Here is a 57,671-nt window from a genome sequence, read left to right as displayed (position 1 = left end):
TCCTGAATGGTTAGAACCCTTTGATGACACAATTACTACTGCTGTTCGTAGTCTTTCTCCAAATTGGGATGGTTTTTTCTTATGGATTACCCAATTTGGTAATTCAGTTAGCATTGCCCTACTTTTTTTAGCGGTTTTTTTGGTTCTCATTCGTGGAAAAAAATATATCGATGCTCTTTGGTTAGCTAGTAACGTTGTTATCATCGCAATCATCGTCAATCCTTTATTAAAACTATTTTTCAGCCGCGAACGACCTTTATTAGAACATTTAGTCGTTGAAACTAGCTTTAGTTTTCCTAGTGGCCACGCAACTGCAAGCATGGTGTTTTATGGCTCCTTGCTTCTTTTGGTCCCATTATTTATTCAATCAAAAGTTTGGCGCCTTAGCTTACAAGGGCTACTGGCTATTTTTATTTTGCTCATCGGTATTAGCAGAATATATCTAGGTGTTCATTTTCCATCAGACATCTTAGGTGGCTATTGTGAAAGTTTGACCTGGCTATTATTTACTTATCCCATGTATCGCAAACAACGACTCATTCGTGTTTTGCAAAAGAAACAACTATAGCATGGATAGAATTGAAAAGAGAGATCATTATGTTACAAAATGCACTACAATTTAGCCATACTTTATTAAAAGAAATTCTCACAGATTACGATCATGTTGTAGATGCTACTATGGGAAACGGGAATGACACCTTGTTTTTGGCTCAAACTGTTCAGCCTAACGGTAAAGTTTATGCATTTGATGTTCAAAAACAAGCTTTATTAAAAACACAACAACGATTAGTAGATAACAAACTTATGGAACATACAGAATTAATTCAGGATGGACATGAACACATAGAAAATTATCTTACTGAAGATGAAGCTATAAAGGCAGCTATATTCAATCTTGGTTATTTGCCAAAAAGTGACAAAACGCTCACTACCCTGCCTGCTACTACTAGAAAAGCTTTAGATATCTTACTGAAACATTTATCTGATAAAGGACGAATTGTAATAGTTTCTTATTATGGACACGCTGGTGGAAAAGAAGAGCTAACTATGGTTGATCATTACTGTCAGAACTTACATCAAGATCAATATAACGTTTTGCGTTACCAATTTATTAACCAAAAAAATGACCCCCCTATATTATTTTGCATTGAAAAAAAATAAACACCCACAGATAGTTAAGAATATCAATGACTTAACTATCTGTGGGTGTTTTTAAGCGTTTCTTAAAAATTGTATTGTTTTAAAAGTGAAAGTAGCTCATTGGGATTTGTTTGCTTGTATAAATTTTGCAGCAATTCCGTATTTTGGATTAATTGCATTAAATTTTGTAACATCGCTAATTGTTCATGCGACTGGTTTAATCCTAAAATAAAAATAAAATCTGCTTGTACATCTTGTTTGGCGTCATCCATCCGCTGAAATAAAACAGAGTGATCAGGAATAATTAATGCAATGAATTCCTCTTTTACCCACTCAGGATCCGTATGTGGAATAGCGACACCAAATGCTCCTTGTTCAATTCCAGTAGGAAAAGTTTCTTCTCTTTCCAAAATTTTATCTGCAAAATCTTCTGTGACCCAATTTTTTTCTAAAACTAACTGATGCACCGCGTCAAAAATTTCTTTCTTATCCTGATACTGTACTCCTAACAAAATAGGGGAATACTCTAAATAATCCGTGACCCTTTTCTCCATTTGACTTACCCCCAGTAATTAATTCTATATAAGCGTAACAACCGCCACACCTGACTTTTATCATTGCATGCTAACAAATCAGATAAAACCGTATCACGGCCTGCTAAATCCATGATTTCTAATAAAGCATCAACGTGTTTTTCTTTATTGTTTGAAGCTAAAAGCACAATAAAATGAATAGTTTCACCGGTTTTGGCAACAATTCCTTTTTTAAAAATTCCAAAGGACATAGCGACACCACGTGCCCCTTTTTCTGGTTCTGTATGTGGTAAAGCTAGTTGATTGCGAAAAACAATATAGGGTGGAATTTCTGACAGTTCTTGTTTTAAAGCAGTTAAATAACGTGGTTCAATCATTTTTTCTTCGATTAAAGGCTGACTGAGTCGTTCTAAAGCCTCATGCCACGATACTTCGTTTTCTTCTATAATTAAGCCATTTTTCGGCATCAGTTGATCAAAATGATTTGCCTCATTGTCAATTACAGCATTTTCTGAAGTATTGTCTTTTAAAAGTTTCAATATTTCAAAAAACAGTTTTTCTTTATCGTCTACCTCTGCTTGCTGAAGCACATTAGCAACAATTTTTTCAGCCAGTGATGTCTCATCTAAGCCGATCACTGTCTCATTCATTACTCTTTGCCGTAGCTGCATTTTTCCTTTATCCGTCAAAAAATCCTTTACCAAAAAATACCTTCTGTCTATATCTAAAGGAACTGAAGAAAAAATCAGATCTACCTCAACATCTTGAGCGTAAAACTCTCGTAATGACATCGTAGAAACAAAATCTACCTCAGGAAAAACTCCCTTCAATGTTTGTTCCATAAGTAAGGAAACTGAAATACCATTTGTACAAACGATCACCGCAGTGGGATCTTTTTTGCGTAATAAAGAACTATTATTTTCTAATAAATGACTGCCAAAAAATAAGGCTAAGTAAAAAATTTCTGTATCTGAAATGCTTTTTTTAAAAAAATCTTCAAGCGGTCTGATTGATTTTTTTACCAAGTAAAAAATAGAAGAAACTTCTCGACTTTGTTGTCTTGTGATATCAACTTCTGATAAGTGCATACTATATTTGATACGATAATAAGCAGGACGCATATGAAGCATAATCTGTTTAAGCAACTCATTTTTATCGTCGATGCTTACCTGAGCAACTTTTTCAAAACGATCAATCATATTTAAAACGGCTAATTGCATCGTTTCAAACTGCCCTTTGGATAAAACATCTACTTGAGTTAGCGTCGTCGATAAAAAAAGTAAGGTAAAATAGATAATTTCATTAATCTCTTTCTTATATTTTGGGAAAAATACTTCTTTAACCACCTTATATTCTTTGGTTTCTTGTAGTTCAACATAGTCTAATTCAAAATCATAATTAATCTTTTTTCCTCTTATAATGCGTCGATCTAACAGCAGAGTCAACACTGGCAAAGTATTTACCTTATCGTCAGAATAGCGTAAGTTCAAGCGTTTTTCTAGTACGCTGACTTTCTTTTTATATTCTGCTAATTGTGACTGCGTGATATCACCATATTGTTTCAAAAGTGCTTCATTATTGATAGATTGATTAATCGTATTCACTGTGTCAGTTAATAACTGACGACGATTCCATTCTTCCCCTTTGATACGATAACCTTTTGAACGCAGATATTCTAAGCATAATTGATAGTTGGCTAAATGTGGCTCCACTTCTTTAAGGTCTCTAGCAACTGTATTTTTACTAACATTCAATTCGACAATAAAATGGTTCATCGATAAGGGTTCAGTTTTTGATAAAAGCATTAAGATCAATAATTGAACGCGTTCTTCTGGTAATAAATACGTATCCTTGGTGATTTGCGAATTGTTTTGAACAAATTCTTCTGCTGTTTCTTTTGTTATAATAAAATGACCATTAGTCGTTCGGGTAACTGGATCTAGATTTAATTCATCTAAATATTCATTAACTTTTTGTAGCGAATAACTTAATTGCGAACGAGTTAGATCATGTCTTTTTTTCAAAGAAGTGCTAGTTTCGTCAGGGTTGTTTAAAATCTCAATAAATAGTTGATTGGTTCTTGCATCTAATTCCATTTGAATTCCCCTTCGAAATATATTCTCTATTTTATAAATAAATTAGAGTCAGAAGTTTTCTGACTCATTTTTTAGCTAAAACTTGTTCCTGATTGAATCATTACTTTAACCTCATCTCCTGACATCACACTTTCAAAAGCTGTTCGCCATTCTTCTAAAGGAAACTTTTTTGTTACCATGGTAGAAACGTCAATGGCACCTTTAGCTAATAAATGTAAGGCAATTGGCCAGTCATATGGATTTTGTGATCGGCTTCCAATATAATGAATCTCTCTTTGAATAATCGTTTCTACATCTAACTTTTCAAACTTATCTTTAAATAAACCGACTTGAACAAAGTCTCCGCCTTTTTTCATTAAAGGCAAAGCTTGATTAACGGCTACAGCTGAGCCTGAAGCGTCATAAACTTTAGTTACACCAACATTATCTGTCAGCTGGTTGACGACTTTTGTTAAATCTTGCGTTTGGGTATCAACGATCGCGTCTGCGCCAAATTTTTGTGCTAATTCTAAGCGCTCGCTATCTTTTGAGATCCCAGTAACAATGACTGTTGCGCCAATCTCTTTCGCAATTTGAACTAAGAACAGACCAATAGGCCCCGGTCCCATAACTAGGATTGTATCATGAAGATCTAAGGGGCTTCTTTGATACATAGCATGGACGCAACATGACAAAGGTTCTGACATAGCTGCTCCTTCGTAACTTAAATTTTCTGGTAATTTATGCGCATATTTTTCTTTGGCGATAACATATTTTGCCAAAGATCCATTTTGCTGAGTACCAATGCCTTTACGATAAGGACAAAGATTATATTGTTCTTTTTTGCAGTAAGTACATTGTCCGCAAACATAAAAAGTTGTTTGACTCGTTACACGATCCATAGGTTTAAATTTCATAACGTTTTCTCCTACTTGAGCGACACGTCCTGAAAATTCATGTCCTAAAGCAACTGGGGTTACTGGATTTTTATACTCACCCTTAAATGTATGGATATCTGAACCGCAAATTCCTGTATAAGCAACTTCAATCAAGATTTCATCTTCTTTAGGAACTGGAATTTCTAGTGCCTCAAGAGACATTTTGTCATATCCGGCCTCTTTTTTTGTTACAGCTTTCATTGTTTTTTTATTTTGTTGCGTGTTTTCTGCTGCTTGCATATTTTTCCGACCTTTCAATTAAAATACACTATTGAATAATTCTGAGCCTTTTAAGATAATCCAGTTTAGAATATTACCGCCAGTATCTAAGTTACTGATTTGAGCAGCTCCTTCTGGAAACTCTACGATACCTTCACCCATTTGCGTGATAACTGGGGCAAAATTGGTAGCCATATATAAACCAAATACCACGGCAACAGTACAAGCTAAGACTGAATGCACAATATTTCCGTTACGTCCAGGTACAATTAACGCCGCAAAAAATGGAATCGTTGCCAAATCTCCAAATGGTAAAACATGATTACCTGGTAAAATTACTGCTATAAATAAAGTAATCGGTACCATTAAAAGACCCGTCGATAAAGCTGCAGGCGAACCAGTTGCTAATGCGGCATCCATCCCAAGGAAAATTTCGCGATCTTTGTAACGGCTTTTTAACATTTTTTGTGCGCCTTCTTGAATAGGAATAAGTCCTTCCATCAAAATCTTTACCATACGCGGCATCAATAACATAATACCGCCCATTGTCATAGCTGTTTGTAGGATACCAGAAATATCATAGCCTCCAAGAATAGCTAAAAATGCCCCGATAATAACGCCCATAATCATTGGCTCCCCAAAAATGCCAAATCGCCTTTGAATAGTTTCAGGTTTTACATTAATTTTATTTAGACCTGGTATTTTAGAAATGAGCCAAGCAGCTGGGATTCCAAATACAGCATAGCCGGCTGCCGAACCAGTAGCAAAACTAATACCTTCTAAACCATAGTATTCTTGTACTTTTGGTGCTGTCTTATCAGCAATAATCAAGCAAAAGATAGTATACAAAATACCGCCTAAAATCCCCATCATAATACTTCCTGTAACAATATAGGCAGTTGCTGCCGCTGCAGACATATGCCAATAATTCCAAATATCTATATTTAAAGTTTTCGTCCATTTCAAACCAAGCATAGCTAAATTAACCACTAAGATAATAGGAATCATCAATCCTGCAATAGGTTGCGCCCACGTGATGGATGAAATTGCCGGCCAACCAGCGTCAATAATTGTTAAATTTAACCCAAAGCGTTCCACCATAGCTTGGGCAACAGGACCAACGGTATTGGTTAGTAAATCTATCACTAAATTAATCCCGATCATACCAATTCCTACTGTAATACCAGAAGTTATTGCTTTAGTAACTTTCACCCGAAATATCAACCCTACAATGAAGATAATAATAGGCAACATAACACTCGGTCCCATATCTAAAACCGCTTGTACAGCGTTCATTAAAGCTCCCATGATATTGTGCTCCTTTCAAGAAATGTCAGCTAATTTGTTTAGCTGTATCTATAATTTCCTTTTCAGTCTCTTCTGTACCCACGCCAGTTAAAAACGACATTGCTTTAATGGCAGGAATATCATATTCTTGTGGTAATACTGTGGTAGAAATCAGCATGTCGGCGCCGTCTTGTTTTCCAGCTGCCTGTGAGATCTTTATTTGATCTACATCGGCTTTTATCCCATTTTCTTTGAGCAATTCTTCTACCTTTTGTGTCACAACTGTTGATGTAGCTATCCCAGCCCCACAAGCGACTAATACTTTAATATTTCTCATCGTATTTCCCTCCAAATTGTTTTCATTTAAAAAATAACGAACAAAGAATAATCTTTATGTGCACACGTCATTTCCTTGACAATTTTTATTATATTTTAAAAGCGCTTACTTAACAATGAATTTAGCAACCCACTTTTATGGGGAAAATTATGCAGCGTGAGATTATTAGTTCTTTAAATGTGAAAAAAATAACATTAAAGAGCTTACTTGATTTCATTTTGGCGTTAAAAAATAGGCTGAAACAAAAGTTTCAACCTAGGTATCTTTATATTATTTTATTCATTTATGATATTACTGGAATAGCGCCTGACTTTTTGTAAACAAAGCTTCATCAAAGAAGACAAGATAGACAGTCAGTTCATTTTTTGCAAGAAACTGACGAATTGTCTTCACAGCAGTTTTTACCGCTGCATCAGGTGGGAAGCCGTAGACTCCTGTAGAAATTAAAGGAAAGGCTACACTGCCACAATCTTTTTCAACTGCTTTTTTTAAACTATTATGATAACTTGCAGCCAATAATTCAAAAACATTCTTACTTTCTTTTTGATAAATAGGGCCTGCCGTATGAATAATATAAGAAGCAGGAAGATTGCCACCAGTTGTTACAACGGCTTCTCCAGTTTCTATTGGGGCTAATCGATCACATTCAGCTTGTAACTTTTGCCAGCCAGCTGCTTTAAAAATAGCGCCACACACGCCACTACCTCCTTGTAATTGTTTATTAGCAGCATTAACAATGGCATCTACATTCATTTTAGTAATATCTTGATAAACAAATTTTAATGTCATTTTTATACCCACCTTGTAAAAAAAAGCAAGGATCCAAAAAAGAACCCTTGCTTTATCATTTCGTTATTTTAATGCATTCACGATTTCTTTATTAAATGCATCTAAATCATCTGGTGTGCGACTAGTAATCAAGTTATCATCGACAACCACTTCTTCATCTTTTACATTTGCTCCAGCGTTTGCTAGATCAGGGCGAACAGATGTAAAGCCAGTCATTGTTCTACCTTTAGCCACACCAGCTTGAATAAAGATTTGTGGTCCATGACAAATGGCAAATACAGGCTTACCAGATTCAACAAATTTTTTAGTGAAATCAACATAACGATCGTCTGTACGTAATTGGTCAGGAGAAAATCCTCCTGGAATTAATAATGCATCAAAGGAAGAAACATCTCCATCTTCAATAGATTGATCAACTGAAATTGTGGAACCTTGTTTACCATCTACGTGGTCTTTTCCGTTATCACTAATAACCACAACTTCGTTTCCAGCGTTTTCTAATGCTTCTTTCGGTGAAGTTATCTCGATATCTTCAACAAAATCTGTCATAATTGCTGCAATTTTACTCATAATTTTCTTCCTCCTTGTTCAGTATAGGTCTTTTTCAACCTCTATTTCCATTATAACGAATGATCATTTTTGCCTCAAATATTTTGATGTATGGTAAACTTTTATTCAGAAAATAAAAAATATGATAAAATGAACGAGATAAATTATAAATCAATTCATGGTAATAAAGGAGACTTATTTTGAAAATTAAACAAAAATTGCTTGCCACAATCTACTTGTTTTTCTTTTGTATGTTTACCTTCAGTGTGACAGCTTCGGCCCAAGAGGTAGACACAAGCTCAGTAAATAATCAATCAGATCTGATTTTATCAACCAATCTTACTTCGTCTGAAACAAGGCAAAAAGCAACAGAGGCACAATTGTTAGATAACCCAATTGTTACTTTTTTACTAGAACATTTAAAAATCAATAAACCTACCGTCTTTGCCATTGGTATTACAATGATTGGTATCATTTTTCTTTTTATGTCGCTGTTTTTACCTAGTTTGGCTAAACAGGAACAAATGAGGCACAGGTCAGCAGACCAACCAGCTTCTGCTAAGAGGCACGGAAATCGACGAAAAAAAGTCTCGAAAAAAGGGGTTATCGCTGTTTTAGGTCTTATATTTGTACTCATAGGTGTCGTAGTGCAAACAATCAATCAGATAAGTTAAAACCTATTAAGCTTTCACAGGCTTTTGAGTCGCTTGTTTTATCCAAGTGAAACGACTTCGACTTAATCTTTCTCCTGTTTTTCTATGTCAATCACTCGATCTACAAAAGGCTCATAAAATTCTTGTTCGTGAGAAACAACCAAGACAGTACCAGGGTAATTACCTAGGGCTTCCTGTAGGCTTTCCTTAGTCTTTTGGTCAATATGGTTGGTCGGCTCATCTAGTATTAAAAAATTGCTAGTCTGCAAAGTTAGTTGTGCTAATTTCACCTTTGACTGTTCGCCGCCACTCAATAACTTAAGTGACTCTTGCACCAGTTGATCGCTCAGTCCACAACGTGAAAGCTGTCTTCTCAGTTCTTTATTGGAAGCATTAGGAAAGATATTCCCTAGGTACTGTAAGGGTGTTTGCAGAGGTGACTCCCAGACTAGCTCTTGTTCAAAATAACTCACTTTCGTGTTGTTCGGGTAGTGGAATTCACCAGCTAAAGCCGGGATTTCACCCAGTAATGTTTTTAATAAGGTCGATTTACCAATCCCATTAAATCCCTTTAAAGCAACTTTTTCTCCATAACGAATCGTTAAATCAATAGGATTTAATAAAGGTTTCCCATAACCGATAGTTAACCCTTGTGTTGTTACCGCAAAAGTCGCAACAATTTCTTTATAAGGAAAGTTAAAATTGGGTTTTATTTGATTTGTGGGCGGCGTTAGGCGGTCTACTTTAGCTAATTGCTTTTCACGACTTTTGGCCATTTTAGAGCGAGATCCAGCCTTGTTTTTACGTATATATTTTTCTGTTTTTTCAATCTGCTTTTTTTGAGCTTCATAACGTTTCATGTAATTTTCGTGGTCAGCTTCTTTTTGTTTTAACGCTTTAGTTAAGTTTCCTGTATATTTCGTTAGCATCCCAAACTCGATATCAGCAATATGAGTGGTAACCTCGTTTACAAATTCTTGGTCATGCGAAACCACTAAAAAAGTCCCTGGGAAATTTTGTAGAAATGAAGTTAGCCACTGGACATGTTTATCATCTAAATGATTCGTTGGCTCATCTAAGACCAAGATATCCGGTTTTTCTAATAATAATTTAGCTAAAATAACTTTTGAACGCTGGCCGCCACTTAAATTTTTCAATAAAGTATCTAAGCCCAAGACATCAAGTCCAAGACCAACAGCCATTTCTTGAATCAAAGCATCCATCTGATAAAATTCGCTTTGGTCTAATTTTGTTTGTAATTTTCCCGCTCTTTCTAGTAAAAGATCATCAAATGTTTGACTATACTTTTCATAAAGCTCACTGATTTCTTCTTCAATGGCTAGTTCCTTTGCAAAAGCTTGTTTTAAAAACTCATAAATCGTTAACTGTTCGTCAACTCTCACATATTGATCTAAGTATCCAACACTTTGGTTTTTTGGGAATTCAATAAAACCTTCATCGGCTAAAACTTCACCCGTAATAATCTTAACCAATGTAGATTTACCCGCACCATTTTGACCGATTAAACCAATATGTTCTCCAGTATTTATTTGTAAGTTTAGTTTTTCATATAATACTTTATCCCCAAATTGTTGCGAGATATTAACCAATTTCAACAATATTATCCTATCCAATCTATGTACAAAATCTAAGACCCGTAAAAAAACTGTGAACAAAATTGTCCACAGTTTTACTGTAAAATTATTCAACTAAAAAAGTTTAACACGCTTAAAAAAATATGTCTAGTTTAGTCGTCCCAAACATCACTAAGTGATAAATCCGCTTCTATTTTGTCCCATCTGAAGGAAAGCCAAGCAAACTTCCATTGATTTTGCATAAAAAGAAGGAAAGTTGTTTTTACTTCCTTCGATTTTATAAAAAAAGCGGAAATATCAGATTACCGCTTTTTTTCGTGCTTTAGGTCATCGTCATACCGCCAGTTACGTTAATTGCTTGACCTGTCATATAACTAGCCAATGGACTTGCTAAAAATAAAATGACATTAGCAACATCTTGTGTAGTCCCAGTACGTCCCAATGGCACTTGACTCTGATCTTCTTCTAATACCTCTTGGGCAGACATGCCTCGAATTTCTCCACCTTCAACACGCTCTCTATGTTTCATCGGTGTTTCAACAATTCCGGGACAAACGGCATTTACCAAGATATTGTTAGGCGCAACTTCTAAGGCTAAAGTTTTACATAAGCCTAGGACTGCATGCTTCGATGAAACATAACCAGACATGCCTTTATAGCCATTTTTCCCGGCCTGTGAAGCAACAAAAATTACCCGACCATTATTATCGTGAGTTTGCATTAAAGCTGTTACATATTTGCTAGTAAGATAAGCACCACGTGTATTTACCGCTTGTACTTTATCAAAATCGGTAGTCCTACTTTCAGTGAGAAAATCTACAGTAGATATGCCTGCGACATGAACAAGTACATCAGGTACTAAATGTTTTTCTTCTAATTGCTGAGTTAATTGGATAACTTCTTCTTCTTCGGCAATATCCAAATGCATTTTATAAAAATCTGTAGCGATTTTCGTCAACTTTACTTCTTCAAAGGCAATGTCACAAGCAATAACGGTAGCTTCTTCTTTCTGAAAAGTCTCCAACACACTTTTTCCAATACCTTGAAAAGCGCCGATGACTAAAACAACCTGCTCTTTTAACTCAGGAAAATACATCAACAATACCTCCTAAACTACATGACGTTCAAAAGGATCGTCGCTAATGCCATCTTCTAAGATAAGTTTAGCGTATTCTTTTGCAGAAAATAGGGAATGATCACGATAATTACCACAGCTAGTAATATCGACACCTTGCACATCTTCCCATTTTGTTTCATAAGCGATAGTTTTAAGAGATTCAGTTAATGCTTGGGCAACCTCTGTTGCTGAATATTCACCCCAGATGATTAAATGAAAACCGGTACGGCAACCAAAAGGAGAGCAATCAATAATACCTTCTAGACGATCTCGTAATAAATCAGCTAATAAGTGTTCAATTGTGTGCATACCAGCAGTTGGCAATTCCTTTTCATTTGGTTGTAAGAAACGTAGATCATAATTAGAAATAACGTCACCTTTTTTACCATTTTCTTTTCCAATCAAACGCACATACGGTGCTTTTACCTTCGTATGATCCAATGTAAAACTTTCTACTTCCGCCATTTTAGCTTCCTCCTAAAAATTTTTTAGAGATAAAAAAATCTCCATCCCTTTGCTTACCATTTATGATAAACAAAGGGACGAAGACTTTCGCGTTACCACCCTTATTCGCATAAACCTTACAGTCAATGCCTCAACGGTACCTTAGATACCCGGCAGTATATCGGCTGCTATTTCCGTTTATTCAGCGTCAACTGAATAAAAAGCTCAGAGTTCATCTTCACTGTCTATTATTTGCTCCCTTTCTCACCATCCGGGTTCTCTTTTAACAAATGCATCAGCTACTCTTCTCTATCATTGCTTTACGTGTGATTTGTGAATAGTATAGACAAGACTGAGGAAAATGTCAAGGTGATAACCCACTAATATAATAAAAGAAATAAATTGATATCTTCATTTAAAAGGTAGCTCTACGTTAAATAAAGAAAGGCGTAGCCGAAATACTTCCTGAAGTTAGAAACAGGCATTATCAAAATAACGCGAATTTAATTGGTGCCGCAATAAATTTTAAAAGTATGCAAAAACCAGATAAGCAGAAATCCTATCTGTTTTTTTACATATTTCCAATTTAAAAGTTTCGAATTTTCCAAGAATCTAAGTAAATATCTAAGTAAAATTGTAATAAATCTCCTTGTAACTGCGTATTCAAAGAAAAATTTAATTTTTCCGACAACTGCTTTGCAATAGCTAAACCCAGTCCTGAACTCTCTCTCTGTCGTGCTGGTTCACTCTGATAGTTACGATCAAATAAACGAGTAATGTCCATTTTTTGGTCTTCTAGTATCTTATTTTCAAAAACAAAGCGTAGTCGTTCTTCCTGCTTTTCTAAACGAATATGAAAATACTGTGTGCCATGAGTAAAGGCGTTTTTAATCAAGTTTTGTATAATTCGTTCCAAATCAATGCGACTTGTCTGAAGCACTATTCTCTCCTCTGTTAAATCAATATTAATATCCTCAAAGGCCGCTGTTAATTCTTCATAGTACTGCGCCACTTGTTCTTGAATTAGTGTAATAGGATTCACTGCTTCTTCTTGAATTTTATAGTCATTGGCATCCAACAAACTGAGCAAGTAGAATTCGTCAATAAGTGACGAAATCAGCTGCGTACGCTCTTCAATAATAGTTAAATATTTTAAATCACGCGCACTCATCTCGGATGTATCCATCATTTGTATATATCCGATCATTGAGGTCAACGGCGTCCTAAAGTCATGGGAAATTGAAGCGATCATTTCCTTGCTTTGTTTAGCCATTCGCTTATTTTCTTTTGAAGTTTGATTAAAAGAGTCTACCAATTCGTTCACTTCTTCTACTAGTTGAAGATGACGTTTTGATACCCCGACCCTTTTCAAAGGAGCACGAGAGTTTCCTTGCTTAATTGCTTTAACTTGTAAAATCATATCTTTTAATTCACGATAGTAAAAAATCCAAGCTAAGATCAGCAATAAGTTAATGCCAATACTAATATACAAAATCCATATCACAAAACTCACCTACTAATTATCTTTGACATCCGAATGTTTCAATATAAAAAATGAAATAACCGTCGTTACAATAATATAAACACCTATAATAATAAAAGGCAGTGATCCAATTGACTCTATTGTTTCCAGAGCTGCTTGTGCACTTGGTGGTCGATTAGCGGGTTGCCCTTGTTGCCCATAAAAAATTCCGTTTCGCAAAGTCTCTTGTAGTTTTCCAGTATTTGTTGAAAGTAAATAAGGACTGAAATTAAAATTGCGTAAAATTCGTGCATGATTTACCCATCTAATAAGATTGCCTATAATACCATTTGAAATAATGAAAAATAGAAATAACGGAATATTGCCACCCTGCCATTTCAAAGTAATTATATTAGTCAATGAAGAAAAAGCAATGGTAAATAAAGCTAGATAGGCGACTAAACTAAGCAAGACTTCAATTTGACTCATTGTAAAAAAGGGCGCCCCATTATTTAATAATGCAAGTATAGCAAATCCGCCAAGATAGGCAATGGCTAAGAAGAGAAACACAGCAAGCATATAAACTAGCGAACTAATAATTTTTGCTACAATATACTCACTTTTACGTAAACCTGAACTAAATAGACGAACAAAACCTTTGTTATTAAGTTCATCTAAGTAAACTGCATAATAAAACTGAGGACTTATGACCAAGGGTCCCAAAAAAGAAAGAGGCATCACTGCTACGGAAAAATACATCTCTGTAAGTTCACTGGTATTATCCGCAAAATTCGCATTTCCCGAGCCAAAAATGACAAAAGTTAAAAATAAAGCTGCCAAAATCAACCAATACAACTGGTTACTTCGTTTATGAAAAATCCGATAAAGATCCGCTTTAATATAATTAAACATTTTCTTGACCCCCTTGATGAATAAGAGAAAGATAATACTCCTCCAAAGTTTGTTGATGGGGGGTCAATTTATATAATTCAAGCCCACCATCTACTAAAATTTTTGCAATTTTATTTGTTTCATCAATATGGTCAGAAAGAATAATTTCCTTATCACCATTCACTACATAATCTAAAGGAGTCAGCTGTTCCTCTAATAGATAGGCCGCTTTTTCTGGGTTATCTACTTTGATAATCACTTGGTCCTCTGTTTTTTCTAATAAAGTGTTTTGATCGATTTCACTTAACAACTCGCCATCATGAATAAAACCAAAACGCGACGCCATTATCCCTAATTCTCCCAAAATATGTGAAGAGAGTAAAAAAGTAATTTCCTGTTCACGATTCAATTTTTGCACTAGCATTCTAAAACTAGCAATACCTTGAGGGTCCAAACCATTGATTGGCTCATCCATAATAATTAAATCAGGCTTACCCACTAAAGCATTGGCAATATTTAAACGTTGTTTCATTCCCATAGAAAATGTTTTAACTTTCTTTTTCACTTTATCCAATTCGACTAATTTCAACACACGATCGACTTCTGTTTTATCAGTGATTCCTTTAAGTTTACAAGTATAAGTTAAATTTTTTCGAGCATTTAGATAGGGAAAAAATTGTGAACCATACATAAAGCCGATGTTTTTTTGGGAACCTTCTAAATTCTCGATAGAAGGTTGATCATAAATCGATACCTCGCCACTGTCTTGTACCGCCAGACCCATGATTACTTTAAATAAAGTCGATTTTCCCGCACCATTTTTGCCAACCAGGCCGTATACTTCTCCAGGTCTGACATGAATGGAAACATCGCGCAAAGCGTCTTGTTTCCCATAAGTCTTTGTCACAGCATGAGTGCTCAGTAGGTTTTCCATACTTACTCTCCTTTAATTTTTTGAGTATACTTTTATCCTAGTAAGGAGAATTTTCAAAACTCTTTCGTAAATCTTACAAAAGTATTAAATTAACTAAGTATTTAGTTGAAAACCCACGCCCCAAATCGTTTTAATCACTTCTTCTTCTGTAAATATTTGAAATTTATTACGTAAACGAGAAATATGAACTGTAATAGTATTATCATCCCCAAAATAGGGTTCTTGCCAGATCGTTTCATATAAGTTTGCCTTGGTAAATACTTTTTTAGGATGTTGTAAAAAACATTTTAATAATTCATACTCTTTTTGCGTCAATGTTATCAGTTGGTCTTGATAATAGACTTCTCGTGTTTCATCATTCATTTTAATTTTACCCACCGTTAAGATAGTCCCATTAGTTTCATCGATTGTACGACTGCGCAACTGATTTTTTATCCTGGCTGTCACTTCAACGGTATTAAAAGGTTTAGCTATGTAGTCATTAGCGCCTGCTTCAAATACTTCAGATAAGACACTAGGTTCATTTTTGGCAGTGATAACAATAATGGGCGTAGCATTTGTTAAACGAATTTCAGCAATTAATTCTTCACCACTAAGCCCTGGCAGCATCAAATCCAACAAAATAAGGTCGAACCTTTCATCCGCTAAAAGTCGCCTAGCCTCGGACCCAGCAAAAGCTTGCGTTACGTCATAATCAGTTTCGAGTAAGTCGTTTAACAGGTTATTGATATTATTATCATCTTCTACAATCAAAATTTTCTTCATTGCTCTTCACCTTACTATAATTCATCTATTTGTATTTTAGCGTGTACAAATAAAAAAAGAAAGATAATTCAGTTTTTTATTGAATTATCTTTCTTTTTTTATTATTGCCAAACATCCGCAGCAACTTCTTGTAATAAGTTAATTTTTTCCCATTGTTCTTGTTCAGTCAGACGGTTCCCTTCCTCTGTTGAAGCAAATCCACATTGCGGACTGATACTTAAATTTTCCAGTGGAACATACGCTGTGGCTTCTTTAATTCTGGATTTTATCTCTTCCTTACTTTCCAATTCTGGGAATTTAGATGTAACCAACCCTAAAACAATTTTACTATTTTTGTTATTCCAGTAACGTAAAGGGGCAAAATCACCCGCACGGTCTGAATCATACTCTAGGAAAAAACCATCATAATTTGTGGCAAACAATTCTTCAGCGATTGGCTCATAGCCTCCTGAAAATAACCAAGAAGAAGCATGATTTCCTCGACAAATATGGGTTGTCAGTGTTAGATCTTTGGGTTTGTCCTCCAAGGCTTCGTTAATGATTTCGGCACAAATTCGAGCAATATTTTTGGGATCGATTCCTTGTTTTTGTAGCGCTTTTCTTTTATCAGCATCTGCTAAAAATGCCCAGTTGGTGTCATCAAATTGTAAGTAACGACATCCTTTTTCATAATAAGCTTTAATAACGTCTTTATAAGTTTGTGCCAAATCATGATAAAAGTCCTTTAAGTCAGGGTATATCTCATAAATTTTTGTTGTACCATCATTTGCTAATAACTCCTGACGTAAAATCATATTAGGGCTAGGTACAGAAGCCTTGGCAATTGTGTTTTTATCACCTCCGACTTTCTCTTTTAAGAAAATAAAATCCTCTAAAAATGGATGTTCTTCATTAAAAGAAATTCGGTCGGTTACACGAATATTGTAAGAAGGAGCCGCTTTCCCATGAAATTGCTGATTATACCCCCCTTCAGGAACATAACCTTCCACACCATTAAGATGTTCTAAAAAGTCCAGATGCCAAAAACCACGACGAAATTCCCCATCAGTGATTCCATGTAAGCCGACCTTTTTTTCTTTTTCGACTAACTTTTCTATTTCTTTGTCCTCAATGTTCCGTAACTCTTTTTTTGTTATCTCTTCATTAAAATAATCTTTTCTTGCTGTTTTTAAACGTTCTGGACGCAAAAAACTTCCGACATGATCTACCGTAAATGGAATCTCTACTTGTTCAAAAGTATTCATATGCTCTCCTCCTCAAAATGATTAATAAAAAAAGCCCTTTTGCCAGCATAATACTGACAAAAGGGCGACTTCACCGCGGTACCACCTTTTAAACACTCAAACCAACACTTACTTTATCGGCTGTTCTTTTTATCGATAGAACCTTCCGCTTTTAGCTACTTATCGCCAAAAGTTCCTCCTTAGTCATCTTCAACTTCTTACCATCAGCACTTCTCACCTGCCAGCGCTTCTCTGAGAAAGTTTAAAGTTTACTCTCTAAATCACAGGAATTTTATATAATGTTGACATAATAGCATGTTTAAATTTTGCTTGTCAAGTCTTGCTTTTTTGCACCTCTTACTAATTTTTATAGCTGCCAAACATCTGCAGCGGCTTCTTGGAACAATTTTATTTTTTCCCATTGTTCTCGTTCAGACAGACGATTTCCCTTTTCAGAGGAAGCAAAACCACATTGCGGACTAATACTTAAATTTTCTAATGGAATGTAAGCTGAGGCCTCTTTAATTCTTTTCTTTATTTCTTCTTTACTTTCTAATTCCGGAAATTTTGAAGTTACTAGACCTAAAACAATTTTACTATCTTTGTTATTCCAATAACGTAAAGGGGCAAAATCACCCGCACGGTCTGAATCATACTCTAGGAAAAAACCATCATAATTTGTGGCAAACAATTCTTCAGCGATTGGCTCATAGCCTCCTGAAAATAACCAAGAAGAAGCATGATTTCCTCGACAAATATGGGTTGTCAGTGTTAGATCTTTGGGTTTGTCCTCCAAGGCTTCGTTAATAATATCCCTACAAATTCGATCGACTTTTTTTGGATTAATTCCTCTCTCTTGTAATGCTTTTCTTTTATCAGCATCCGCTAAAAATGCCCAGTTGGTGTCATCAAATTGTAAGTAACGACATCCTTTTTCATAATAAGCTTTAATAACGTCTTTATAAGTTTGTGCCAAATCATGGTAAAAGTCAGTCAAATCCAAATATATATGATGAATTCTTGATGTATCATCACTTGCTAGTAACTCTTGGCGCAAAATCATATTCGGACTAGGATTTTAGCAATAACATTTTCATCCTTTCCTAACTTTTCTTTTAAAAAAGAAAAATCATTTAAAAAGGGATGATCTTTATTAAAAGAATCCCGATCAATAACACGAATATGATAATCAGGAGCTGCTTGAGCAAGAAGTTTCTGGTTACGACCATGCTTAGCGGTATAACCCTCTATGCCATTTAAATGTTCAAAAAAATCCCAGTGCCAAAAAAAAGATACACTTTGCAGTAATTACAAAGTGTATCTTTTATTCACATTAGCTTTGTGTTTCATTTAATGCATCTTCTGCAGCCATTTGTGCTTCAATATCAGAAATACTATAAACATTTTCGCTAGCTGTATTTACTTCTTTAGGTTCCATATTACGGTAACGAGGCATCCCGGTACCAGCTGGGATAGTCTTACCAATAATAACATTTTCTTTTAGACCAAGAAGTGGATCTTGTTTACCGCGAATTGCAGCATCTGTTAGCACACGAGTCGTTTCTTGGAAGGAAGCAGCTGATAAGAAGCTGTTAGTTTCCAGAGAAGCCTTCGTAATACCAAGGAGTACTGGACGAGAAGTTGCAGGAATGCCACCAGTAACTAAGACATTATAATTTTGATCTCTAAAGTCTGCAATATCCATCATAGTACCAGGTAGAATATCTGTATCCCCTGGATCCATGACACGAACCTTGCGCAACATTTGACGGACCATAACTTCAACGTGCTTGTCACTAATTTCTACCCCTTGCATACGATAAACACGTTGTACTTCACGTAACAGATAATTTTCTACAGAAAGTACATCACGCACTTGCAATAAGTGTTTCGGATCGATAGAACCTTCTGTTAACGGTGCTCCACGATGGATGTGATCTCCTTCAGAAATTTTCATACGTGCAGTATACGGCACCGTATAAGTCCGTGTATCCGTTTCGCCAGTAACTGTAACTTCTTTTGTACGAGTAGCGGCATCCTCAGCTACTTCAGTAACTTCTCCTGTTACTTCAGTGACCACTGCTTCCCCTTTAGGGTTACGTGCTTCAAAAATTTCTTGTATACGTGGTAGCCCTTGAGTAATATCATCACCAGCAACACCACCAGTATGGAAAGTACGCATTGTTAATTGGGTACCAGGTTCACCAATAGATTGTGCAGCAACAGTACCTACGGCTTCCCCAACTTCTACTTCATTACCAGTAGCCAAGTTACGTCCATAGCAAAGACGACAAACGCCATGCTTACTATTACAAGTAAATGCTGAACGAATTGTTACTTTTTCAATACCAGCATTTACAATTTGTTTAGCTTCAACTTCATTAATTAAGTCATTGGCTTCAACAATTACTTCCCCAGTTTCAGGATGGTAAACAGCCTTGCTTGTATAACGACCTACGAGACGTTCTTCCAAAGGCTCAATAATTTCATTACCTTCTTTAATCGCTTCGATTTCAAGGCCACGATCTGTTCCACAATCGTCTTCTCGAACAATCACATCTTGTGCTACATCCACTAAACGACGTGTCAAGTAACCTGAGTCCGCAGTCTTCAAGGCTGTATCAGTCATACCTTTACGTGCACCGTGAGTAGAAATGAACATTTCCAAAACAGTTAAGCCTTCACGGAAGTTAGAAATAATCGGTAATTCCATGATCTGACCACTTGGAGCTGCCATCAAGCCCCGCATTCCAGCAAGTTGGGTAAAGTTAGAAATATTCCCGCGGGCACCCGAGTCAGACATCATATAAATTGGGTTTTGGTTACCAAGAGATTTCGATAATTTCAATTGAATATTATCTTTGGCTTCATTCCAAATATCAATCACTCGTTCATAACGTTCATCATCAGTAATCAAACCACGACGGAACTGTTTTGAAACAGTAGCAACTTGTTTGTGCGCTTCATTAATAAGTTCTTCTTTTTCTTGTAAAACAGTAATATCAGAAATACCAACCGTAATACCAGCATGAGTGGAATGACTATAACCTAGATCTTTCATACGGTCAAGCATACGTGAAGTTTCGGTTACCTTAAACCGTTTAAAAACTTCAGCGATAATATCTTCCAAATTATCTTTTTTGAATGGTTCTATCAAATCTTGCTCTTTAATGTGAGCAGGAATATCTGTCCCAGCATCAATGAAGTATTTATCCGGCGTTTGCACGGTTAAATTAAAATCAGTTGGTTCATTCAAGTAAGGGAATTCTGCTGGCATAATGGTATTAAAGATAATTTTACCAACAGTTGTCACCATCAAACGACCTTTTTGGAAGTCTGTCAATGGCTTACCACCTAAACGTTCAGGATCAACTGCTACACGAGAATGCAAGTGAACGTAGCCATTTTTCCAAGCAGTGACTGCTTCGTTCATGTCACGAAGAATCATACCTTCTCCTTCGCGTTCTGCTTCTTCTAATGTTAAGTAGTAGTTCCCTAAAACCATGTCTTGTGATGGCGTAACAACTGGTTTTCCATCTTTTGGATTCAAAATATGTTGAGCAGCTAACATCATTACTCGAGCTTCAGCTTGGGCTTCTTCACTTAGAGGTACGTGAACAGCCATTTGGTCCCCGTCAAAGTCAGCATTGTAAGCTTCACAAGCTAGAGGATGCAAACGAATAGCGCGTCCTTCTACTAATACAGGTTCAAAAGCTTGAATACCTAGACGGTGAAGCGTAGGTGCGCGGTTTAATAGTACAGGATGCTCTTTAATAACATCTTCTAATACGTCCCACACATCGTCTTCTTGTCTTTCAATTTTACGTTTAGCATTTTTTACGTTAGAAGCTAATTCACGTTTAACTAATTCTCTCATAACAAATGGCTTAAATAATTCTATTGCCATTTCTTTTGGCAATCCACATTGATACATTTTCAAAAATGGTCCAACACAGATAACTGAACGTCCAGAATAGTCTACCCGTTTACCTAATAGGTTTTGACGGAAGCGTCCTTGTTTTCCCTTTAGCATATGAGAAAGAGACTTCAACGGACGATTTCCTGGTCCTGCAACAGGACGACCACGACGACCATTATCGATCAAAGCGTCAACTGCTTCTTGCAACATACGTTTTTCATTTTGAACAATAATATTAGGTGCGTTTAAATCCAACAAACGTTTCAATCGGTTATTACGGTTAATAACACGACGATATAAATCGTTTAAATCAGAAGTAGCAAAACGTCCACCTTCTAATTGTACCATTGGTCGTAAATCTGGCGGTACAATTGGGACAACGTCCATTACCATCCAGCTTGGTTCATTTCCAGACGTACGGAAAGCTTCCAAGATATCCAAACGGCGAATAGCTCTTGTCCTTTTTTGACCCGAAGCAGTTTTCAAGGTTTCTTTTAGTTCATCTGCTTCACTATCTAAATCTACGCTTTCCAATAGTTGTCTGATCGCATCAGCACCCATTGCAGCGTTAAATTCTTGTCCATATTGTTCGCGTTTTTCACGATATTCACGCTCAGTCAACAATTGTTTCTTTTCTAAGCTGGTATTACCTGGGTCAATAACAGCATAAGAAGCAAAATAGATAATTTCTTCTAATGCGCGTGGACTCATGTCTAAAACAAGCCCCATACGAGATGGGATACCTTTAAAGTACCAGATATGAGATACAGGAGCAGCTAGTTCAATATGTCCCATTCGTTCACGACGAACTTTTGAACGTGTTACTTCTACCCCACAACGATCGCAAACAATACCCTTATAACGGATTCGCTTGTACTTTCCACAAGCACATTCCCAGTCTTTTGTAGGACCGAAAATACGCTCATCAAATAAACCCTCACGTTCAGGTTTTAACGTACGATAGTTAATGGTCTCAGGTTTTTTGACTTCGCCATAAGACCAGCTTCTAATTTTTTCGGGAGAAGCCAAGCCTATTTGCATATTTTCGAATTTATTTACATCGATCAAAAAGGGTTCCCTCCATTTCAATTCGCAACTTCGATCAGAAAATGTAAGTAACTTTGAAAAAACGGACAGCTATTTATAAAAATATTTTTATAAATAGCAACCCTGTTTCTTCTAAAAAGATGATTTTAATTAATCTACAGGAGCATCTGCTGGATTGTTTTCTTCATCCAATTGTTTCTTTTCTGGTTCTTTGCTTGCAGCATCTGTTTCTACTTTTTCAGCATTTTGTTTTTCAGCAAATTTTTCTAAGGCATCTACAGTGATTAAATCATCGTCCTCGTCATCCATATCGCGTAATTCTACTTCTTCATTTTCGTTATCTAGAACGCGCATATCCAATCCAAGTGATTGCAATTCTTTAACTAACACACGGAAGGATTCAGGAACACCTGGTTTTGGAATAGGTTCCCCTTTGACAATGGCTTCATAGGTTTTTACCCGTCCTACTACATCATCTGACTTGTAGGTTAAGATTTCTTGTAGGGTATAAGCAGCACCATAAGCCTCTAGTGCCCAAACTTCCATTTCACCAAAGCGTTGACCACCAAATTGTGCTTTACCACCAAGTGGTTGTTGCGTTACTAATGAGTAAGGGCCAATTGAGCGAGCATGTAATTTATCATCAACCATGTGAGCCAATTTGATCATATACATTACGCCTACAGAAACTCTACCATCAAACGGTTCACCAGTACGTCCATCATATAGCACTGTTTTAGCATCTTTTGCCATACCTGCTTCTTCCACAGTTTCCCAAACATCACTATCATTTGCTCCGTCAAAAACTGGCGTAGCTACATGAATACCTAATTGTCTAGCGGCCATTCCCAAGTGCAATTCTAATACTTGTCCGATGTTCATCCGAGATGGAACACCTAGTGGGTTTAACATAATATCAATTGGTGTTCCGTCTGGTAAGAAAGGCATGTCTTCTTCGGGCATAATACGAGAGACAACCCCTTTATTTCCGTGACGACCAGACATTTTATCGCCTTCTTGAATTTTACGTTTTTGTACAATGTAAACCCGAACGAGCATATTCACTCCAGGCGATAATTCATCTCCAGCTTCGCGAGTAAAGATCTTCACATCGTGAATGATTCCGCCGCCACCGTGAGGCACTCTAAGTGAAGTATCACGAACTTCACGAGCTTTTTCACCAAATATAGCATGCAATAAACGTTCTTCTGCCGATAATTCGGTGACTCCTTTTGGTGTTACTTTTCCGACCAAAAGATCTCCATCACGGACTTCAGCACCAATTCGGACAATGCCCATTTCATCAAGATCTTTTAATGCATCTTCACCAACATTAGGAATTTCACGTGTGATTTCTTCTGGGCCTAATTTCGTATCACGAGCTTCTGACTCATATTCTTCGATATGAACAGAAGTATAAACGTCATCTTTAACTAAACGACGGCTCATGATAACCGCATCTTCATAGTTATAACCTTCCCAGGTCATAAAGCCAACAACAACGTTTTGACCTAATGCCATTTCGCCATTTTCCATTGAAGGGCCATCAGCTAAGATATCACCTTTTTCAACTTTTTCACCTTGTTGAACCAAAGGACGTTGGTTATAACTTGTTCCTGAGTTAGAACGACGGAATTTTGTAATATGATAAATATCCAATGCACCGTTATCACGACGTACGCGAATTTCTGTTGCATCTACATATTCAGCAATACCAGCTGCTTTACATAACAGAGCAGCGCCTGAATCATGTGCTGAAGTATATTCCATACCAGTACCTACCCAAGGCGAACGTGGATTAATTAGCGGCACTGCTTGTCGCTGCATGTTTGCACCCATTAAAGCACGGTTTGAGTCATCATTTTCCAAGAACGGAATACAAGCTGTAGCTACTGAAACGACTTGTTTTGGAGATACGTCCATATAGTCGACTTTATCTGTAGAAACTTCAAGATTTTCACTTGTAGCACGAGCCATAACAACATCTTCTGCAAATGTTCCATCTTCATTTAATGGACTGTTTGCTTGTGCTACTACATAGTTATCTTCGATATCAGCTGTTAAATAATCAATTTGCTCAGTCACACGACCTGTTGTACGATCAACGCGACGATAAGGTGTTTCAATAAAACCATATCGATTAACTTTTGCATAAGAAGCCAAACTATTGATCAAACCAATATTAGGTCCTTCTGGTGTTTCAATCGGGCACATCCGACCATAGTGAGAATAGTGAACGTCTCTTACTTCATAACCAGCTCTGTCACGTGTCAGACCACCAGGGCCTAAAGCAGATAAACGTCGTTTATGCGTTAACTCGCCTAATGGATTGGTTTGATCCATAAATTGTGACAACTGTGAAGAACCGAAAAATTCTTTAATACTAGCTACCACCGGGCGAATGTTAATTAATTGTTGCGGTGTCAATGTATCTGTATCTTGAATAGACATACGTTCACGAACCACACGTTCCATCCGAGCTAGTCCGATACGAAATTGATTTTGCAATAATTCACCTACAGAACGAATACGACGATTTCCTAAATGGTCGATATCATCTGTGATCCCGATACCTTCCATTAAATTAAAGAAGTAACTCATTGAAGCAACAATATCTGCTGGAAGAATCGTCCGAACATTTGATTCAGGTAGGCCATTGCCAATCACGTTTACATCTTGATCAGGATCATTAGGAGAAAACACCTTAAATACTTGAATATTCATTGGGTCAGTTACAACACCATCTTCGGATGGATAATAAGTAACAGTATTTAAACCATTATCGATATATTCAGCTAAAGTATCTTCCATAATCTGATTGGTGATTTCTGTTCCTTTTTCCAGAATAATCTCACCAGTTTCAGGATCAGCCAATGTTTCGGCTAAAGTGAGGTTTAATAACCGTGTTTTCAAGTCTAATTTTTTATTCATCTTATAGCGACCCACAGCAGCCAAATTATAACGACGCGGGTCAAAGAAACGAGCATTTAAAAGACTTCTTGAACTATCCGCTGTTTTAGGTTCACCCGGACGCAAGCGTTCGTAAATATCTTTTAATCCTTCTTCTGTTCTTGAATCCGTCGCTGTTTTGTGTAAGTCTTTTTCAATCGTATTACGTAGAGAATCATTATCTCCGAAGATATCTAAAATCGTATCATCAGAACCAAAACCTAAAGCCCGAACTAAAACAGTCATAGGGATTTTACGCGTACGGTCAATTCTAACGTAAGATATGTTTTTAGCATCTGTTTCCATTTCCAACCATGCACCACGGTTAGGAATAACAGTAGAACCAAAACCTTCCCTACCATTTTTATCTACTTTACTGCTAAAATAGACGCCTGGAGAGCGGACTAATTGAGAAACAATTACTCGCTCTGCCCCATTAACAATAAAAGTACCTTGTTCTGTCATTAACGGAAAATCACCAAAAAATACTTCTTGTGACTTAATTTCCCCTGTTTCACGATTGGTCAAGCGTAATGTAACCTGTAACGGCGCAGAATAATTTGCGTCATGTGAACGTGCTTCTTCCACTGTATATTTTGGGGTCTTTAATTCATAGTCCACAAATTCCAATGAAAGGTTTCCATTAAAGTCATCAATTGGCAATATATCTTCAAACATCTCTCTTAATCCTTCATCTAAGAACCATTGATAAGAGTCAGTTTGAACTTCGATCAAATTCGGTAATTCCAGTACTTCACTGATTCGTGAGAAACTTCTACGTTCACGATAATTTCCGTACTTTACTACGTGTCCAGCCAAGTTGTTCACCCCTTAAAAAGTCTTCCAAAAAAGCTATCTAAAATGTTACATTTTGATTACAAATGTTAAATTTGAGTAACATCAAGCATTTTTTGCGAACTTTAGGCAAAAAAAAACCAAAAATAGAACAACATATTCATGAGTTTCTACTTTTGTTTCTTTATTCCCAAGCCGGAACGGACAATATTTCGTTCCTGCTCATTATTTTCAGATAGTTTTTGCATCTATTTATTATACATAATTCCAATATATTCGTCAAGGTTTTGGATAAACTTTTTTATAATGACATTTCTTGATTGTGTAATCATTTTTAAATCGATATACTTAGTAAAAAAGTTTATAGAGGAAGGTTTGTACTCATGGGTTCAACCAAACAACAAATATTAACTATTCTGAGACAGGATAAGGGAATTATCTCTGGTGAAAAACTAGCCAACAACTTAGAAGTTTCTCGTACGGCTGTTTGGAAAGCTGTACGAGAATTAGAAAAAATGGGTTATCAGATTGAGCATCTCCCTAATGGATATCGCTATTTAACTTCAGACGTTCTTGAAAAAGAGTTGATAAGTAGCCAAGCTTTGCCGACGTCCTCCATCTTTATTAAAGAAGAAACTAATTCAACAATGGATGATGCTAAAGTTGCCGCTATGGCCCAACAACCAACACCCGCTCTTTTCATTGCAGAAAAACAACTAGGAGGACATGGCCGTTTTGGTCGACCATTTTTTTCACCTGCTGGACAAATCTATATGAGTTTATTATTAACGCCCAACCAAACTTTTGAAGAATTACCCCAATATACAATTTTGGCTGCCGTTGCTGTGAGTTTAGCAATCGACCATTACACGGGGAAACAAACACAAATTAAATGGGTGAATGATATTTATTTAGACGGGAAAAAAATCTGCGGTATTTTATCTGAAGCAACCAGTGATTTTGAAACTGGACGTATTAAACATGTAACCTTAGGTTGTGGTATTAATTTTTCAATTCCCGCCCAAAGTTTCCCTGAAAATATACAGACAAAAGCTGGCGCTATTTTTTCTCAAAAAGCTCCTCTTATAACACGCAACCAATTGATTCAATTAATTTGGCAATACTTTTTTGAATTACTTGAGGCTTTACCTGATAAAGAATATATCAATATTTATCGTAAAAAATCATTTGTATTAGGTAAAAGAGTGCAGTTTAAGCAACAAGGGGTCACTTATAGCGGGAAGGCTACAGAAATCTCTGATACTGGAGAACTGATCGTCCAGACCAGCCAAGGGGTTAAAACTCTTTCTTCTGGTGAAATTAGTTTAGAAGCTATTTATTAAAAACAAGCAGCTGAACACACTAGTAGCATTCAGCTGCTTGTTTTTACATTACTTGCCAAAAAATACAAAGTAATAATCCCAGTGCATAGCTACTATTGAATAAGACCATGTTTTTGATTGCATAAGCAAAACTCTTTGGCTGAGGCAGACTTTTTTCATGCTCCCTTAAATTACGAGAAATTTTAGGAAAAGTAAGAAAAATGATGAGAATTGGCCAAGTATAAATACCAAAAATCAAACCAATAACAATCGTCACATAGCAAGCATACATTAATCCTTGAAATAGCAGTGTTCCGCTAGCACTTCCAATATAATATACTAAGGTATAACGATGATTTTTAACATCTGTCTTTATATCGCGTAAATTGTTGGCAAGCATAATATTGGCGATCGTAAAAATTAAAGGAAGAGAAGCCCAAATCAGAGCTAAGATTCCCCATAGTTGTCCTGAAAGTGAAAAATTTCCCTCGGTAAAATCAAGTGTAAGGTAAAAAACCTTTTGTTCAATAGTGTTAAGATAAATAGTTATAGCAAAAATGCCTAAGCCCATAGTTACCCCGCTAAACAATTCTCCTAGCGGCATGCGAGATAATGGAATCGGACCATAAGTATAAAAAACACCGATAAAACACACAACGCCCCCCATAACAAGCATCAACCAACCCGTTTGGACAATTAAAATCAAGCCAATGACTAAGGTCAATGATGACTGAACTTCATGAAGTAGCTGCTGCAAGGGTTGAGCCAAATGCAATCCAGTATGATTTACAACGTCTTTTTTGTCGTAAGAAAAATGTGCAACTTGTAACAGACACTGTGACTAACATTGACAAAGATACAAAAACCGTTCAAACCAAAAATGGACAATACCCTTTTGATCATTTAATTATTGGTATGGGCGGTGAACCAAATGATTTTGGTACACCTGGTGTTAAAGAAAATGGTTTTACCCTTTGGTCTTTTGAAGATGCCTTGCGCATTCGTGAACATATAGAAAAAACTGTAGCAAAAGCTGCTTTAGAACCTGACGCCAAACTTCGAAAAGCAATGCTTACCTTTGTCGTTTGTGGCTCTGGATTTACTGGTATCGAAATGATCGGTGAGCTAGTCGATTGGAAAGAACGACTTGCCAAAGATAATAAGTTAGATCCTAGTGAAATTAACTTAAAAGTTGTTGAAGCTCTGCCAACGATTCTAAACATGCTGAAACGAAGTGACGCAGCAAAAGCAGAACGTTATATGAAAAAGAAAAATGTAGATATCATGATAAATTCACCGATTGTTGAAGTAAGTCCTGATCATATCAAATTAAAAGACGGATCAACAGTTGCTACTCATACACTAATTTGGACAGCAGGTGTCAAAGGAACTTCAGATGCTGCTGATTTCGGACTAGAAACAGCTCGTGGGAATCGCTTAGTTGCCAATGAATATATGCAAGCAAAAGGTTATGAAGATAAAAATATCTATATTGTAGGAGATCTAGTCTACTACGAAGAGTTCTCTAATACACCAACACCACAAATTGTGCAAGCAGCCGAACAAACTGGGCATACTGCTGCTACTCATATTGTTAGCTCGATCAACGGTGGTCAAAGTCGTAAATTTAAGGGAAATTACCAAGGTTTTATGGTTTCTGTCGGAGCTAAGTGGGGTGTTGCTAATCTTTTTGATAAGATCCACTTAAGCGGTTTTCTTGCTATGATAATGAAACATATCGTCAATTTGAAATATTTCTTTGATATTCGCACAGGTTATTATATGTTCCAATATATTATGCATGAATTTTTCCGTGTTAAAGATGATCGTAATGTAGCTCGGGGTCATACTTCACGTAATAGTAATGTATTATGGAGCGTACCTTTACGTGTGTTCTATGGTTTAGTTTGGTTTTTAGAAGCTTTCAAGAAAATTGTAGGTGACGGCAAGTGGTTTACTCCTAGTACATGGTTTGGCGAAGAGTCTTGGTTTAAAGGCGACAGTGTTTTCCCTTGGACTTGGGATTATCAATCAATAACTGATGCTGCTTCTGGCGCAAGTGAAGCAGCCGACGCGGCAAGCGGCGCTTCTGATGCTGGCGCTGATGCAGCCGTTGAAGCGGGAAACACCATTTTTGGTTTAAGTTATGCTTATGGAGAAGAACCTATGGCAGTCATCGAAAATTCTCCTGACTGGTTTATGAATATCATGAAAACAATCATGCCTAACATGGAAGTTGCGATGTTTTTCCAAAAAATGATGGTTTTTGTGGAAATCGGTATTGCCCTTTGTTTAATGGCTGGTTTATTTACTTGGTTATTTAGTGGAGCAACAATTATTCTAGTAGCAACTTTTTGTTTATCAGGAATGTTTTACTGGGTAAACATCTGGTTTATCCCCGTAGCCTTTGCCTTAATGAATGGTTCCGGACGCGCACTGGGATTAGATCACTGGGTCATTCCATGGTTACAACGTACATTAGGAAAATGGCGCTATGGTACTCCTAAATCATTATACGGGCAAAAATAAAATAAAAATGGCTGGGACCTCTAAAAAGTTCCAGCCATTTTTAAAAGAATATAAATCACAGCATCTTTTATTATGCTAAAATAAAATATAAGATAAAAAATTACAATCTAAAAGAGACGGTTGATAAAGGGGTTAACAACAAGACAGGAGGGACAATGACGATTCGTCTGATCGTTACTTTATGAGTCATTTGAGAAAAATCATTTTTATATCACTTTTGATTGCCCAAGGGGTAGTTCTCGGTCTTATCGAAAATATGATCCCTTACCCGTTTGCTTTTGCACCTGGCGCTAAAATAGGCTTAGCAAATTTAATTACAATAATTGCCTTATTTACGATGTCAAAAAAAGATAGTTTTTTGCTGGTTTGCTTACGTTTAATTTTGACCACTCTTTTAGGGGGGACCCTTTCAACTTTTTTATATAGCATGAGCGGTGCAATGCTGAGTTACTTTGGCATGCTGTTGGTTAAAAAAATAGGTCCGAAATATGTTAGCATTATCGGTATCAGTGCGACAGGAGGCTTTATGCATAACGTCGGACAACTTCTTACCGCCTCTTTTATTGCTCAAACATGGAGCGTCCTACTTTATTTACCCATCTTATCTTTTTTAGGTATCTTATCAGGAATTGCTATTGGTATCGCTGCAAATTATTTATTAAGACGCGTCGACACTTTACGACGCTTTCAAAATGAACATGAACAACAGACGCAGGAAAAATGGTCGATGTATTAACTATTTATTGCGGATTGTTTTTGAAACAAAGGAGCTAGCTATGAAACTTCACCCTATATGGAATAACTATCCACAATTACAATCTGAATTAACAGAAACCTTAAAACTAATGGAAGATTCCATCCAACTGAAGAATAAATCCGTTAGAAAAGCTTTATTGGAGATGATCGGGGCGGGAGGTAAATTACTACGTCCAGCTTATCAACTTCTTTTTTCACAATTTGGTCCCAAACAAGATCGAAATAAAGCTATCGCACTGGCAGCTGCTATCGAAATGTTGCACACAGCTACATTGATTCACGATGATATTGTAGATGACGCTTCTTTAAGACGGAACCTGCCAACAATCAGTGCAGCTTTTGACAATAATACTGCTGTCTACGCTGGAGATTATCTTTTTGTGGCCTGCTTTAAATTGATGTCTGGCTATACTGGAACTTTACGTAGCTTGCAAAAAAATGCGAGCAGTATGGAAAATATTTTAACTGGCGAATTAGGACAAATGGCAGATCATTATAATCTAGCAATTACCGTCAAAGAGTATTTAACAAATATTTCAGGAAAAACAGCAGAACTATTTGCTTTAAGTTGTTCCGTTGGTGCATTTGAAAGTGGAAGTAGTCAATTATTTGCCAAAAATGTTTCAGACATTGGCCATCAAATCGGGATGGCTTTTCAAATCATTGATGATATTTTGGACTATACTCAAAATGGAGAGGGACTTGGTAAACCGGTACTAAAGGATGTGCAGCAAGGCGTGTATACTTTACCATTGATCTATGCTTTACACGCAGATCGCCAACAATTAGTCCCATTGTTAGAAAAAAAAGAACAAATGACACAAATTGATAAACAAAAAGTGTACCAGTTAGTTAACGAATTGGGCGGTGTAGCTAAAGCTCAACAACTAGCAAATACCTACACGCAAAATGCGTTAAAAAAAATTGAAAATCTACCCAATGATTCCCAGAATACTAAAGTCACTTTATATCAACTTACAGAAACACTGTTAACTCGAACAAATTAGTAGGTGATCTATCATAAAAAGTTTCACGTGAAACTTTTTTGATTTTGCTAAAAAATTCACCAAGGACTTGAGATGACTATTCAAGTCCTTGGTGAATTTTATTGTTTTATAAGTTTAAGTCATTGTAACAAATTCTTCAGCTCCGGTCGGGTGGATAGCTACTGTATTATCAAAATCAGCTTTAGTTGCCCCCATTTTCACAGCAACAGCAAATCCTTGCAGCATTTCATCTACATCTACTCCTATAGCATGTAAACCGATAATTTTTTCTTCTTTTCCTAAACAAACAAGTTTCATTTCACATTTTTGTCTATAGTCATTTAATGCAAAGTACATTGGAGTAAAACGTGAACGATATACTTTGATTTCATCTTTACCATATTTTTCCAGTGCTTGATCTTCGTTCCAACCGATTGTAGCAATAGGCGGATGTGTAAATACAACACTAGGAACAAAGTTATAATCTAAGTAAAGTTCAGTTTGACCATTAAACAAACGTTCAGAAAGTCGGCGTCCAGCTGCGATCGCTACTGGGGTCAACTCCAATTTACCGATCACATCACCAATAGCATAAATCCCATCAGCTGTTGTATTTTGGTACTTGTCTACTTGAATAAAACCCCGTTCATCTAGTTTTACCTCGGTATTGCCTAAGCCAAAACCTTGCACATTGGCTTTCCTTCCTCCAGCAAATAATACGCAGTCTCCTGTAATTTTTGCACCATTTTCAAAAGTAACAGTGTACTGCTCACTATTTTTATCAATAGCTGAAGGTACGCTTTCTTTATAAAGAGACACGCCTTCTTCTTCATATTCTTGTACTAGATTATCAGCTAACATTGCATCAAACTTTCTAAGAGGACGTTCATTACGAAAAGCCCAGGAAACTTTACTTCCTAGCCCGTTAATTACCCCTGCAAGTTCAGCAGCGATATAGCCTCCCCCTAAAACGATCATATGTTGAGGAGCTTCTTCTAAGTCAAAAAAGTCATCTGAATCAATTGCATATTCACCACCTGGAACATCTAAACTAGTAGCGTGTCCACCAGTTGCAATTAAAATATGTGGTGCTGTATATTGTTGGCTATCTACTTCAACTGTATGACCATCTATAAACTGTGCATATCCCTTTAATAATTCTACACCGTTATTATCAAATCCTCTTTTATAAGCACCATGTAAAAAGTCAATATAATCTCTTCGGTTTTTAACCAAGGTTTTAAAATCAAAAGTTTTATCCTTTACTTGAAGACCGTAACTTGGTGCATCCCTTTGGGCGGTTTGATAAATATCACTTGCTTGCCACATTACTTTTTTAGGCACACAACCAACATTGACACAAGTTCCGCCAACCTCATTAGCTTCAATCAGTAATACCTTAGCGCCATGCATACCAGCGCGATTTGCAGAGGCAATGCCACCGCTTCCGCCGCCAACGACGATATAATCATATGTTTCCATGGTAACCTCCTCTGATATTTTCTGTCTAAGAATAAAGCTATCACTCCCGTATCTATCCGTCAAGATACTGAACTGTTTGACTTAAGCGCACCATGTCTTTTAACTGTAAGCCGTTTTCAACAATGGGCCTTGCATAGTGGTTAACAAAAAAGTCACGCGCAATATATGTCATACGGAAACCACACTTTTGATATAAGTATAGTTGCTCAAGACTGGTCGAACCTGTCCCAATTTCCACTAGCTTATACTGATTTTTCCTAGCAAATGACAGGGCAAATAAAATAAGTTGTTGTCCGATTTTTTGTCCACGAAAACTTTTTTGTACAGCTATATTCGCGATTTCTAAGGTCTTTGGCTTAGTCGGTAATAATAGAATTATCCCTAGCAACTTTTGCTTTTTTTGCGCCGCAAAACAAAAACCACGTGATAAATAATCTTCAACAATTTTTTCAGAAGGATCCGCCTCTAAGAGTAGTTTATAATGAGTGCTATCTATATGCCGTAACCTATGAATCTCTATATCCATAACAAAACTCCTCTTTTTCTAATAAAATCGCAGCATGTTCACCATTACTTTTGTTTTCTTATCATATCTCCCACTTGTACTGCTTGTTTCACTGGCATTGTTAATATCATCATAGGGTGCGGTGCACGTACAATTGATTCACCTTGCTCATTATGCATCTCTGCCACTTGCTGGGTAAAATGACGCATTCCTGGTCCGTAAAACTCAATACGATCCCCTAGATTAAAAACATTACGCTGTCTTATGGTAGCAATTTGTGTATCTTTATCATAGCTAATCACTTCACCAATAAATTTATATTGTGGAATTTTTCGCCGTGGGCCAAATAATTGTTCAGTTTCTGTCGGTATATGATAATAAAAACCAGTGGATAACTCACGTTGCGCAACCTTCCATAACTCATCAATCCATTCTTGTTGACAACTATAGTGTTTTGGATCAGCCATGTAACTATCAACCGCCCTTTTATAAACATTAGCTACTGTTGAAACATAGTGAATAGATTTCATCCTCCCCTCAATTTTCAAACTATCAACGCCATTTTGAATAAGATCAGGCAAGTGTTCTATCATTGATAAATCTACAGCGCTCATTGAAAATTTTTCTGATTTCTTACTCTCAGTGAAATAATTACGTTCTGTACCAAAAGGCAGATCAAATAAGTCATATTTCCAACGACAAGATTGCGAACATCCGCCACGATTAGCATCTCGCATTGACATATGATTGGATAAAGTACATCGACCTGAATAAGAAATACACATCGCACCATGAATAAAAGCTTCAAGTTCAACTGAGGTATGCTGACGAATCTCTGCCACTTCTTTCATTGAAATTTCACGTGCTAAAACAACACGCTCCAAGCCTTCATTGCGCCAAAATTCCAATGTTTCATAATTTGCTGCAGACGCTTGTGTAGAAAGATGAACAGCTAGCCCTGGTGCTTCAGTAATACAAATTTCAACTAAAGCTGGGTCGGAAATAATCACAGCTGCGACTCCTATATCGCGAATTTTTCGAAAAAAATCCCCAGCGCCTGCTTGATTAGCTTCATGTGTTATCATGTTCGCTGCTACATAAACCTTTGCATTATGGTTATTAGCAAAACGAACCCCTTCTGTCATCTCTTCATAAGAAAAATTACCTGCTCGACTCCGTAAACTATAAGCATTTCCTCCAATATAAACAGCATCCGCTCCGTAGTTAATTGCAGTCTTTAATTTTTCCAAAGTGCCAGCTGGCGCTAAAATTTCTGGTCTTTTTAATATTTGCTTTATCGTCACTTTTATTACCCCTTATTTGATCTTTTCTGGATCTATATCATAAAAGCCAGTAGATAATGTTCGATGCACTGGATGTAGTTGATTCACTCGAGAAGCATAATGAGCTATTTGTCTTGTAGTATAAGTATTTTTTTCAATTTCTTTTCTAACAGTATCGTATAATTGAATAATTTCTACAAAATTCTGTCCAGGAGTAAATATGCCATCAAGTTTCCAAGTTTGATAACCGTTTGCCGCCAGTTCAGGTAACTCATTCATCAAACAAATGTCATCATTGGCAAAAATGTGGGTGCCGTGGTTGTCCTCATAAATTGAATAGTGAGTTTTTTCACGTTTTTCTTCAGATAAAAAAAGATTTTGTGATTTGTCCTCTACTTCGTCTTGTTTAGTATAATGAAAATAATTTTGTAAAAGTGAACGCTTCGAATGATGGATACAAGTAGCGCCATAAACTAATACTTCCGTTGGAATATTTAAATGGACTGCCATTTCTTTCATTTCTATAAAGGGAACTTCACGCGCTAAAACAGCACCGTTAGCGCCCTTTCTCCCCCAAAAATTGACCTGCCGGGCGCTAGTTACTAGAGTTTGTCCATCATAAATAAAAGGAAGCGCCAGTTCAGGTTGCTGTTGCATTACAAAAATAATTCCAGGATCGCCTAATGATATTTTATCTACATGAATGCTTTTTAAAAAACGCAGATATTTCGGGATATCTTTCATTTTATCTGGATGTATAATCCCATTAACAGCAACCATTACTTGTTTCCCTGCTTCATGAGCAAGTGCCACAAGTTCCTTTTGTTCACTCTTTGAAAAAGAGTAGGGTAAACGTAACCCAAACTTTTCTTCACCAAAGATAATGGTATCAACACTAGGTAAGATCTCAGTTGCTTGATAAACAGATTCTACTGTTGCAATTATTTCAATCATATGCTCTCTCCTCTTTCACATGCTATCACAAGCTAGCTTGTTTTCCAACACAATAAGTGTAACACTTCACGAGCATGCTTATTATTTTCAGTTAACTATCTTTAAGCTACGCATAATCTATATAAAAGATCGCAATTTCGCACTACACTAAACTAGCAAAACTGCAAAAAGATGATGTTTCTACAAGGTTTGGATCGTTTCATATAAAGAAGACTTTCGCTTTAATACTTGGTCAAACACAAACTGTGATTGGGGTTTTTTACGCCCCCGGTGATTAAACCAAATGGCTTTCCAACCAGCATTTTTAGCGCCCTCTATATCATTTTCATAGGAATCGCCAATATAATAGGTCTCTTTTTTACTTAGCCCCATACTTTGTTCTGCATACTCAAATAAATGAATATCCGGCTTACTAAAACCTACAGTCGAAGAAATAAAAATATTTCTTTCTGAAATCCAATGTAGCAATCCTAATTGTTGAATCTTTCCCCATTGATGGTTAGTCGGTCCATTAGTAATTAATCCAAGGGAAATATTATGATGTGTACAATAGGAAAGTGCCCTTTTAGCGTCTGCAAACAGTTCTATTTGTCCTTGAAAATATTTATAATCCTCTTGAAATCGTAGTGCTTGCGTTGATGTTAATTGCATACCAAATTGTGCACACGCGTTTTGCATACGATAAACATACATATCTTCTAGCTTCATTTCTCCTGTATGCGTCAAAGGAAATACTTCATCGGCAAAGCTTCGACTAAATAAGTACAAATCTTCTATTTGAGAAGTAGGAAAAAGAAAATTTTTTTGGACAGCTTTTTTAAACGGTTCTAACTGATCGTATAATGTATCGTCTAAATCAAAAAGTACTGACGTCATTTTTTACTCCTATCATTTATTTTCGTCTATTTATTATAGAGAACTTTCAAATAAAAAGCAAAATAGCTTTTTGAATAAAAATTTTATTCTATGAGCCTAAAAAAGCACGTAGGAAGTTGAACTTCCTACGTGCTAGCTAAAATCTTTATTCAGTCAACTATACTTCTTGCAATGTTTGTTCTTTCTTTGGCTCTTTTACATTCAAGGTAATTTTACCCTTTGAAGCACCTATCGTGACACGACTACCGAAATAAATTTCTCCAGATAGCAACGCTTCACTTAAGCGATCTTCAATTTCTTTTTGCAAAGCACGGCGAATCGGTCGAGCCCCATATTCCGGATCAAACCCGGCTTCGCCAATCACATCGATAGCTGCCGGTGTGATTTTAAGTTGAATATCTTGTTCTTCCATACGTTTAACAACAGATTTACTCATAATTTTTACAATTTCATGGATTTCATCTTTTTCTAACGAACGGAACACGATGGTTTCATCAACGCGGTTCAAGAACTCTGGACGGAATGCTTTTTTCAATTCTTCTAGGATACGTTTTTGCATAGCTTCATGATCTTGTTTAACATCTACTACATTGAAGCCAACATTTGTTTCTTCACGTATTTCTCGAGCACCGATGTTTGAGGTCATAATCAAGATCGTATTACGAAAATCAACAGAACGTCCTTTTGAATCTGTCAATTGACCATCATCCAATACTTGTAATAAGGTATTAAAGACTTCTGGGTGCGCCTTTTCAACTTCATCAAGTAAAATTACAGAATAAGGTTTCGAACGAACTTTTTCGGTTAATTGACCTCCTTCATCATAACCAACATAACCTGGAGGTGAACCGATCAAACGACTCGTACTATATTTTTCCATATACTCACTCATGTCTAACCGAATCAAAGCATCTTCTTCACCAAACATGGATTCAGCCAATGTTTTAGCTAGTTCAGTTTTCCCAACGCCTGTTGGTCCTAAAAACATGAAAGAACCAATTGGACGATTTGGATCTTTTAACCCACTACGAGCACGGCGAATAGAACGAGCTACTGCATTTACTGCTTCATCTTGTCCGACAACACGTTCATGCAGATCTTTTTCCAAATCTAGCAAACGTTGACTTTCTTTTTTCTCCATTTGCTCTAGCGGTACACCTGTCCATTGTGACACAACAGCGGCAACATCTTCTTCTGTCACTTTATCGGTAAAACCAGAAGCTGCTTTAGCTTCTTTATAAGATACCTCCTGAAGTTGTTTATTCAATGCTTGTTCTTGTTTGCGTAAACTAGCTGCTTTTTCAAAATCTTGATTTCTAATCGCTGCTTCTTTTTCTTCTGTAACTTCCAGCAATTGATCCTGAACGACAGCTGTTTCTGAAACTTCATCCGACTGGTCCAAACGAACTTTAGCAGCTGACTCATCCATTAAGTCGATTGCTTTATCCGGTAATTGTCTTCCATTAATGTAACGAACAGAAAACTGAACACAAGCTCGTAATGCCTCATCAGTAATTTCAACATTATGATGCTTTTCATAACGAGCCCGTAGCCCTCCTAAGATTTCTACTGCATCATCAGGTGTTGGCTCGTCTACCTGAACTCTGGCAAAACGACGTTCTAATGCTGAATCTTTTTCGATATATTTTTGATACTCATCAGAGGTTGTCGCTCCAATGGTTTGTAACTCGCCACGGGCAAGTGCTGGTTTTAAGATATTAGAAGCATCGATGGCACCTTCTGCTCCTCCAGCACCAATTAAAGTGTGTAATTCGTCAATAAACAAAATAATTTGTCCATCTTGATAAATCTCATCAATAATTTTTTTCATGCGATCTTCAAACTCGCCACGATATTTTGTTCCAGCAACTAATGCACCAATATCTAACATCATTAGTCGTTTTGACTGCATATCTTGCGGAACTTCACCATTATTAATTTTTTGCGCTAAACCTTCAGCAATCGCTGTTTTCCCAACACCCGGCTCACCTACCAAAGCTGGATTATTCTTGGTACGACGACTTAATATTTGAATAAGACGCTTCACTTCTTTATTACGACCAACAACAGGGTCTAAACGTTTTTCGCGTGCTAATTTTGTTAAATCACGTGCAAGTGAATCCAAAGTTGGCGTGCCTTCTTGTGCTTGTTGCTGTCTCCCTTGAGCTGGACGTCGTCGGTTTGCACCATTTGCACTTTTATTTTGGTTCACACCCATTTTTTTCTTTAAGAGTTGACGCATTTTCGCTAAACTTAGGCCTAAGTTCAACATAATACGTGAAGCTAGGATTTCTTCATCACGTAATAAGCCTAAAAGTAAGTGTTCTGTACCAACTTGTGATGAGCCTAAACGCTTCGCTTCATCACCTGCATAGGCAAAAATTTGTCTAGCTCTTGGCGAATAAGGTAAATAGCCACTTACCGGATAACTAGTCATCGTGCCATAACCTGTTAAGTGTTCGATTTCTTCACGGATATCATTTTCATTAACATTCATTTCACGTAATGTTTTTCCAGCAATACCATTGGGTTCCATTAATAAAGCTAGTAAAACGTGTTCTGATCCTACGGTTTGATGTTTAAAACGTTTTGCTTCTTCTTGGGCGATTTGTAATACTTCTTTAGCGCGCTGAGTAAATAGTTCGTCCATATTTTTTCACTTCCTATCTTTATAATTCATAGCTTAATCGTTCTAGTACGCCATGCATAATGTTTGCTCGTATGTTTTCTTCTTTAACTGATTTTCCTAAAGCTACTTTACTAATTGTTACTAATAATAAATTACCTTCTCTTTTAGAAAGAATCCCTTCTTCATATAATTTCTGAATAATTGCTATTCCATCTTTTTCTGAGAGTGATTGATCAAATAATTGGTTCACTTGTTCTAAAAATTGATGATAATTAGAAATTTGAACTTTTTCAATACGAATATAGCCGCCACCACCTCGTTTACTTTCAACGGTATAACCTCGTTGTACAGTAAAACGTGTATTGATGACATAATTGATTTGTGAAGGTACACAATTGAATAAATCTGCCATCTCAGCGCGACGAATTTCAATCATCTCGCTTTCTTCCAGAATCTTCTTTAAATAAGCTTCAATCATATCAGAAGTATTTTGATGACTCATCTGCTCGTGACCCTCCTTTGACTATTATTGACCTTTATTATAACGAATTTTTCATTACTTGGAAAGGATAAGGTCTTGTTATCATCAAATACTTAGCAAAAAATAAAAGACGACCGATATTGTGTTTATCGTTCGTCTTTTATCTAAATTAAGGTACTTGTACAGTTTCAGCTTCATCTACTTCACGGCTAACTTTTTCTTCATCATCACGTTGCACAGCAATTGTTGCTTTTTCGCCTTCTTCAACAGTAACGGGAACATTGATTGTCTCTTTATCATCTTCTGAATCTAAAACAATTTGTTCGTATTGCTCGTTATCATGATCTGTATCTGTAAGCCAGACCGTAATCGTCTGACTCGATGAGTCTTGATCATTTTCATCTTCACTATCTTCAGTGTCTTGGCTGTCTTCGCTGTCTTCGCTGCTATCTTCACTGTTGTTGTTACCTTTAAAAGAAGCCTCTACATCCACCGTAAATTTCTTTGTCTCAGGCTCTTCTTCCTCGCCTTTTGAAACAACCATATTTACTGTGCTTCCCTTATCTTCTGTTGAACCAGCCGAAGGATCTGTACTGATAACATCTCCTTCATCAACAGAATCGTCAAATTCTTCTTCCTTTTCCACTTTAAAGCCAGCGTCTTCCAGTTTTTCTTCTGCTTTATTTTCAGAATCTCCTTTTACATCAGGAATTTCAACTTGCTCTTGTCCAGCACTTACAGAAAAAACAATAGGTGTGTCTGCGGGGATTACTTCCTCACCTTCGTTTGGTGTTTGATCAATAATCGTTCCGCTTGCTTGCTCGCTATAACTTTGTTGAATTTCTACCGAATTATCTTCTAGACCCATCCCTTGCAAGCTACTTCTAGCTGCATTTTCTGTACTGCCAATAAAATTAACCATAGATACCGGCGCAGGACCGTTACTTATAACAAATGATACTTCGGTTTCTTCCGGCACCACTTCTTCTCCTTCATCAGGCGTTTGACTAATAATTTGTCCTGCTGGGACTGAATCACTAAATTCTTCCTCTGAAGAAATATTACTTTCTTTAAATTCTAATTCTTTTAGTTTGTCTAGTGCGTCTTCATAAGTTTGTTCTGTATAATCATCCATTTCTACTTCTGGACTGCCAGAACTGATATATAAAACCACTTCTTGGCTTTGCTTGATCTCGGCGCCTTCTTGGGGACTCGTTTTAACGATCCGTCCTTCTTCTTGATCATCACTAGGATGTTCTCTTGTCTGAGCAGCCGCTTGTACCCCACTTTCGCGTAGTTTTTCTCTAGCCGCGGATTCCGTAAGACCGGCGACTTCTGGCACAGCTACTTCGTCTCTTGAACCAGCCAAAGAAAGATACGTGCCCAAGCCGATCATAGCGAGTATCGCAACAAAAATCGCTAAAAAAATTAACCATTTTTTCTTCTTTTTCTTAGGTTTTTTATTCTTTTCATCTTCTTCAGTTGCTTTAGCAGCTTCTGTATTTTCTTCTTCATTATTAGAGAGAGGGTTATCTGTAATTGGCGTTATTATTTTTGTGTCATTGTTCATTGCTTGCGGATGCCAAGCTGCTTCGTTCTGACGCTCTGGCGATAAAACTGTTTCTAAGTCTTTACTCATTTCTTCAACCGTTTTATAACGATCTGTAGGTTCTTTAGCTGTTGCTTTTAACACTACATTTTCCAGCGCTTGCGGTATACTTTCATCACGTTCTCTCAATGAAGGAATTTCATCTTGAAAATGTTTTAAAGCAATAGTGACTGCAGATTCACCATCAAAAGGCACACTACCTGTCAACATCTCATATAAAATAATACCAATAGCATAAATATCAGATTGACTTGTCGCCATACTCCCTCTTGCTTGTTCAGGTGAAAGGTAATGCACTGAACCTAACATACTATTTGTTTGCGTGATCGATGTTTCTGATAGGGCAATCGCGATGCCAAAGTCAGTGATTTTTACCACGCCTTCGTCATTTAGCAAAATATTTTGCGGTTTTAAGTCCCGATGGATGATTCGATGCTCGTGGGCTAAAGCAACTGCAGAAAGGATCTGCTGCATTATGTTGATAACAGCCGAATAGTCCATAGGATAATGCGTCTGGATGTAACGTTTTAAATCCATTCCCTTAACATATTCCATAACTAAATACTGCATTCCGTCTTCTTCTCCTACATCATAAACGGAAACAATATTGGGATGGACTAACTCGGTGGCGGCTAGCGCTTCTCTTTGAAAACGACGAATGGCGTCTTGATCATTTTGAAAATCATAACGCAAAACTTTAATGGCAACTTCTCGGTCTAAAATCAAATCATCAGCTAAAAAGACATTGGCCATTCCGCCCATGCCAACGTTGCCTTTAATTAGATATCGACCACTCAGTTTCTTGCCAATATCAAGCATCAGCAACACCTCCAAAGCTGATCATAAGCGCAGTAATATTATCAAGGCCCCCACGATCATTGGCAGCATCAATCATTTTTTCCACCGCTTCTTCAGCGTTCGGATTCTTTAAAATAAGTTGAGCAATTTCTTCTTCAGACACCATATTAGTCAAACCATCCGAGCACAAAAGCAAATAATCTTTAGCATCAATCAGATGCGAGGATACATCTACTTCAATTGTACCCGGCATTCCAACACATTGTGTCACAATATTTTTCTGTGGATGATTGGCAGCCATCTCTTTTGAAATTTCACCTGTTTTGACTAACTCATTAACCAGAGAATGGTCTTCTGTTAGTTGAATCAATTGCTTTTCAAGTAAAGTATAAATCCGACTATCTCCCACATGGGCAACAGTAAAATCATCTTCAAAAACAGCGACTGCTTCAATTGTAGTCCCCATACCAGCGAATTCAGGTGTCGCTTGGCCAGCTTGATAGATCGCAGCATTTTCCTCTTGAATTGTTTTAACTAACCACTTAGCGGCTTTCTCACTGTCTGTGATTTTATTTTTTTCCCATTGTCTTCCAATTTCATTGACTGCCGTTTTACTAGCAACATCACCAGCTTGATGACCGCCCATACCGTCAGCCAACATCGCAAGCGTATAGCCTTTTTTGTTTTCGAATACACCAACGTAATCTTGATTCGTATTTCGTATTTTTCCTACGTCGCTTTGAAAACTGATTTCCATTCCTTCACCTCATCGTTTTTTTCCGTAAACAACTGATAAAAAAACCGTCCGTATAATATTGATGCGGAAATATTGTTAACATTTTTTCTTTCAAACTAGCATTTAGTTTTTCATTCACAGTCACTTGTATCAATTCAAATTCAGGATGTTTTTGTAAAAACTGTTTAACCACTTCTTGATTTTCTTCTGGTAAAATCGTACATGTGCTATAAACTAATATTCCTGAAGGTTTTAAGCTTGGAGCAACACTTTCCAAAATCTCTAACTGAATCGCGCTTAAACTTTGTAAATCTTCCGGTTTTTTTACATATTTTATATCTGGTTTACGACGCATCAAGCCTAAGCCAGAACAAGGCGCGTCAACCAAAATTCGATCAAATGAAGATTGAGCAAATGTATCATTTACTTTTCTAGCATCTAGCTCCTTAGCTTTTACCACATCTTCAACATGCATTCGAATAGCATTTTCTTCAATTAACCGTACTTTTTGTTTATGAATATCAAGTGCAGTGACTTGTCCATGTTCTTGCGCAGCTAAAAATGAAGCAATATGCGTAGTCTTCCCGCCTGGAGCAGCGCAGGCATCCAGTACTTGATGCTTATTTTCAATTTGTAGAGCTGGTGCTACCAGCATAGAGCTTTCATCTTGAATCGTCAATAAGCCATCATGAAACAACTGACTTTTTGCGACAAAACCTTTCTTTGCTATAATACCATATTCAGAAATAGTACTTTCTATAGCTTCGATTCCTTCTTGGGCTAAATTTTCTATGGCCTGTTTTCGCGTCATTTTACGTGTATCTACTCTTAAACTTACTTGACTTGGAGAAAATAAGGAGATTCCTAATTGTTTGGTTTGTTCCATACCTATTTCTTCTACTAATCGTTTAGTTAGCCATTGTGGCATAGAAATTTGTGTGGCTAAACGTTTGATTGGATCATCTATTGTCGCAGTATCCGGTAAACCTTGCCGTTTAATATTACGTAACACACCATTAACAAACTTACCAATCCCTACATTTCCACGAACTTTGGCAATATCGACCGCTTCATTTAAAATCGCATGATCAGGAATTCGGTCAAGAAAATACAGCTGATATATCGATAATTCTAAAAGTAATTTTACCCAAGCGTCTATTTTTTTTGCATTTGCAATAAAGGGTTTCAAGTAAAACTCCAGCAATAGTTGGCGACTCACAGTTCCATAAACAAGTTCAGTCAACAATCGGCTATCTTTAGCACTCAGTTGCCCTTTTTTAATTTCTTCGTTTAAAAGTAAGTTAGAATAAGCACCGCCTTTTTGAATTCTTTCTAGCGCTTGTAAGGCCGCAAAACGAACAGTCTTTTTCGCATCATGACTCATTTTGTCCCACCTGTTCTCCAAGAGCTATGTTTTTACCTGCACCGTTTAAAAAGTTGGCAATCTTTTGTTTACTTCTTCCGGCAGGTTGTAATTCTTCAATTGCCAGAACCGTTTGCTGCCCACATGCGATCCATAATTGAGCCTTTTCATTTCGAACAATCGTAGCGGGTTTTTCATTTGTTCGTTCTTCTACAGGAGAAACCTTCCAAATCTTCCAGCGGTTCTCTTGATAAGTGGTATAGGCAATCGGCCAAGGTCGCATTCCTCTGACTTTTTGATCTATTTCAGTTGCTGTTTGTTGCCAGTCGATCGCTTCTTCTTCTGGCTTAATGTTAGGTGCAAAAGTCACTTGTTTTTCATCTTGTGCAACAGAATGTAAGGACCCATCCAAAATTTGCGGTAAAGCCTCAAGTAATAAGTCACATCCCAGCAAGCTTAATTTCTTAAACATTGTTCCCACATCATCAGATGATGTGATTGGTATGCTTTCTTGTGCATAGACACCACCAGCATCCATTTTTTTCACCATATCCATAATGGACACGCCTGTCTTAGGCTCACCATTTATGATCGCATAATGAACAGGAGCGCCTCCTCTATATTTAGGTAATAGTGAAGCATGAACATTCAATGCGCCATATTGGGGTATTTGCAATAATTTTTCAGGTAAAAATTGACCAAATGCCGCTGTAACAATAACGTCAGGCTGCAATCTTGCGATTTCTTCCATTTCTTTTGATCCACTTATTTTTTCTGGCTGTAAAATAGGAATGCCTAATGCTAAAGCTTTCTCTTTAACAGGAGAGGCGACAATCTTTTTCTTACGGCCTACAGGGCGATCAGGTTGAGTAACAACGGCTAGCACTTCGTAGCCAGCAGTTACCAAACCTTCCAAAATAGGAACAGAAAATTCCGGCGTCCCCATAAATACAATTTTTGTCATTTGGATTCTCCTTTAAATAAAGTTTACTGGTTCATTATCGATTGCTACATATAAACTCTTACGTTGGTCTTTTTGCGAATTATCAAGGATTTTTTTCAACATCTGAGAAAGAGCAGGCTCTTTTTTGTATTTTATAATCATTTGATACTGATAACGGTTCTTTACTCGCGCAATAGAGGCAGGCGTAGGGCCTAAAATAATACTATCAGAACTTAAAGCTGTTTTTACTTCCTGAGCGATTTGAAACATTTTTTTGGCAGCTATTTGTTCTTCCTGATGGCTACAAGTAATTTTTACCGTAAAATAATACGGGGAGTATCCACTTTGATGTCGCAAAAACATCTCTTGCTTATAGAATGTTTCATAATCTTGTTTTTGGGCTAAAACAATCGCATGATGATCAGGGTTAAAACTCTGGATGATCACTTCTCCCGCTTTTTCGGCCCGCCCAGCACGCCCGGCTACTTGAGTTAACAACTGAAAGGTACGTTCATTTGAACGAAAATCCGGTAAGTTTAAAGCCGTGTCAGCATTTAAAACGCCAACTAAGGTGATATTAGGATAATCCAAACCTTTAGCGATCATTTGTGTCCCTAATAAAATATCAGCTTCTTGTGCGCCAAATTTTTGTAAGATCCGTTCGTGTGCGCCTTTGCGTCGCGTAGTATCAACGTCCATTCTTAAAATCCGGGCACTTGGAAATAATTCTTGCAATTCTTCTTGTACTTTTTGCGTTCCTGTCCCATAATAACGAATTTTATTACTGCCACATTCTGGACAATGCTTGGGAATACCTTCTTCATGCCCGCAGTAATGACAGCGCATGGTTTTGGTATCCATATGCAAGGTTAAAGAAATATCACAATTCGGACAAGGAAGGACATAACCGCAATCTCGACACATGACAAAAGAAGAGTACCCTCTACGATTCAGCATTAAGACGGATTGTTCTTTTTTCTCCAAGCGATCTGCAATTTTTGTTTGTAATTCTTTTGAAAAATTGCTCATATTTTTTCTTTCATATTCTTTTTTTAAATCGACAATTTCTATACTTGGTAAATTTGCTGCCGGATCCGCCCGTTTACTCAATAAAAGCAAGTGATAGATATCTTTTTGCGCGCGAGCGCGAGATTCCAAAGACGGTGTAGCACTACCTAACACTACAGGACAATGATGATACTTCCCACGCCATATTGCTAAATCTCTGGCATGATAACGCGGCGCTTCATCTTGCTTATAAGAGGATTCATGTTCTTCATCGACAATAATTATACCAATATTTTCCAGGGGCGCAAAAATCGCTGAACGAGCACCTACTACAACTTGAGCTTCTCCACGTTCAATTTTACGCCATTCATCATAACGCTCCCCTTGACTCAAACCACTGTGCAATACTGCGACAGCATCTCCCAAACGGCTTTTAAAACGTTCTACCATTTGAGGGGTTAAAGCAATTTCTGGCACCAGCATAATGGCTGTCTTGCCTGCAGCCAATACTGTTGAAATTGACTGCAAATAGATCTCCGTCTTTCCGCTACCTGTAATTCCTTCTAGCAAAAAAACTTCATCTTTGGCTTTTTTTTCAGCCGCAAGTATTTTATCTACCGCTTGTTGTTGTTCGTTATTTAACGACAGGGCGGATGTTTTATTAAAGACTTTGCCTTGATGAGGATCGCGATAAGCCTCTACTTCTTCAAAAGACAACCAACCTTTCTTTTCTCCCTGCTTTAATACAGCTGTAGAAATGCCTTGTTTTGTAAAAAAAGCTGTCGGTTGATGAGCGTTATTTTCTAATAACTCAACTAACTGCTTTTGTCTAGCCGCTCGGTTGTCGATTTCTTGATAAATACCTGCTGCATTCCTTGGTGTCAAAAGACTATTAACATATCGGATTTTCTTTACCTTGTTTTTCTTTTTGACCACATAACGAAGTTCAACAATATTTTCTTCCCGTAATTTTTTCAGTTGGCGGAGTATGCCCATTTCTTCTGCTTCTTGCCAATCAATTTCATTACTTTCTAAAAAATACTGTTGTTTGGCTGGATGTGAAGGATCCTTTAGCACGATTTTTTTTTGGTACTCAGCTTTCATCACACTCGGCAACATAGTTTGTAGGCAAGTAATTTTAAAAGCATAAGTTGTTTCTTTCATATAATCTGCCAAAGCTAGTAATTCTTGATTTAAAACAGGAGACAAATCCAACATTCGAATAATTGGTTTAAGTTTTTCTTCATATGTACTTGTTTGGCTCAGCGCAGTCACAAAGCCTTGGATATGGCGATTTCCATCGCCAAAAGGAACTTCTACACGCATCCCAACTTCAATGACGTCCAATAGCTCATCTGGTACTATATAAGTAAATGGTTGATCGGTTTGCATGGTGGGTACATCCACAATAACTTCTGCAAATAATGGCATGCGATTTCTCCTTTCTGGTCTATTTTACTAAAATTACAGATGTTTGTCTTTATTAACTGATAAAATTAACGTTTAGCCCTATTTTTCTTTTACTTGCTTATTTATTTCTTAAAAAGGGAACTGTAATAAAAATCTTTAACAATAAATAACCGAACTATAAAGAAATTGTTGCTAACCTTCGATAGGTTCTTGTCGTCAATACACAACAAACAACAAATTTCATTAAATATAGTTCGGCTATTTTGTCTTATTTTACTTAAGTCACGATCCCTCAACAAGTGAAGTTTAGCTATCTTCACGCACCCGGTTTTCTAAATCTTTTTGTTCTTGTTCTTTTTGCGCTTGTTTTTCTTCTGCTTCCATTTGAATTCTTGCCCGTTTTAGTTCAGGGTTAGGATCATTAATCACTGTTTGGGCGTCAATTTCTTCTAATGCTTTACCAACATTTTTAACTGAATCAAAATTATCTAAAGTCGGATTTGCGCCAGCATCTAATTCATGAGCACGTTTGCTAGCTAATAACACCAAGGAATACTTAGAATTAATTGATTCTAATAAAGAATCAATTGAAGGTTTTAACATCATAATATTACAGCTCCTCTAACATTTTTCTATATTTTGCAATGACACGTTCCACCCGGAAGTGTTCACTGGATATGATACTCTTTATTCTTTCTACTGCTTTAGGTACTTCATCATTGACAACCGCATAATCATAAGAAGCCATCATTTCTATTTCTTCACGTGCAACTTTCATACGTTCATCAATTGTATCTTCTGAATCAGTCCCCCGTCCAGTAATCCGCAGACGTAATTCCGCTAAATCTGGCGGCGTTAAAAATATAAATACACCATCAGGTACTTTTTCTTTAACCTGTAAAGCGCCTTGAACTTCAATTTCCAAAAAGACATCTTTTCCTTTATCCAAAGTTTTTTGCACATAAGGTAAGGGGGTCCCATAATAATTACCTACATATTCAGCGTACTCTAACATTTGTCCTTTTTTAATCATATCTTCAAATTCTTCTTTTGTGCGAAAGTAATAGTCTTCTCCCTCAATTTCTCCAATCCGTTGTTTACGAGTGGTCATAGAAATTGAATACTGAAAGTCATTATCTTCACTATCAAATATTGCTTTGCGAACTGTTCCTTTTCCGACACCGGAAGGACCAGATAAAACAATCAATAATCCCCGCTCTGTCATAATGACGTCCTTTCCCTCTTGTCTTGCTTAACGTCTATTTTGCACTTTTTTTCTGCAACTTTCAAGAATAACTTTACTCTAAGAAGTACAAGAACTAAACGTTAGTATAACACTTTTTTAGTTGAAGCACTATTTTCAAAAATAATAAGTAAAAATTTTTAACTTACATATTAGTCCTGAATGATTTATAAATTTTTCCAAGGATGAATCAATCCTTGGTATGCTCATTTTTCTAAAAGTTTAGTTGCTTCACCTTCTGGGTGTACAAAAAGAACGCACTTCGTGTTATTGTAAAGTCGACAAAACATAACAATAAGGAGTGCGTTCTTATGTCTTTCACTTTACAACAAAATTCTCTTACATTCAATGAGCAAAAAGCCATCTCGATCGCCAATGATGGTGGCACCTTAACCAATGACGCGGGGCTCGTCTTACTTTCGGAGTTTCTAAATCAAATTCGTTTTGATTCCCTGTTAGCGCAATACGTTCATATTCCAGAGTATCGTGCCTTCGCCCAACATGAATGGCTGGATGTCGTAAAACAATGGCTATATCAATTGATCGCTGGTTATTCTCGAGACCGAGACGCCAATACCTTACAATATGATCGCCTTTTTAAGGAAGCATTGAAACAAGAGCGACTCAGTTCGCAATTTATGATGTCTACTTTGCTTCATACCTTGACAGAAGAAAATGTTAATCAACTATTACAAGTGGCGAAAAAACTTGGCGATTTAGGCATGGACCAGCAAAACAGCCAACAACTCGTGCTTGATCTGGATTCCACCTGTTGTCCCACTTACGGAAAGCAAGAAGCAGGGGAATATATTTACCACTATGGCCTCAATGGGTATCATCCATTTGTGGCATTTGAAGGTTTAACCGGATTGGCATTAGATGTTCGCCATCGTCATGGCAAATCTTATACCTCCACCCACGCCGAAGATTATCTCGTAGAAATGTTGGCGCATTACCAACAACGTTCGAGTGATCCCACAATGCTTGTACGCGGGGATAGTGGCTTTGCCAAACCGGAAATTTATAAACAATGTGAGTGTCGAGGCGCCCATTATGTGATTAAATTGAAAAATAACGTACGGTTGATTCATTATGCGCAACATCTTGTCCAATATACCAACGGTACGGACTACACAAAGACCGAACATCAATATTTTAAGATGGCTTATCAAGCAGATTCTTGGGACCGATCTCGGACAGTAGCCATCAAGGCTACCCGAAAAGCCGAAACTTTACTTTTTTCCGAATTTCAATTTGTGGTGTCCGATTTCGCTCATCTTTCGCCCCAAACCATTTTTCAGCTCTATCAAAAACGTGGGAATATGGAAAACTTCATCAAAGAAATGAAGACCGGATTTTTCGCTGATAAAACGGATAGTCCTTCCTTTTTAGCGAATAAGGTTCGCTTAGCCCTAAGTTTTATCGCCTATAATATCATCCACTTGATGAAACAGCTGACTTTTCCGCAAGAGAAAAAGACGACGGTGATTGACACGATCCGTTTTCAACTATTTCATATTGCTGGAAAAGTCACAGAACACGCGCGTCAAGTGCAAATTCACTTATCAAGTACGAATGTTTACAACACGTTGTTTTGGGAAGTCCTTACACGAATTCAGCGATTGAATCTCTAGTTTACTTTTCCCCTTTTCCTCTTGATAAAAAAGGCTTGGTTTTCATTTTCTAGGAAGAATTTTATCTTTTTTTAGCGTCGTTCGATCGTCCCTTCCTATTCTTTATTAAAAAGTGGCAATAAAAAGGGAAAATAACATCAAAGTCACCTCGTTGAGCGGTCGAATGCGTTATCCACAAATTTTTATAAATCATTCAGGTTAGTTACTGCTTTTTTTAACGCTTCAAATTCTTCGTTACTTAACGTGATTCCTTTTCCCATCTTTTCATGGTCAGGACCCCAATCACGTAAATCAAATTTGGGTGGACGTTCATTCCAACTGACAATATTTAATTCTTTACGCCAACCTTTGGCGTTTTCGGAGAGGACCGCAATCTCTTCTAAAATTTCATAGGAAAAATCTTTTGCCATATACTTCCCTCATTTCATTTGATATTCATTAATAACTACGCATTTTTTGCTATTTTCTTTTTCAAAAAAGAGAAAAATTTCACTGCAACAAATAATACCGCCGATTTTTCAATAAGACTTTCAGGTATTTTTATTCCCTTTTCTAAAAGTTCTTCAAAAAGCAAAAATTGCTTCTTTTTTGAAAGTAAGGAATAATTTTGATGAAAAATTTCAAGCCATTCTATAAAAGATAGTGTTACTTCAAAGGGCTGGGTGACATTTTCTTTGCCTTCAACTAAAGCCGCTAAAAATTGTGATTTTGTATAAATTTTGTTTGGCGGAAGTTCTAAAAAACGACCAATAAGTTCAACAAAAGCTTCTCCGGCTCTTTCTAAAGGGATCTTTTTTTCGTATAGCTTATAAAATTTCTGCCAAAATGCCTTGTCTTGTAACCAACTGACTTTTTGCGAAGATAAGGTTACAATAAATGCTTGCCATTCTGTCTGCCAATCTACTTCAGTAGTAAAAGTATACCAGAAACCAGTGTAAAAGTGGAAATATTTCATGGTTTCTAAATACCCTAATTGTTCATTTATTTTTGAACGGTGACTATCAAATATCAAAAAACTGCCTAATGACCAAGGAGAACGTAACGTAATTGTTGGTATATTTTCTGTAGCTATATTTTTTTTACGGATTCCAGGACCTTGGGCGTCTATACAAATACACTCTTTGGCCCCTTTTAAAAGAGCAACATCTAGTGGGAAATCATTACGATATCCACCATCAATATAGTCTTCACCTTTGATATTCATCGGTTGCATGGCAGGGAAAAAAGCTGCCGAGGCTGTCAACCATTTCCATGCATCTGTTGTTGGTTTGACAGCAACCACTTTTTCTTTTAGGCCCCGTAACCGTGTAGTACAAATATATAATTTTATAGAGGAAGCTAGCAGCGTTTTTGCGTCTAAATTTTGCTGCAACAAACGCTGCAGTGGTAAAGTACTAACTCCCTTGTCTTTAACTGCCGATAGCCCAAGAGAGCGTAGTTGCTGTCTTAATTGTTTAAACGAATGGTTATCATCTGCTGCTTTAGGAAAAGCTAGAATTTGTTCAGTACTGATCTTATACCAAATTCGCCTCGCCATATTTTCATCATCCATCATGATGAGCCCAGCATTTAATGCTCCTACAGAGGTACTAGTGATCATAGAAAAAGAAATATTCAATCTTTTTAATGCTCGCCAAGCACCAATTTGATAAGCCCCTCGTGCACCACCACCACTTAAAACCAAAGCAGTGTTATAACATAATTTCTTAGTTAATCCTTGTTTATCTGGCTGATAATTATTTGCTAATAACCACTCAAACAGCGGTCCTTGCGCAGAAAATGTTAAGTGAATAGTAGAAGTAAAGTAACTACGCGCAAAGCATTCGATTTTTTGTAAAATAGCATACCAAGAAATTTGACTAGGTTCACTACATAAAATATTTGTAATTTTCATTTGCCTTTCTGATAGCTTCATACTAAAAAAAACAACTTGCTTTTGTATTTCTATAGCCCAACAATCTTGTTTATAAATAGCATAAAACATGTTCTTTTGAGCAAGAGAATGTGTGTTATAAAAAGGGAAAACTAATTTTGTTTGAGTAAGAATCGGACGAACTTTCTCGAATTCAGAAACATACAGTTTTTTAAACGCCACATAAATCCCCCTATTTTTTGTTAGTCAATAAAAATTCCTGTTATTTACAATATAAATGATATTTTCAACTCGCTCAAGTTACTATATATTACTTAGTGTAATAAACATTTAAAAGAAACGAAACAAGCATTTTTCAAAAATTTATTGTAAAATATAATTAGGAGAAGCAAGGAAAAAGGAGGGATCTGCATAATGGCTGATTTTATCTATGTACATATTGACAATATCAGTAATGCTGTTTTGACCCAAGGTTTTTCTACTGCTGATTTTCATCAGGCTATTGTTCACCGCCCTAAAAACCTATTGTTGTTAGATCCTTCAAATGAACGGGGTGAATATGAAGCTCACACCGCAATGAAAACTATTCGCGGCAAGCAAGCCGTCGATAATTATTTCCAAGCAGTTGATAAAAAAAGAGTCGTTGGTACTAATAAATGGATTGATTTTACTGATGTTATGATGTTAAAAGAACTAACCCCCACTGAAATCTCAGAGTTATTGTATTTTGGTCATATGAAGACGCATCTTCATTCACCTTTTTTTTATAAGTTACAAAATAACTTTGCTTATTTTGAATTACAAGACGATTTATCTAAGGTTTACTATCGTTATTTAGATGAGTTTCATCAGGTCTTAGCACAAAAAATTACCCTTCTAACTTCAGGAACCTTAAATACACGACGTTCTTTGTTTCAAAAAAGTAAGGCAGTCGAGCCTCTACCTCTCAATATTGTCAAAACGTTGAGTGACTTTATGAAAGAAGGTTTGGTTTTTTCTTTTAAACAAACGGAGTTCCAAGATAGAACATATCAGATCCCGTTATTTTTAGTAGGAGACACTCATATTCGTATGGGGAGTCCTACGTTTAAAGATGATGCACTTATTGGACATTTAACTTATTATTCTTCCCAAAGAACTTGGGACCTTGATATCAATAAAAAAAATTGGGAATTATAAACATTGACAATCACACCATGGTCATAAAATGATTAAACGACGAAAAAAGCGGTTTATGCTTTCCCGTCGTTTTTATTATCATCATTTCTCTTTTTTGACAGTAATTTTTTCACTTAATTTCGCCCAATGGTTGGTAGGGCCGTGTCCGTGTCCAACGCTGATTCCATCTTCTATAGCACCTTGAATAAATGATTTAGCTGTAATAGCTGCTTCTTTAAATGATTTTCCTTTAGCTAATTCTGCTGCGATACAAGAAGAAAAGGTATCTCCAGTCCCGTGAGTATTGTTTGTTTGAAGACGAGGTGCACTAAGCCAAAAAGCTGTTTCATTTTCCATTAATACGAAATCTGTAGCTTCTTCATCCTCTGCATGTCCACCTTTAATAATCACATTTTTTACACCTATTTTTTGTAAAGACAATGCTGCTTTTTTGATTTCTTTTTTACTTTTTATCTTGCTTTTTGTTAATGCTTCAGCTTCCGGTAAATTAGGGGTAATAACATAAGCTTGTGGTATAAGCTCTTCTTTAATCGTTTGCACCGCTTCTTTTTGTAATAGTGGATGACCACCCTTTGCTATCATCACAGGATCTACAACCAAAGGACCAAAAGAAGATTTTTTATAATTATTAACAACCGTTTGTACATGTTCTTGATCAAATAACATCCCAGTTTTAGCCGCTCGGATATGAAAATCAACATCTAGAGAGGCAAATTGTGCATCAACAAAAGAACAAGTAACAGGACAACTTTCCTGTACACCCCTAGTATTTTGCGCCGTTAACGCAACAAGGATACTTGTACCAAAAACGTTTCTAGCTTGAAAAGTTTTTAAATCCGCTTGAACACCTGCGCCACCACCAGAATCTGACCCCGCAATTGTTACAACTTGTGGCGTTTGGTTTTCCATCTACTTTCCCTCCAATTGTGTAAATTTCGTCCTCATTTGTCCTACTTTTTCTCCAATATTACTAGCTTTCATTATCTCACTGACTATAGCTATCCCTTGGATATTTATGTGATTAAAATTGGTGATCCGTTCTTCAGTGATGCCGCCAATAGCAACTACTGGAATTGATATCTCTTGTGTGATCTGTTGTAAAGTTTCAAATGAGGTCGTTTGTGCATCTTTTTTTGTTGTAGTCGAAAACATCGCACCAATGCCTAAATAGTCCGCACCGCTCAATTGTGCTTTTTTTGCTTGAGATACATTCTTAGCAGAAACCCCCAGAATTTTATTCCCAATAAGCTGTCTTGTTACTTCTACCGGCAATTCATCATCACCAATATGTACACCAGAAGCGTCAATCGCTAAGCAAATATCAACTCGATCATCAATGATCAATGGAATTTGATAGGCGTCTGTTACATTTTTTACTTTTTGAGCTAGCTTATAATAGGCACTTGTTGTAAGTTCCTTTTCCCTTAATTGTACTAATGTCACACCATTTTTACAGGCTTCTTCGATCTTTTGTAAAAAAATCGGCTCACTTTCCCCGTAACGATTCGTTACCAAGTATAAACTCGTATCTATTTTCATCGTTTTCCTCCTCTGGCTTGTCTAAACCAATGCTTATTTTCTTTTCCTAATAACGATAGTTGATTTAGTGTTTCATGCCGAAAATCTGCCAAACCAGTATTGGATATCATTTTTTCACTAGCATGCTCTGCACAAATATTTAAATAACTTAATGCTAAAAGAACAGCCGATTCAGCACTAAATTGTACTCCTAGTAGTGCTGCAATCAGCGCCCCTAATACATCGCCGGTTCCAATAAAACGTTGCAGCTCGTTCACACCATTTTCCATAATCCATATGTTATCCTTTGCAACAATAATATCTTTTTTACCGGTGGCAAGATAAGTAGTAGCTAAATCTTCTTGTTTTAATGCCTTCACCAACTCTTCAAGTTCATCTTCATTTTGATCCGATATGCTACTATCAACGCCTTTACCTGTCGTTTTTAGTCCACAAAAGGCACGAAGCTCCGAAATATTTCCTTTGATAACATCGGGTTTTTGTCTACTTAACTGTTTTGACAACTGATAAGCAATAGGTGCACTCGTTACGCCCACTATATCAACAACAAGTGGTATTTGTTTAGAACTCATTTTCGCAGCAGTTAAAAGTGTTTGCTCTCTTTCTTTTGATAAACTGCCCAAATTTAATAATAAACTATCTATTTTTTTTAAAAGTATAGGAAATTCCCTAACATCTGAGGTCATAATTGGTTGCGCATTAACATATAATAATGCATTAGCCATAGTTTCTATAGTAACATTATTCGTAATACAATGAACAAGAGAAGTCTGTTTTAATGGAAATACTTCTGTGGCCATTTCTGCGATATCTTTCATCTAACCATCCTTTTCTAGTTAAATAGAGACTTCATTTGACGAAAAATGGATAAATCTTTTACTTTTTTCCAGACAAACCAAGCGACAATTGAACCTAATACAGCGGCGCCTAAAAAACGTGGTGTATAAATGAACCAATAGAATTGGTTACTCGCGTCGGTAAATACTACCATCACAGGGTAAGATAATAATGAACCCATAATGCCGGTCCCAATAATTTCTCCTGCCATTGAAGCATAAATATTTTGGAAGATGCGATAAAGTAAAGCAGCTAAAAAGGCGCCAAACACTGCTCCTGTCAAAGCAAGAGGAGGAATACCTAAAAATGTCATACGTATAACGCCACAGATGAAAGCCATAATCGTAGCATACAGTGGGCCCATCAACACACCCGCAAATACATTAATCACACTAGACATAGGCGCCATTCCTTCAATACGTAAAATAGGCGACAAAACAACATCTAAGGCAATCATAATTGCTAATAAGTTAGTTTTCTTAGTTTTTTTATGTCTCATATAAATAAAACCTCTTCAGTTAACTCCCACCGATAGACAATTGATCTTTGGGTATAAATACGCTTGGAAATACTCTTTCAAGAATCAACAAAATAACTATAGCAGCCAAAGAAGTTAACAGCGCGCTGACGCCGTTAATCACTAGGGAATAAATGACTGGTGATAACCCCCACATCGCATACTGACCCCAAAAAATATATCCGGCCACAAAATGCCAGAAATAACGAGCAAAAGTACCTACTAAACAAGCACTAATAATACTAAAGCGAGCTTGCCCATGATTTTTTACTTTAAGCGATCGCTGAAGTCGTGCTGCAAAAATGCCAGCCAAGCCTGCAAATGGGTAAGCTAGAATATACTCAATTAACACCTGGGGAATACTTAGGTAAATTACCTGGCCTAAAGGAAAATGCAGGAACCCCCAAATAAGTCCCGCAAGTATTCCAGGGCGTGTACCACGACGTAGTGCGTACACAACTAAAGGGATTTGACCTAAAGATAAGGTAAAAGTTGTACCCGCATCTGTAGGTATCAGTGATAACATCACACTTAATGCAGCAATAATCGTTCCTTCTATCCAAACTTTTGTGTTTGAATGCATAAAAAATACTCCTCCTTTAGAATCTTCACAATTCACAAAGGAGAAGTATATATACTTCAACTCGTCACAATTCCTACGTTCGAATGGTCGAAACAGGTACGAAGGGTTTAGAGAGTAACACTCAATCTCAGCCCATATGGACTCCCCTTTGTGAGCAGATTCTATTTAATTACTTACATGTATAGGGTAACATATTTTTACCAAAAAAACACCGCTAACAATTTTATTATATATAAAAAAAGAAATTTATTTGTTGTTATTATAGTTTGAATCATTGAACAAGTAATAAACACATTTTCTAACCGGTAAATAAAATCAATCTGATTGTGCTTTTTCTCCTTGTTCGGCATAACTCATATCGTTAACTGACTCTAATGAGTAGTCATTATCTTTATACTTAATAATATTGACGCTTGCATTATCCAAGCCATCCGCTGGTGCTTCAAAACCATCGAATAATGTATCTAATAAAGCAGTAATACTCAATCCATGGGAAGTGATTAAAACATTTCCAGATCCATTTTCTTGCGTTTCATCTGCTACAATTTGATCTAAACTCTCTGTTAAACGATCACTGATCGTTTCATAATCTTCTGCTGGCCAGTTGATTTCTTCTTCAACATTATTTTCTTCCATCTGTTCTTTATCTAATTTTGCTACACTATCAGCAAAAACTTCTGGATCCATATTTGCTTGAAACTCCTCTAAAGTCACGCCTTGTTCATCGGCAACATCTTGCCACATGCTATCATTTAAATCGCCTTCATATGTCCCAAAGTTAAATTCTCGCAAGCCACTATCTTTTTGTACTTGTATTTCATTTGTTTGCTCATTCTCGTCTAAAATCAAATCTGCTGTTTGAATAGCACGTCCGCTATCACTAGAATAAGCGTTTTGAAAATCAATGTCTTTTAAGCCAACACCAGCATTTGTGA

47 protein-coding genes, 3 pseudogenes, 1 riboswitch and 1 other annotated feature (2 of these 52 cut by a window edge) are annotated in these 57,671 nt (G+C 36.7%); of the genes and pseudogenes, 9 read left to right on the top strand and 41 right to left on the bottom strand.

Annotation, left to right across the window (positions count from 1 at the left end):
- Positions 1-568, top strand: the 3' portion of a protein-coding gene (locus AC806_RS00500) for a phosphatase PAP2 family protein (protein ID WP_014123502.1). 83 nt of this gene lie to the left of the window's left edge; only the last 568 of its 651 coding nucleotides appear in the window; the start codon falls outside the window, past its left edge; the stop codon is at positions 566-568.
- A gap of 29 nt (positions 569-597) precedes the next feature.
- Positions 598-1,161, top strand: coding sequence for a tRNA 5-(aminomethyl)-2-thiouridylate-methyltransferase MnmM (mnmM, locus tag AC806_RS00495; RefSeq protein ID WP_069028509.1), 564 nt, complete (start codon positions 598-600; stop codon positions 1,159-1,161).
- A gap of 62 nt (positions 1,162-1,223) precedes the next feature.
- On the opposite strand, the gene AC806_RS00490 is transcribed toward mnmM, so the two are convergent.
- From AC806_RS00490 to AC806_RS00460, 7 genes are all read right to left on the bottom strand, one after another.
- Positions 1,224-1,694, bottom strand: a complete 471-nt coding sequence (locus tag AC806_RS00490) for a PTS sugar transporter subunit IIA (RefSeq protein ID WP_014123500.1) — start codon at positions 1,692-1,694, stop codon at positions 1,224-1,226.
- A 5-nt stretch (positions 1,695-1,699) separates the two neighbouring features.
- Complete coding sequence (locus tag AC806_RS00485; RefSeq protein ID WP_069028508.1) at positions 1,700-3,769, bottom strand: BglG family transcription antiterminator; 2,070 nt, start codon at positions 3,767-3,769, stop codon at positions 1,700-1,702.
- Positions 3,770-3,840: 71 nt separating this feature from the next.
- Positions 3,841-4,926, bottom strand: coding sequence for a zinc-binding dehydrogenase (locus AC806_RS00480; protein WP_174706059.1), 1,086 nt, complete (start codon positions 4,924-4,926; stop codon positions 3,841-3,843).
- 18 nt (positions 4,927-4,944) lie between these two features.
- Positions 4,945-6,213 (bottom strand): PTS galactitol transporter subunit IIC, encoded by a 1,269-nt coding sequence (locus tag AC806_RS00475; RefSeq protein WP_014123496.1) that lies wholly within the window; start codon positions 6,211-6,213, stop codon positions 4,945-4,947.
- Between the two features lie 25 nt (positions 6,214-6,238).
- Positions 6,239-6,529, bottom strand: coding sequence for a PTS sugar transporter subunit IIB (locus AC806_RS00470; protein ID WP_069028507.1), 291 nt, complete (start codon positions 6,527-6,529; stop codon positions 6,239-6,241).
- A 291-nt stretch (positions 6,530-6,820) separates the two neighbouring features.
- A complete protein-coding gene (locus AC806_RS00465; RefSeq protein ID WP_069028506.1) occupies positions 6,821-7,318 on the bottom strand; it encodes a macro domain-containing protein in 498 nt (165 codons plus the stop codon).
- A gap of 63 nt (positions 7,319-7,381) precedes the next feature.
- Positions 7,382-7,888: a type 1 glutamine amidotransferase domain-containing protein gene (locus tag AC806_RS00460; protein ID WP_061839976.1), complete on the bottom strand. Its 507-nt coding sequence runs from the start codon at positions 7,886-7,888 to the stop codon at positions 7,382-7,384.
- A 179-nt stretch (positions 7,889-8,067) separates the two neighbouring features.
- Here AC806_RS00460 and AC806_RS00455 point away from each other — a divergent pair, with 179 nt between their 5' ends.
- Positions 8,068-8,541, top strand: coding sequence for a hypothetical protein (locus tag AC806_RS00455; RefSeq protein ID WP_069028505.1), 474 nt, complete (start codon positions 8,068-8,070; stop codon positions 8,539-8,541).
- A gap of 62 nt (positions 8,542-8,603) precedes the next feature.
- Here AC806_RS00455 and AC806_RS00450 read toward each other — a convergent pair whose 3' ends face one another.
- From AC806_RS00450 to rpoB, 11 genes and pseudogenes are all read right to left on the bottom strand, one after another.
- Positions 8,604-10,145 (bottom strand): ABC-F family ATP-binding cassette domain-containing protein, encoded by a 1,542-nt coding sequence (locus AC806_RS00450; protein ID WP_180991284.1) that lies wholly within the window; start codon positions 10,143-10,145, stop codon positions 8,604-8,606.
- Positions 10,146-10,437: 292 nt separating this feature from the next.
- On the bottom strand, positions 10,438-11,211 hold the full coding sequence (locus tag AC806_RS00445) for an SDR family NAD(P)-dependent oxidoreductase (protein ID WP_069028503.1): 774 nt from the start codon (positions 11,209-11,211) through the stop codon (positions 10,438-10,440).
- Between the two features lie 12 nt (positions 11,212-11,223).
- Entirely contained in the window at positions 11,224-11,697 is a 474-nt protein-coding gene (locus AC806_RS00440) for an S-ribosylhomocysteine lyase (protein ID WP_014123488.1), read from the bottom strand.
- A gap of 565 nt (positions 11,698-12,262) precedes the next feature.
- On the bottom strand, positions 12,263-13,180 hold the full coding sequence (locus tag AC806_RS00435; protein ID WP_069028502.1) for a sensor histidine kinase: 918 nt from the start codon (positions 13,178-13,180) through the stop codon (positions 12,263-12,265).
- A gap of 12 nt (positions 13,181-13,192) precedes the next feature.
- Entirely contained in the window at positions 13,193-14,050 is an 858-nt protein-coding gene (locus tag AC806_RS00430; protein ID WP_069028501.1) for an ABC transporter permease, read from the bottom strand.
- Positions 14,043-14,963 (bottom strand): ATP-binding cassette domain-containing protein, encoded by a 921-nt coding sequence (locus AC806_RS00425; protein WP_069028500.1) that lies wholly within the window; start codon positions 14,961-14,963, stop codon positions 14,043-14,045. Before AC806_RS00425 ends, AC806_RS00430 begins: the two co-directional genes overlap by 8 nt.
- A gap of 93 nt (positions 14,964-15,056) precedes the next feature.
- Positions 15,057-15,728, bottom strand: coding sequence for a response regulator transcription factor (locus tag AC806_RS00420; RefSeq protein WP_069028499.1), 672 nt, complete (start codon positions 15,726-15,728; stop codon positions 15,057-15,059).
- Positions 15,729-15,829: 101 nt separating this feature from the next.
- The gene (locus AC806_RS00415; protein ID WP_069028498.1) at positions 15,830-16,972 is read right to left on the bottom strand and encodes a 5-methyltetrahydropteroyltriglutamate--homocysteine S-methyltransferase; all 1,143 of its coding nucleotides are present in this window, start codon (positions 16,970-16,972) and stop codon (positions 15,830-15,832) included.
- A 57-nt stretch (positions 16,973-17,029) separates the two neighbouring features.
- Positions 17,030-17,245 (bottom strand) — a binding site (T-box leader).
- 73 nt (positions 17,246-17,318) lie between these two features.
- Positions 17,319-18,238, bottom strand: a pseudogene (locus tag AC806_RS00410) (5-methyltetrahydropteroyltriglutamate--homocysteine S-methyltransferase); the annotation flags it as partial.
- 46 nt (positions 18,239-18,284) lie between these two features.
- Positions 18,285-21,938, bottom strand: coding sequence for a DNA-directed RNA polymerase subunit beta' (gene rpoC, locus AC806_RS00405; RefSeq protein ID WP_014123479.1), 3,654 nt, complete (start codon positions 21,936-21,938; stop codon positions 18,285-18,287).
- 129 nt (positions 21,939-22,067) lie between these two features.
- Positions 22,068-25,685 carry a DNA-directed RNA polymerase subunit beta gene (gene rpoB, locus AC806_RS00400; RefSeq protein ID WP_069028496.1) on the bottom strand — a complete coding sequence of 1,206 codons (3,618 nt, stop codon included), beginning with the start codon at positions 25,683-25,685 and terminating at the stop codon, positions 22,068-22,070.
- Positions 25,686-26,044: 359 nt separating this feature from the next.
- Here rpoB and AC806_RS00395 point away from each other — a divergent pair, with 359 nt between their 5' ends.
- A complete protein-coding gene (locus tag AC806_RS00395) occupies positions 26,045-27,004 on the top strand; it encodes a biotin--[acetyl-CoA-carboxylase] ligase (RefSeq protein WP_069028495.1) in 960 nt (319 codons plus the stop codon).
- Between the two features lie 43 nt (positions 27,005-27,047).
- Here the strand turns inward: AC806_RS00395 and AC806_RS00390 are convergent.
- Positions 27,048-27,710 (bottom strand): annotated as a pseudogene (locus tag AC806_RS00390) (UbiA family prenyltransferase); the annotation flags it as partial.
- Between AC806_RS00390 and AC806_RS00385 the strand changes: the two are divergent.
- From AC806_RS00385 to AC806_RS00375, 3 genes and pseudogenes are all read left to right on the top strand, one after another.
- Positions 27,704-29,512 (top strand): annotated as a pseudogene (locus tag AC806_RS00385) (FAD-dependent oxidoreductase); the annotation flags it as partial. The pseudogenes AC806_RS00390 and AC806_RS00385 sit on opposite strands and share 7 nt — an antisense overlap.
- A 181-nt stretch (positions 29,513-29,693) precedes the next feature.
- Entirely contained in the window at positions 29,694-30,248 is a 555-nt protein-coding gene (locus AC806_RS00380) for a Gx transporter family protein (RefSeq protein ID WP_061839989.1), read from the top strand.
- A 40-nt stretch (positions 30,249-30,288) separates the two neighbouring features.
- Positions 30,289-31,275 (top strand): polyprenyl synthetase family protein, encoded by a 987-nt coding sequence (locus tag AC806_RS00375; RefSeq protein WP_061839990.1) that lies wholly within the window; start codon positions 30,289-30,291, stop codon positions 31,273-31,275.
- A gap of 114 nt (positions 31,276-31,389) precedes the next feature.
- On the opposite strand, the gene gor is transcribed toward AC806_RS00375, so the two are convergent.
- The 14 genes from gor to gmk form a co-directional block, all read right to left on the bottom strand.
- Positions 31,390-32,736, bottom strand: a complete 1,347-nt coding sequence (gene gor, locus AC806_RS00370; RefSeq protein ID WP_069028494.1) for a glutathione-disulfide reductase — start codon at positions 32,734-32,736, stop codon at positions 31,390-31,392.
- Between the two features lie 52 nt (positions 32,737-32,788).
- A complete protein-coding gene (locus AC806_RS00365) occupies positions 32,789-33,262 on the bottom strand; it encodes a GNAT family N-acetyltransferase (protein WP_197492657.1) in 474 nt (157 codons plus the stop codon).
- 44 nt (positions 33,263-33,306) lie between these two features.
- Entirely contained in the window at positions 33,307-34,545 is a 1,239-nt protein-coding gene (locus AC806_RS00360; protein WP_069028493.1) for a peptidase U32 family protein, read from the bottom strand.
- A gap of 12 nt (positions 34,546-34,557) precedes the next feature.
- Complete coding sequence (locus AC806_RS00355) at positions 34,558-35,478, bottom strand: peptidase U32 family protein (protein WP_061839993.1); 921 nt, start codon at positions 35,476-35,478, stop codon at positions 34,558-34,560.
- 180 nt (positions 35,479-35,658) lie between these two features.
- The gene (locus tag AC806_RS00350; RefSeq protein WP_069028492.1) at positions 35,659-36,354 is read right to left on the bottom strand and encodes an HAD family hydrolase; all 696 of its coding nucleotides are present in this window, start codon (positions 36,352-36,354) and stop codon (positions 35,659-35,661) included.
- A 157-nt stretch (positions 36,355-36,511) separates the two neighbouring features.
- Entirely contained in the window at positions 36,512-39,004 is a 2,493-nt protein-coding gene (locus AC806_RS00345) for an ATP-dependent Clp protease ATP-binding subunit (RefSeq protein ID WP_069028491.1), read from the bottom strand.
- 19 nt (positions 39,005-39,023) lie between these two features.
- Positions 39,024-39,485 (bottom strand): CtsR family transcriptional regulator, encoded by a 462-nt coding sequence (locus tag AC806_RS00340; RefSeq protein WP_014123464.1) that lies wholly within the window; start codon positions 39,483-39,485, stop codon positions 39,024-39,026.
- A gap of 148 nt (positions 39,486-39,633) precedes the next feature.
- Positions 39,634-41,892, bottom strand: a complete 2,259-nt coding sequence (gene pknB / locus AC806_RS00335; RefSeq protein ID WP_069028490.1) for a Stk1 family PASTA domain-containing Ser/Thr kinase — start codon at positions 41,890-41,892, stop codon at positions 39,634-39,636.
- The gene (locus AC806_RS00330) at positions 41,885-42,628 is read right to left on the bottom strand and encodes a Stp1/IreP family PP2C-type Ser/Thr phosphatase (RefSeq protein WP_061839998.1); all 744 of its coding nucleotides are present in this window, start codon (positions 42,626-42,628) and stop codon (positions 41,885-41,887) included. Before AC806_RS00330 ends, pknB begins: the two co-directional genes overlap by 8 nt.
- A gap of 4 nt (positions 42,629-42,632) precedes the next feature.
- Positions 42,633-43,991, bottom strand: a complete 1,359-nt coding sequence (gene rsmB / locus AC806_RS00325) for a 16S rRNA (cytosine(967)-C(5))-methyltransferase RsmB (RefSeq protein ID WP_061839999.1) — start codon at positions 43,989-43,991, stop codon at positions 42,633-42,635.
- On the bottom strand, positions 43,981-44,934 hold the full coding sequence (fmt, locus tag AC806_RS00320) for a methionyl-tRNA formyltransferase (protein WP_069028489.1): 954 nt from the start codon (positions 44,932-44,934) through the stop codon (positions 43,981-43,983). Before fmt ends, rsmB begins: the two co-directional genes overlap by 11 nt.
- Positions 44,935-44,946: 12 nt before the next feature.
- Positions 44,947-47,352 carry a primosomal protein N' gene (gene priA / locus AC806_RS00315; RefSeq protein WP_069028488.1) on the bottom strand — a complete coding sequence of 802 codons (2,406 nt, stop codon included), beginning with the start codon at positions 47,350-47,352 and terminating at the stop codon, positions 44,947-44,949.
- A 285-nt stretch (positions 47,353-47,637) separates the two neighbouring features.
- Positions 47,638-47,937, bottom strand: a complete 300-nt coding sequence (gene rpoZ, locus AC806_RS00310; protein ID WP_069028487.1) for a DNA-directed RNA polymerase subunit omega — start codon at positions 47,935-47,937, stop codon at positions 47,638-47,640.
- 4 nt (positions 47,938-47,941) lie between these two features.
- Entirely contained in the window at positions 47,942-48,556 is a 615-nt protein-coding gene (gene gmk / locus AC806_RS00305; protein ID WP_014123457.1) for a guanylate kinase, read from the bottom strand.
- Between the two features lie 329 nt (positions 48,557-48,885).
- Here gmk and AC806_RS00300 point away from each other — a divergent pair, with 329 nt between their 5' ends.
- Positions 48,886-50,208 (top strand): IS1380 family transposase, encoded by a 1,323-nt coding sequence (locus tag AC806_RS00300; protein ID WP_069028486.1) that lies wholly within the window; start codon positions 48,886-48,888, stop codon positions 50,206-50,208.
- Between the two features lie 182 nt (positions 50,209-50,390).
- Here AC806_RS00300 and AC806_RS00295 read toward each other — a convergent pair whose 3' ends face one another.
- Entirely contained in the window at positions 50,391-50,618 is a 228-nt protein-coding gene (locus AC806_RS00295; protein WP_069028485.1) for a YdbC family protein, read from the bottom strand.
- Positions 50,619-50,653: 35 nt separating this feature from the next.
- Positions 50,654-52,303 (bottom strand): patatin-like phospholipase family protein, encoded by a 1,650-nt coding sequence (locus AC806_RS00290; RefSeq protein ID WP_014123455.1) that lies wholly within the window; start codon positions 52,301-52,303, stop codon positions 50,654-50,656.
- 192 nt (positions 52,304-52,495) lie between these two features.
- On the opposite strand from AC806_RS00290, the gene AC806_RS00285 reads away from it, so the two are divergent.
- Positions 52,496-53,260 carry a hypothetical protein gene (locus AC806_RS00285; RefSeq protein ID WP_014123454.1) on the top strand — a complete coding sequence of 255 codons (765 nt, stop codon included), beginning with the start codon at positions 52,496-52,498 and terminating at the stop codon, positions 53,258-53,260.
- An 81-nt stretch (positions 53,261-53,341) separates the two neighbouring features.
- Here the strand turns inward: AC806_RS00285 and thiD are convergent, their stop codons facing one another.
- The 6 genes from thiD to AC806_RS00255 all read right to left on the bottom strand — a co-directional run.
- Entirely contained in the window at positions 53,342-54,169 is an 828-nt protein-coding gene (gene thiD / locus AC806_RS00280; RefSeq protein ID WP_069028484.1) for a bifunctional hydroxymethylpyrimidine kinase/phosphomethylpyrimidine kinase, read from the bottom strand.
- Positions 54,170-54,799, bottom strand: coding sequence for a thiamine phosphate synthase (thiE, locus tag AC806_RS00275; RefSeq protein WP_069028483.1), 630 nt, complete (start codon positions 54,797-54,799; stop codon positions 54,170-54,172). It abuts the gene before it with no gap.
- Positions 54,796-55,617, bottom strand: a complete 822-nt coding sequence (gene thiM / locus AC806_RS00270) for a hydroxyethylthiazole kinase (RefSeq protein WP_069028482.1) — start codon at positions 55,615-55,617, stop codon at positions 54,796-54,798. Before thiM ends, thiE begins: the two co-directional genes overlap by 4 nt.
- A 14-nt stretch (positions 55,618-55,631) precedes the next feature.
- Positions 55,632-56,135, bottom strand: coding sequence for an energy coupling factor transporter S component ThiW (gene thiW / locus AC806_RS00265; protein ID WP_069028481.1), 504 nt, complete (start codon positions 56,133-56,135; stop codon positions 55,632-55,634).
- 19 nt (positions 56,136-56,154) lie between these two features.
- Positions 56,155-56,736, bottom strand: coding sequence for an energy-coupled thiamine transporter ThiT (gene thiT / locus AC806_RS00260; protein WP_069028480.1), 582 nt, complete (start codon positions 56,734-56,736; stop codon positions 56,155-56,157).
- Between the two features lie 53 nt (positions 56,737-56,789).
- Positions 56,790-56,894, bottom strand: a riboswitch (TPP riboswitch).
- 157 nt (positions 56,895-57,051) lie between these two features.
- Positions 57,052-57,671: the 3' portion of a histidine phosphatase family protein gene (locus AC806_RS00255; RefSeq protein ID WP_069028479.1), read on the bottom strand. It continues 247 nt past the right edge of the window; the window shows 620 of its 867 coding nt (coding positions 248-867); the start codon falls outside the window, past its right edge; it ends in the stop codon at positions 57,052-57,054.

The sequence above is a fragment of the Tetragenococcus halophilus genome (assembly GCF_001712815.1).
Classification (GTDB): domain Bacteria; phylum Bacillota; class Bacilli; order Lactobacillales; family Enterococcaceae; genus Tetragenococcus; species Tetragenococcus halophilus.
Note: the sequence above shows the minus strand (reverse complement) of the source record. Positions and strands in the feature narration are given on the sequence as shown.

Coding starts and splice junctions, on each gene's coding strand:
- mnmM (WP_069028509.1), top strand. CDS start 598: ATGTTACAAAATGCACTACAATTTAGCCATACTTTATTAAAAGAAATT.
- AC806_RS00490 (WP_014123500.1), bottom strand. CDS start 1,694: ATGGAGAAAAGGGTCACGGATTATTTAGAGTATTCCCCTATTTTGTTA.
- AC806_RS00485 (WP_069028508.1), bottom strand. CDS start 3,769: ATGGAATTAGATGCAAGAACCAATCAACTATTTATTGAGATTTTAAAC.
- AC806_RS00480 (WP_174706059.1), bottom strand. CDS start 4,926: ATGCAAGCAGCAGAAAACACGCAACAAAATAAAAAAACAATGAAAGCT.
- AC806_RS00475 (WP_014123496.1), bottom strand. CDS start 6,213: ATGGGAGCTTTAATGAACGCTGTACAAGCGGTTTTAGATATGGGACCG.
- AC806_RS00470 (WP_069028507.1), bottom strand. CDS start 6,529: ATGAGAAATATTAAAGTATTAGTCGCTTGTGGGGCTGGGATAGCTACA.
- AC806_RS00465 (WP_069028506.1), bottom strand. CDS start 7,318: ATGACATTAAAATTTGTTTATCAAGATATTACTAAAATGAATGTAGAT.
- AC806_RS00460 (WP_061839976.1), bottom strand. CDS start 7,888: ATGAGTAAAATTGCAGCAATTATGACAGATTTTGTTGAAGATATCGAG.
- AC806_RS00445 (WP_069028503.1), bottom strand. CDS start 11,211: ATGTATTTTCCTGAGTTAAAAGAGCAGGTTGTTTTAGTCATCGGCGCT.
- AC806_RS00440 (WP_014123488.1), bottom strand. CDS start 11,697: ATGGCGGAAGTAGAAAGTTTTACATTGGATCATACGAAGGTAAAAGCA.
- AC806_RS00430 (WP_069028501.1), bottom strand. CDS start 14,050: ATGTTTAATTATATTAAAGCGGATCTTTATCGGATTTTTCATAAACGA.
- AC806_RS00425 (WP_069028500.1), bottom strand. CDS start 14,963: ATGGAAAACCTACTGAGCACTCATGCTGTGACAAAGACTTATGGGAAA.
- AC806_RS00420 (WP_069028499.1), bottom strand. CDS start 15,728: ATGAAGAAAATTTTGATTGTAGAAGATGATAATAATATCAATAACCTG.
- AC806_RS00415 (WP_069028498.1), bottom strand. CDS start 16,972: ATGAATACTTTTGAACAAGTAGAGATTCCATTTACGGTAGATCATGTC.
- AC806_RS00395 (WP_069028495.1), top strand. CDS start 26,045: ATGGGTTCAACCAAACAACAAATATTAACTATTCTGAGACAGGATAAG.
- AC806_RS00380 (WP_061839989.1), top strand. CDS start 29,694: ATGAGTCATTTGAGAAAAATCATTTTTATATCACTTTTGATTGCCCAA.
- AC806_RS00375 (WP_061839990.1), top strand. CDS start 30,289: ATGAAACTTCACCCTATATGGAATAACTATCCACAATTACAATCTGAA.
- gor (WP_069028494.1), bottom strand. CDS start 32,736: ATGGAAACATATGATTATATCGTCGTTGGCGGCGGAAGCGGTGGCATT.
- AC806_RS00365 (WP_197492657.1), bottom strand. CDS start 33,262: ATGGATATAGAGATTCATAGGTTACGGCATATAGATAGCACTCATTAT.
- AC806_RS00355 (WP_061839993.1), bottom strand. CDS start 35,478: ATGATTGAAATAATTGCAACAGTAGAATCTGTTTATCAAGCAACTGAG.
- AC806_RS00350 (WP_069028492.1), bottom strand. CDS start 36,354: ATGACGTCAGTACTTTTTGATTTAGACGATACATTATACGATCAGTTA.
- AC806_RS00345 (WP_069028491.1), bottom strand. CDS start 39,004: ATGGACGAACTATTTACTCAGCGCGCTAAAGAAGTATTACAAATCGCC.
- AC806_RS00340 (WP_014123464.1), bottom strand. CDS start 39,485: ATGAGTCATCAAAATACTTCTGATATGATTGAAGCTTATTTAAAGAAG.
- pknB (WP_069028490.1), bottom strand. CDS start 41,892: ATGCTTGATATTGGCAAGAAACTGAGTGGTCGATATCTAATTAAAGGC.
- AC806_RS00330 (WP_061839998.1), bottom strand. CDS start 42,628: ATGGAAATCAGTTTTCAAAGCGACGTAGGAAAAATACGAAATACGAAT.
- rsmB (WP_061839999.1), bottom strand. CDS start 43,991: ATGAGTCATGATGCGAAAAAGACTGTTCGTTTTGCGGCCTTACAAGCG.
- fmt (WP_069028489.1), bottom strand. CDS start 44,934: ATGACAAAAATTGTATTTATGGGGACGCCGGAATTTTCTGTTCCTATT.
- priA (WP_069028488.1), bottom strand. CDS start 47,352: ATGCCATTATTTGCAGAAGTTATTGTGGATGTACCCACCATGCAAACC.
- rpoZ (WP_069028487.1), bottom strand. CDS start 47,937: ATGATGTTAAAACCTTCAATTGATTCTTTATTAGAATCAATTAATTCT.
- gmk (WP_014123457.1), bottom strand. CDS start 48,556: ATGACAGAGCGGGGATTATTGATTGTTTTATCTGGTCCTTCCGGTGTC.
- AC806_RS00300 (WP_069028486.1), top strand. CDS start 48,886: ATGTCTTTCACTTTACAACAAAATTCTCTTACATTCAATGAGCAAAAA.
- AC806_RS00295 (WP_069028485.1), bottom strand. CDS start 50,618: ATGGCAAAAGATTTTTCCTATGAAATTTTAGAAGAGATTGCGGTCCTC.
- AC806_RS00285 (WP_014123454.1), top strand. CDS start 52,496: ATGGCTGATTTTATCTATGTACATATTGACAATATCAGTAATGCTGTT.
- thiD (WP_069028484.1), bottom strand. CDS start 54,169: ATGGAAAACCAAACGCCACAAGTTGTAACAATTGCGGGGTCAGATTCT.
- thiE (WP_069028483.1), bottom strand. CDS start 54,799: ATGAAAATAGATACGAGTTTATACTTGGTAACGAATCGTTACGGGGAA.
- thiM (WP_069028482.1), bottom strand. CDS start 55,617: ATGAAAGATATCGCAGAAATGGCCACAGAAGTATTTCCATTAAAACAG.
- thiW (WP_069028481.1), bottom strand. CDS start 56,135: ATGAGACATAAAAAAACTAAGAAAACTAACTTATTAGCAATTATGATT.
- thiT (WP_069028480.1), bottom strand. CDS start 56,736: ATGCATTCAAACACAAAAGTTTGGATAGAAGGAACGATTATTGCTGCA.